The sequence below is a fragment of the Kineococcus lubricus genome (assembly GCF_050871965.1).
Lineage (GTDB): Bacteria > Actinomycetota > Actinomycetes > Actinomycetales > Kineococcaceae > Kineococcus.
Genome location: NZ_JBJLSK010000015.1, coordinates 1 through 55,907, shown reverse-complemented (window position 1 = coordinate 55,907; position 55,907 = coordinate 1). Strand labels below are relative to the sequence as shown.

Genomic DNA, 55,907 nt, shown 5'->3' with positions numbered 1-55,907 from the left:
TCGCCGAGATCGCCGCGTACTTCGGGGACGGGTACTTCGCGAACAACATCTTCTGGCCCAAGGAGCACTACGTCCGGCTCATCGAGCTGTACCGGCAGCGGTACGCCCACTACGGGCACGGGACGCCCGAGCAGGCGATCGTCGGGCTCGGCGGACAGGTGTTCATGCGCAAGAACTCCCAGGACGCGGTGCGGGAGTTCCGCCCCTACTTCGACGACGCCCCCGTCTACGGGCACGGGCCGTCGCTGGAGGAGTTCACCCGCCAGACCCCGCTGACCGTGGGCTCCCCCGAGCAGGTGATCGAGAAGACGCTGACGTTCCAGGAGTTCTTCGGCGACTACCAGCGGCAGATGTTCCTCATGGACCACGCCGGGCTGCCGCTGAAGACGGTGCTGGAGCAGCTCGACCTGCTCGGTGAGCACGTCGTGCCGGTGCTGCGGCGGGAGTTCGAGGCGCGCCGGGCGGCCGGGGTGCCCAGCGACCCGCCCTCGCACACCTCCCGGGTGGCGGCGCGGCTCGCGGCGCAGGACGCCCTTGTCTGAGGGGCGCACCCGCGCGGCGGTGGACGCCTGGGAGTCGGTGTTCCGGCTCCAGGCGACCCTGCTGCGCCGGTTCGCGGCGCAGGACGTCTGGGGCGGGCTGAGCGTGCGCGAGTACGACGTGCTCTACACGCTCGCCCGCTCCGGCGGGCGGTGCCGCCTCGGCGGGCTCAGCGAGGAGGTCTACCTGCCGCAGCCCTCGCTGAGCCGCCTCGTCGACCGGCTCGTCGCCCGCGGGCTGCTGGCCCGCGAGGCCGATCCGCACGACGGCCGCGGGGTCGTGGTGGTGCTGACCGGCGACGGGGCCGCGCTGCAGCGGGAGGTCGGGGGCCGGCACGCCGCGGGCATCGCCGCCGAGTTCTCGGCGCTGTCGGGCGAGGAGCTGGCCGAGCTGGCCCGGCTGTGCCGGACCGTGCTCGGGGAGTGAATCAGCCCAGGGCCCAGACCACCTGGTCGTCCTGGAAGTCGGCGAACTGCTCGACCGAGACGAGCCCGCCGGCGATCGCCTCGGCGGGCACGTCGAAGCACACCTGGTACGAGGCGGTGCCGCCGGCGCGCAGCCCGGGCTGGTCGAAGGCCGAGTTCGGGAGGGTCGCGGTGCACGAGGTGGTGGAGTAGTTGCGGGCGTCGGTGCCCTGGAACCCGGTGGTGAGGTCGATCCAGGGGTTGGCCTCGGGAGCCTGCCCGTCGTACGTGGCCGTCAGGTCGACGAGGACGTAGCGGCCCTGGGCGGCCTCGTTGAAGGGATTCGCCTCGGCGATGACCTGCGTCGCGTCCTGGTTCACGGCGGTCACCGTGACGGTGTAGTCGCCCACCCGGGCGGGGGTGCCGAGCGCGACGGCGGCCGCCGCGGCCTGCTCGGCGTCCTGCGGGTCGACGGTGCTGTAGCCGTTCGCCGCGTCGGTGGCGGCCTGGTCGACGGCTTCGTCGACCGCGGTGAGCGCGGCTCCCGCGGCGACGTTCACCACGATCGCGACGACGATCGCGACGAGGGACAGGACGACCCCGGCGACGGACATCCCCTTGCCGTCGGCGCGGCGCACCAGCGCCACGACGCCGAGGACGAGCCCCACGACGGCCAGCACGATGCTGCCGATGTTGAGGACCGGGACGAGGCACCCGGCCGCGGCGACGATGCCGATGACCAGGGCGGCCACCGCGAGCCCCTTGCCCCTGCGGGGGACGGCCTGCGGTGGGGGCGGTGCGACGAACTGCGACACGTGGCGACTCCTGTGCGGACGGTGCGACCCTCCTGGGTCATCGCCGGTCAAGCAGCCGGCCCGCTTTCCGGTGTCGGTTTCCGGAGAGTCAGGGGGTGAGGGCCCCGGGGCCGCCGGTCCCGTCCTGCCGTGCCCCACCGGTGCCGTGGCGGTGCAGCTCGGCGTAGCGGCCGCCACGGGCGAGCAGTTCCTCGTGCGTCCCCCGCTCCACGAGCCGGCCCGCTTCGAGGACGAGGATCTGGTCGGCGTCGCGGACGGTGGACAGCCGGTGGGCGATGACGATGGCGGTGCGGCCCGCGAGCGCCTCGTCGAGGGCGGTCTGGACGGCGGCTTCGGAGGCGTTGTCGAGGTGGGCGGTGGCTTCGTCGAGGACGACGACGCGGGGGTGGGCGAGCAGGAGGCGGGCGATGGTGAGTCGTTGGCGTTCGCCGCCGGAGAAGCGGTAGCCGCGCTCCCCCACGACGGTGTCGAGGCCGTCGGGCAGGGCGGTGACGAGGTCGGCGAGGCGGGCGCGGCGCAGGGCGTCGTGGAGTTCGTCGTCGGTGGCGTCGGGGCGGGCGATGCGCAGGTTGGAGCGCAGGGACTCGTGGAAGAGGTGGCCGTCCTGGGTGACGACGCCGACGGTGCGGCGCAGGGATTCGGCGGTGAGGTCGCGCACGTCGTGGCCGCCGACGCGGACGGCGCCGGTGTCGACGTCGTAGAGGCGGGCGAGGAGCTGGGCGAGGGTGGACTTGCCGGCGCCGGAGGAGCCGACGACGGCGACGACCTGGCCGGGTTCGACGCGGAAGGTGAGGTCGTGCAGGACGGGGACGCCGCCGCGGGTGTCGAGGGTGGCGACGTCTTCGAGGGAGGCGAGGGAGACGTCGGTGGCGGCGGGGTAGGCGAAGCCGACGTGGTCGAACTCGATGCCGGTGGGGCCGTCGGGCAGGTCGTGGGCGTGGGGGTGTTCGCGCACGAGGGGGACGAGGTCGAGGACCTCGAAGACGCGGTCGAAGCTGACGAGGGCGCTGGTGACGTCGGCGCGGGCGCTGGCGAGGGCGGTCAGGGGGGCGTAGAGGCGGGTGAGGAGGAGGGCGAGGGTGACGATGCTGCCGGGTTCGAGGGTGCCGGCGAGGGCGGCGAGGCCGCCGACGCCGTAGACGAGGGCGAGGGCGAGGGCGGAGACGAGGGTGAGGGCGGTGACGAAGACGGCGCGGCGCACGGCGGTGGTGATGCCGATGTCGCGGACGGCGCGGGCGGCGGCGGCGAAGGCGCGGGACTCGTCCTGGGGGCGGCCGAAGAGCTTGACGAGGGTGGCGCCGGGGGCGGAGAAGCGTTCGGTGGTCTGGTTGATCATGGTGGCGTCGAGGTGGGCGGCGCGGCGGGCGAGCAGGGCCAGGGAGCGGCCCATGCGGCGGGCGGGCAGGAGGAAGACGGGGAGCAGGACCAGGGCGAGGGCGGTGATGCGCCAGGAGATGCCGATCATGACGGCGGCGGTGAGGGCGACGGCGACGACGTTGCTGACGATGCCGGAGAGGGTGTCGCTGAAGGCGCGCTGGGCGCCGAGGACGTCGTTGTTGAGGCGGCTGACGAGGGCGCCGGTGCGGGTGCGGGTGAAGAAGGCGACGGGCATGCGCTGGACGTGGTCGAAGACGCGGGTGCGCAGGTCGAGGATGAGGTCCTCCCCCAGGGTGGCGGACCACCAGCGGACGAGGAGCCCGAGGCCGGCTTCGGCGAGGGCGACGGCGGCGATGAGCAGGGCGAGGGTGATGACGCGGTCGCGGTCGCCGTCGGTGACGGCGTCGACGGCGCGGCCGGCGAGGACGGGGGTGGCGACGGCCAGGACGGCCAGGACGGTGCTGCCGAGGACGAAGAGGGTGAGCAGTCGGCGGCGTTCGCGGGCCATGGCCAGGACGCGGCGGGGGGTGCCGGGGCGGAAGGGTGCGGCGTCGGGGGCGGAGGCGGCTTTCCAGAGGGCCGAGCGGGCGACGTTCTCCATGCTCATCCGGTGACGGTAGGTGCTGGGGCGCCGGTGTGCGGGGGTGGGGCCCGCAGACTGGGGCGGTGATCTCGTGGTGGGGGCGGGCCGGGGTGCGGGTGCGGTCGACGGTGGCGGCGACGGCGTTGATGGCGGTGCTGCTGCTGGCGGGGTCGGGGCTGGGCCTGGTGCTGCTGCGGTCGGCGTTGCTGGCGGTGGACGCGGAGACCGGTGGGGTGCAGGCGCGGCTGGTGCGGTTGTCGGTGACGGCGGCGGCGCTGGGGGGCCGGCCGGACGCGGCGTTGCGGGCGGCGGTGGGGGCCGACGTGGACCGGGGGTCGCACGTGCAGGTGCTGGCCGAGGACGGGTCGGTGGTGGTGGCGAGCGCGGCGCTGGCGGGTCGGGGGGCGTTGACGTCGTTGCGGCCGGGGACGTCGCGGTTGGTGCGGGAGACGGTGGACCTGCCGCAGCTGGGGCGTCCGGGGCCGTGGGTGGTGTCGGTGATGGGGGCGTCGGTGGGGGGCCGGCGGTTCTGGGTGGTGGCGGCGGAGTCGACGGCGGACGCGCAGCGGGTGCTGGGGGTGGCGGCGGCGGCGCTGGGGGTGGGGTCGGCGGTGGTGGTGGGGTCGGTGGCGTTGCTGACGTGGACGTTCGTGGGACGGTCGTTGCGGCCGGTGGAGGCGATCCGGTCGACGGTGCAGGGGATCTCGTCGCGGGGTCTGGACGGCCGGGTGCCGGTGCCGGCGGGGGACGACGAGGTGGCGCGGCTGGCGGTGACGATGAACGGGATGCTGGCGCGGCTGGAGGCGGCGCAGGGGGCGCAGCGGCGGTTCGTGGCCGATGCCAGTCACGAGTTGCGGTCGCCGGTGGCGACGTTGTCGGCGGCAGCGCAGGTGTGGTCGCGAGCGGGGGGTGTGGACCGGGTGTTCACGGAGCTGGTGGGGTCCGAGAGCGCGCGGCTGGAGGCGCTGGTGGGTGATCTGCTGCTGCTGGCGCGGGCTGACGAGGGGCGGCTGGCGGCGGGGCCGCGCGCTGAGGTGGACCTCGACGAGGTGGTGGAGGTGGAGGCGGCGCGGGTGCGGGCGGTGTCGGGGGTCTCCGGTGGTGTCTCGGTGGTGGTCTCGACGGTGCCGGTGCGGGTGCTGGGGGACGCGGGGGGGCTGGCGCGGGTGGTGCGGAACCTGGTGGACAACGCGGTGCGGTACGCGGGGTCGGTGGTGGAGCTGGGGGTGGGCCGGGAGGTCGTGGACGGGGTGGGGTGGGCGGTGGTGACGGTGGCCGACGACGGTCCGGGGATCGCGGCCGGTGACCGGGAGCGGGTGCTGGAGCGGTTCGTGCGGTTGGACGGCAGCCGGCAGCGGGGTGGCCGGGACGGTGCGGGCGGTACGGGGCTGGGGTTGGCGATCGTGGCGGAGGTGGTGGCGGCGCACGGGGGGCGGGTGGTGGTCGGCGAGCGCGCCGGTGGGGGTGCGTCGGTGCGGGTGCTGCTGCCGTCGGGGTCGGCGGTGGGGCCGGGTCAGCCGCCGTCGGCGGCGAGGCGGTAGCCGGCGCCGCGGACGGTCTGCAGGGCGTGGCGGCCGTACGGGATGTCGATCTTCTTGCGCAGGTAGCGGATGTAGACCTCGACGACGTTGGGGTCGGTGACGACGGTGGTGTCCCAGACGGCGTCGAGGAGGTCCTGCTTGGACAGGACGTCGTCGCGGTGGCGCAGGAGGTGCTCGAGGAGGGCGAACTCGCGGGTGGTGAGGGTGATCTCGGTGTCGCCGCGGTGGACGCGGCGGGTGCCGGGGTCGAGGGTGAGGTCGCCGGCGGTGAGGACGACGGGGCGTTCGGGGGCGCCGCGGCGGTGCAGGGCGCGCAGGCGGGCGAGCAGGACGGGGAAGGAGAAGGGTTTGGTGAGGTAGTCGTCGGCGCCGAGGTCGAAGGCGTCGACCTGGTCGTACTCGCCGTCCTTGGCGGTCAGGACGAGGACGGGGGTCCAGACGCCGGCGGTGCGCAGGTCGCGGCAGACCTCGTAGCCGTTGCGGCCGGGGAGCATGAGGTCGAGGACGAGGACGTCGTAGGCGCCGGTGAGGGCGCGCCGGTAGCCGGTGGGGCCGTCGTGGGCGACGTCGACGGTGGCGCCCTCGGCTTCGAGGCCGCGGCGGATCGTGTCGGCGAGGCGGGTCTCGTCGTCGACGAGGAGGAGCTTCACGGCTGGTCCTGGTCCTGGTCGTGGGGGTGGGGGTCAGGTGAGTCCGGCGTCGCGGGCCAGGAGGGCGGCCTGGACGCGGGAGGTGAGGGCGAGCTTGGTCAGGAGCCGGGACACGTGGGTCTTGGCGGTCAGCGGTGAGATGTGCAGGTGGGCGGCGAGGTCGGCGTTGGACTGGCCGCGGCCCAGGCAGCGCAGGACGTCGAGTTCGCGGTCGGTGAGGGTGGACAGGTCGACGGGGGTGGGGTGGGGCTGGGGGGTGGCGCTGTAGGCGTCCAGGAGGGTGCGGGTGACCTCGGGGGCCAGGACGCCCCCGCCGGCGGCGACGCGGCGGACGGCGTCGGTGAGGGTGGGGCCGTCGGCGGTCTTGAGCAGGAAGCCGGCGGCGCCGGCGCGCAGGGCGGCCAGGACGAGGTCGTCGAGGTCGAAGGTGGTCAGGACGAGGACGTCGGCGAGGTGCTCGCGGACGATGTGGGTGGTGGCGGTGACGCCGTCGGTGCCGGGCATGCGCAGGTCCATGACGACGACGTCGGGGCGCAGGGCGCGGGTGAGGGTGAGGGCGCTGGCGCCGTCGGCGGCTTCGCCGACGACGTCGAGGTCGGGTTCGGCGGTGAGGATCATCCGCAGGCCGGTGCGGACGGCGGTGTGGTCGTCGGCGAGCAGGACGCGCACGCTCACGCCGGGACCGCCGGGGTGGGCCGGGTGGGCCGGGTGGGCCCGGTGGGCCCGGTGGGGGTGGGCAGCGGCAGGGTCACGTCGAGGCGCCAGCGGTCGGGGTGGGCGGTGGCGGTGGCGGTGCCGTGCAGGGCGTGGACGCGTTCGCGGATGCCGTCGAGGCCGTGGCCGGGCCGGGCCGGGGCTGCGCTGCCGGGGGCGCCGGGGGTGGTGCCGGGGGTGGTGCCGGGGCGCAGGGGTGAGTCGACGCGCAGGTGCACGGTCCGGTCGTGGTGGGTGAGGTGGACGTGGACGGGGCCGGGGGCGGCGTGCTTGCGGGCGTTGGTGAGGGCTTCGGTCAGGACGCGGTGCAGCGTCCGGGCGGTCGGCGGGGGCAGGTGCGGCGGGGGGTCGAGGTGGGCGTGGACGTCCAGGCCGGCGGCGCGGGCGAGGTCGACGGCCTCGGCCGGGGCCGGGGAGTCGGCGCTGGGGTCGCCGGGAGTGGTGGCGACCTCGTCGGGGGCGGCGCGCATGAGGTCGATCATGGCGCGCATCTGGTGCAGGGACTCGACGCTGGCGGCGCGGATGCCGCTCAGGACGGTGGTGTCGGACCCGGCGCGCCGGGCGGCGACGAGGGCGGCCTCGGACTGCAGGGCGATGCCGGACAGGTGCCCGGCGACGACGTCGTGCAGGTCGCGGGCCGTGGCCGCGCGCTCGTCGCGGCGGGCGCGGTCGGCGGCCATCCGCGCCAGGTCGGCGCTGCGCTGGACGTCGCGGGCCCAGACCAGCGGGATGCCCAGGACGGCGGCCAGGGTGAGGGCCCGGCCCAGGGCGTTGCCGGGGTCCTGGAGCAGGGCGACGGCGGCCGCGACGGCGACGGCCACGACGGCGCCGGTCTCCAGGGTGGCGCGGCGGGCGGCGGTGGCGCCGGTGTGGGCCCAGTACAGGACGTTGGCCAGGGCTGCGGTGGTGACCGGGGACGGGCCGCTGGACGGGTGCAGGAGGCCGTCGGCGGTGAACGCGGCGAAGGCGACGGCGGCGCTGCTCAGGGGCAGGCGGGTCACGCTCAGGTGGGTGGCGGCGGCCACCACCGGCGGCAGCAAGTTCCAGGCGCTGCCGCCGGGGGCACCGGCCCACCACAGCAGGGTGCCGCCGGCGGCGAGGCCGGCGGCGAGCAGCTTCGGGTGGCGCACTCCCCCATCGGACCACAGGTGCCGACGGGGGGTCGTCCTCCGGACGGTGGGTGTGCGCGCGGTCAGCGCCGGGCGCCGGTCCCGCTGCCGGTGAGTTCCACGCGGTCGCCGGTGCGGCGCTGGTGGCGGACGCCGACGGCGACGACGACGGCGGTCAGGACCAGGGACAGGGTCAGCTCGACCCGCTGCCCGGGCAGGACGACCATGAGGGCCAGGACCACGACGATGAACGCGAGCGCGGCGTAGGTCAGCCACGGGAACAGCCACATCCGCACGGCGGGGCGTTCGCCCTGGGCGTCGAGGCGGCGGCGCATCCGCAGCTGGCTGAGGGCGATGATCGCGTAGACGACCAGGGCCAGGGCGCCGCTGGTGGCCAGGAGCATCCCGAAGATGCGGTCGGGCAGCAGGTAGTTGCCGACGACGGCGAGGAAGCCGACGGCGGTGGAGGCCAGGATCGCGGGGTAGGGCACGCCGCGGCCGGAGACGTGGGACAGCCAGCGGGGGCCGTCGCCGCGGCGGGACAGGGAGAACACCATGCGGGAGGCGGTGTAGAGGGCGGAGTTCAGGCAGCTGGCGACGGCGGTGAGGATGACGACGTCCATGATCGTGGCGGCGCCGGGGATGCCGATGGCCTGCAGGGTGCTCTGGAAGGACCCGAGCTCGTCCAGTTCCGGGGAGTTCCAGGGGACGAGGGCGACGACGACGAAGATGGACAGCAGGTAGAACACCGCGATGCGGCCGATGACGGAGTTCACCGCGCGCCGCACGCCCTTCTGGGGGTCGGGGGACTCGGCGGCGGCGATGGTGACGATCTCGGTGCCCATGAAGCTGAACATCGTGAGCAGCATCGCGGCCAGGACGGCGGTGAAGCCGTTGGGCAGGAACCCGCCGTCGAGGCTGAACCCGGGGGTGCCGGTGACGTCGGAGCCGGGCAGGACGCCGGTGATGGCCAGGACGCCGACGACGATGAACCCGACGATGGCGACGACCTTGATGCCGGCGAACCAGAACTCGAACTCGCCGTAGTTGCCGACGCTGGCGAGGTTGGTGGCGGTGAGCAGGAGGGTGACGGCCAGGGCCCAGACCCACTGGGGGGCGCCGAGCCAGTCGCTGAGGATGTCGGCGGCGGCGGTGGCCTCGACGGGGATGACCAGGACCCAGAACCACCAGTAGAGCCAGCCGACGCTGAACCCGGCCCAGCGGCCCAGGGCGCGGTCGGCGTAGGTGGAGAAGGAACCGGTGTCGGGCTGGGCGGTGGCCATCTCCCCGAGCATGCGCATGACGAGGACGACGAGGGTGCCGGCGAGGGCGTAGGACAGCAGGACGGCGGGGCCGGCTTCGGCGATGGCGTTCTTGGAGCCGACGAACAGGCCGGCGCCGATGACGCCGGCGATGGAGATCATGGTGATGTGGCGGGGTTTGAGCCCGGTGCCCAGCCCGGGTGCGGTCCCGGGGTCGGTCCCGGTGGCGCCGGTGGGGTGGTTCGCGGGTCCGTGCTCCTGCACGATGCCTCCTCGCGTCGTGTCGAGCGGTCCGGGATCGTGCCGGACGGGTGCTCGGGAGTGGTGGGTCTGCCCGGGGACGGGGGTCGCCCGCCCCGCGGGTGCCGGCACGCGGGTGCTGTCGGCGGCGACCGAGGGTAGCGTCCGGACGGTGACCCCGCGAACCGTGGCGACCGTGCGTCGCGTCGACCGTGCTGAACTGCTGGAGTTCGTCCGCCCGCGGCACCGGGTGGTGCTGACGACGTTCCGCGCCGACGGCCGGCCGCAGTCGTCGCCGGTGACGGCCGGGGTGGACGAGCAGGGCCGCCTGGTGGTCTCGACGTACCCGGACCGGGCGAAGGCGGTGAACGCGCGGCGCGACCGGCGCGGGTCGGCGGTGGTGCTGTCGGACGACTTCGGCGACGCGTGGGTGCAGGTCGACGGCGACCTGGAGGTCCTGGACGGGGAGGAGGCCGTGGAGCCGCTGGTGGAGTACTTCCGGTGCATCTCCGGGGAGCACCCGGACTGGGCGGAGTACCGGCAGGCGATGCGGGACCAGGGCAAGTCGCTGCTGCGGTTGACGATCACCGGGTGGGGGCCGGTGGCCACCGGCGGCTTCCCGCCGCGGCTGGCCGGCTGAGCGCCGGGCCCCCGGCGCCGCGTCAGCGGTCGCGCAGGTGGGCCTCGACGGCCCGCACGAGGGCGGGGTCGACCTCGACGTGGTGGTCGGCGCGGGCGTGCTCGGCGACCTGGGCGAGGATCTCGGCGCGGTCGGCGCCGGTGAACTCGCGGGTGCAGCCGGGCACGACGTCGCCGCAGCGGAAGGCCTTCACGCGCCCATCCTCCAGCGGGTCCGGGGCCGGGGTCCGGTGGGGTGGGCCCCGGCCGGGGCAGGTCCGGCGGCGGGTGCGGCCGGGACGGTGGGGGCACCGGTCCCCGGACCGGTGCCCGAGGCGGCCGCCAGGTCCAGGACGAGGTCCTCGAAGCCGACGACGCCGACGTAGCGGCCGGTGCCGTCGGTGCACACCAGCGGGTCGAAGCGGACGGTCCCGCCGCGGGCCACGGCGCGGGCGGCGACCTCGGCCACGGGCGTCTCGGGGGCCAGGGTCGTCTCGACCGGCTCCACCCGCGGCCCGTCCCCGGGGCGCTGGGGGGGCAGGACGATGACGCGGGGCACGTCCTCGGCGTCGACGACGACGACGGGGGCCGGTTCGGCGGTGACGGCGCGCACGGCGCCGGCGACGTCGCGGGCGGTCTTGGTGCGCCGGGCCAGGTTCCCGGCGCGGCGGGGGCGGGGACCGGTCGCGGGGGCCGGGGCGCCGGGGCCGTCCAGGAGGTGGCGCGCCGGGGCGGTCAGGGGGTCGAAGTCGTCGCCGGGGCGGGCCAGCAGGAAACCCTGGACCAGCGGGACGCCCATGCCGCGCAGGACGTCGAGCTCGTCGACGGTCTCGACACCCTCGGCGATGATCCACGCGTCCAGGCGGCCGGCGCACTCGCCGAGGAACTGCACCAGGGACCGCTTGACGAGGTCCTGGTGCAGGTCGCGGACCAGCTGCAGGTCGATCTTGAGGATCTCCGGGCGCACGACGGCCATCCGCAGCAGGCCCGAGTGGCCGGTGCCGACGTCGTCGAGGGCGACGAGGGCGCCGCGGGCGCGCAGCAGCGTCAGGGGGCCCATGAGGTCGCGGGGGTCGCAGTCGGCGTGCTCGGTCAGCTCCAGGACGACGCCGGTGAGGTCGTGGGCGAGCAGGGCGGCCATGACGCGGTCGTCGGCCAGGGAGGTGGGGCTGGAGTTGACGGTCAGGAACGTGCCGGGGGGCAGGTGCGGCAGCCGGGCCAGGGCGCGGGTCAGGACGACGTGGTCGAGGTCGGCGTCGCGGCCCAGGGCGCGGGCGGCGCGGAACCACTGCTCGGTGGGGACGGCGGAGGGGAAGCGGGACAGGACCTCGTACCCGGCGACGCGGCCGGCGGCGACGTCGACGACGGGGTGCAGGACCAGGCGGAGCAGGCCCGGGTCGGCGCACACGGCGTCCAGCCGTCGGTGCCACCGGCCCCGGTGCGTCACCTCACCCACGGCGTTCCACCCCACCCACTGCGTGTGCCCCGGTCAACGGTCACTCCCCGTGGCAGTTACCCACCACACCGTGGACGAATCGCCCTCGTGTCGGAAGAGTGCAGATCCGCCGTCGTGCCCGGGAGCATATCGGGGTAATCGCGTGGTCACCGCCTGCAAGCGGCACGGGACGGCACGGAGCGGCACGGAGCTCAAGATCGGTTCCGGCGACGTCGATCCCCTGCGGGTGACCCCGCGAACGCGCCGACGCCCCACCACCGCGGGCCGGCTGGGCCGCGTCCTGCTGCCCGCCCTGGCCCCGCTGGTCGCCGCGACGCTGCTGGCCCCGCCCGCGAGCGCCGAGCCGGTGGCCCCCTCGGCGACCCCCTCGGTGACCCCCTCGGTGACCCCGTCGGCGGGGGCGCGCACGGCGGCCCAGGCGCGGGACGAGGCGGCGGCCGCGGCGGTGTCGGTGCGGGCGGCGGTGGAGCAGGTCCAGGCGGCGCAGCGGGAACTGGGGCGGTCGCGGGCCGCGGTGGGGTCGGCGGTCAGCGCGAGCGTGCAGGCGCAGGTCGAGGCGGACCGGGCGGGTGCGGCGGCGCAGCGGTCGCAGGCGCTGGCCACGCAGCGGGTGCGGTCGATGTACATGGACGCCGGGACCGACGGGGCGCGGCGGGGGCTGGCGCTGCTGTCCTCGGCGGTGGCCGGGGGTGACCCGGCGCTGACGGCGCGGGTGTTCTCGGCGGTGCGCCGGGTGGACCGGGTGCGGGTGAGCTCGGGGCGGGAGGCCGCGCGGGTGAGCCGGGAGCGCTCGGAGCAGGCGGACGCGGGCGCGGCGCAGGCGGTGGCGTCGGTGCGGGACGTGGCCGCGCAGGTGGACCGGGCGCAGGGGGCGCTGGCGTCGGCGCGCGAGCAGGTCGCGGCGCTGGAGGGCGAGGCGGCGCGGTTGCAGGCCGAGCAGGACGCGGCGGCGGCGGCGCGGCTGGCCGCGGAGCTGGCCGCGGCGCAGGCGCAGGCGCAGGCGGTGAGCGCGTCGGTGGCCGGGCGGGCCGCGGGGGTGCACGCGCGGGCGGTGCCGGCCGACTACGCCGACCTGTACGTGCGGGCGGCGGCGACGTGCGCGGGGATGCGTCCGGCGCTGCTGGCGGCGGTGGGGCAGGTCGAGAGCGGGCACGGGGTGAACACCGGGCCGAGCTCGGCCGGGGCGGTGGGGCCCATGCAGTTCATGCCCTCGACGTTCGCCGCGTACGGGGTGGACGGCGGCGGGGACGGGCAGGTCTCGGCGGCCGACCCGGCGGACGCGGTGTTCAGCGCGGCGAGGTACCTGTGCGCCAACGGGGCCGGTCAGGGCCGGGAGGCGGAGGCGGCCGCGGTGTTCCGGTACAACCACGCCGACTGGTACGTGGCGATGGTGCAGCGGGTGGCCGACGAGCTGGCCGGGCAGGGGTTCGGGGGCTGAGCTCCCCCGCTCCCCCGCCGGCCCGGCGCGGCGGCGCTCAGGTCTCGTCGAGCTGCAGGACGGTCGTGCCGCCGGTGGTCTGGACCTGGACGCTGGCGATCTGGTCGCGGGTCCAGGACGTGGCGCCGGTGAGCTGGGCGTCCTTGCCGGGCACGGCGGTCCAGGTGCCGATCTGCTCGTGGGCGCCGGTGCGGTCGGTGACGACGAGGGCGTACCGGTACGCCTGCTCGGTCTGGGCGTGGGCGTAGGCGCACACGAGGTCGACCTTGGTGCCCCAGCCGACCTCGGTGAGGGCGACGGTGGCGGTGATGGGGGTGGGGACCAGGGGGTCCATCACCCGGGGCTGCCCGCCGCCGTCCCCGGTCCCGCCGCCGGTGCGGCTCTGGGTGGGGGCGGGTGCGGCCAGCGTGGCGGTGGTGCCCGGCCCGGGGTCGGTGCGCAGGCCGTCGGTGGCGACGGCGGCCACGAGCGCGGCGGCGGCCACGAGCCCGGCGCCCAGGACGGCGCGGCGGGTGGTGCGGCGGCGGCGGACCGTGCGCAGCAGGCCGGGCAGGACGGTGTCGGGGACGCCGGTGCCCTCGCGCAGCGCGGCGGCCGGGTCGTCCTCGGTGAGGGTGGCCACGACCTGCGGCGGGGTGCGCGAGAGCAGGCCGGGCAGGCCGGCGAGCTGCTCGACGCCGCGGCGGCAGTCCGGGCAGGTCCGCAGGTGGGCCTCGAACTCGCTGCGCTCGGCCGGGGACAGCGCGCCCAGGACGTACGGTCCGGCGCTGGTCGCGAAGCGGTCCGCGGGGTCGGGCCCGAACGGGGTCGTGGACGGTCCGGTCATCAGCGGCTCACCCCCATCTCCTGCAGGGCCAGTCTGAGGTTCATCAGGGCGTAGTGGGTGCGGGACTTCACGGTCCCCTCCGGGACGCCGAGCAGGCGGGCGGCCTCGGCGACCGACCGGCCGGCGAAGTAGCAGTGCGCCAGGACGGCGCGGTGCTCGGGTGAGAGCCGGGTCAGGGCCTGGGCCACCACCCACTGCTGCAGGACCTGCTCGGACTCGTCGACGACGGCGCGCTCGGGCACGTCGGCGTGGACGCTCTCACGGCGGTTGCGGGCCGAGCGCCAGTCGTCGATGACGAGGCGGCGGGCGACGGTGAACAGCCACGCGCGGGTCGAGCCGCGGGCGGGGTCGAGGGCCTCGGGGTGGCGCCAGGCGCGCAGCAGGGTCTCCTGGACGACGTCCTGGGCGCTGACGCGGTCGCCGGTGAGGGACACGACGTAGGCCCACAGGGCCCCGGCGTGCTCGTCGTGCAGGGCGCGCACGAGGTCCTCGTCGGCGTCGGTCATGGTCGTGGTCCTCGTCCCGCTCGTGCCGGTCGGTGCTGGTGGGTGCTGGTGGGTGCGCGCGAGCGCCTCCCGAGCACACCACGAGGCAGCCGGGCCGCCGGTTCGGTCCGGCGCGTACGTTCCCCCGGTGAGCGTCCCGATGAGCCAGGTGCCGTCCGCCCCGGTACCGGTCCCGCCCTCGCTGCGGCCGGTCCTGGCCCGCTGGGGCGGGCCGGGAGCCGACGTCCCGGCGCTGCCGGCGGTGTGGGTCAACGCCCTGGGCGGGACGACGTTCGCGCTGCGGGGGCCGGCGGGGGCGGTGTTCTGCAAGTGGGCCCCGGCGGGGGTGGCGCTGGACCTGCCCGCCGAGGCGCGGCGGTCGCGGTGGGCCGCGGCGTGGCTGCCGGTGCCGCGGGTGCTGGCGGGCGGCGCGGACGAGCACGGGTCGTGGCTGGTGTCGCGGGCCCTGCCCGGGCGCAGCGCGGTCGACCCGCGCTGGCGCGCGCGCCCGCAGGTGGCGGTGCCGGCGCTGGGGCGGGCGCTGCGGCGCTGGCACGAGGCGCTGCCGGTGCGGGAGTGCCCCTTCGACTGGTCGGTGCCGTACCGGCTGGCCCGAGCGGTGGGCGACACGGCCCGGCTGCGGACCCCGCCGCCGGTGGACCGGCTGGTGGTCTGCCACGGCGACGCGTGCTCGCCGAACACGCTGCTGGGTGCGGACGGGTCGGCGGTGGGGTGGGTGGACCTGGGCGCGCTGGGGGTGGGCGACCGGTGGGCGGACCTGGCGGTGGCGACGACGAGCCTGGACTGGAACTACGGGCCGGGCTGGCAGCCGGTCTTCCTGGACGCCTACGGGATCGGCGAGGACCGCGAGCGCAGCGCCTACTACCGCGCGTTGTGGGACGTGGGCCCGTGAGCACCGCGCGCGCTGCCGGGCAGGTGCCGGGGAGGGGGCGGGCACGGGCTACCGTCGCAGGGTGCGCAGCGAGTTGTCCCGCTTCCTCGAGGGTCTGTCCTGGCCCCGGCCCCAGCCGGTGGGACCGGCGGCGGTGCTGGACCCCGAGACCGCCCCGGCCGACCCCGTCGTCCTGTTCGAGCAGTGGCTGCGGGCCGCGGTCGCGGCCGGGGTGCCGGCCGCGCACGTGATGACGCTGGCCACGGTCGACGTCGCCGGCCGCCCCGACGCGCGGGTCACGGTCCTGGAGGACGTCGACGACCACGCGTTCTGGCTCTCGGCCAGCGAGACCAGCCCCAAGGGCAAGCAGCTGGGGCGGGTCCCGGTGGCGGCGCTGGTGTTCCACTGGCCGCAGCTGGGGCGGCAGGTCCGGGTGCGCGGCACCGTGCGGGCGGCCGACGAGGCCCGCACCGCCGCGGCGTTCGCGCGGTTGTCGCTCAGCGCCCGCACCGAGGCGCTGGTGGACCGGCAGAGCCGGCCCCTGCACGACGAGGAGTGGCTGTCCGACGCGCTGGGCGACCCCACCGACCTGGTGCAGCTGGAGGAACCGGGCCCGGTGTCGGCCCCGACGTGGCGGCTGTGGGGCGTCGACGCGGGCCGGATGGAGTTCTTCCAGGCCGGCCCCGGGGACCCCGAGGGGTCCGGGGACGAGGACCACCACCTGCGGTTGCGGTACTCGCGCGTCGACGACGGCTGGGAGACGGTGCTGCTGCGCCCCTGACCGTCGCGGGCCCCGCGCCGTCGAGGCCCGCCCGGTACGTCGCGGTGGTCCTCAGACGGCGCGGGCGGCGAAGCGGCCCTGCTCGGCGCTGACCTCCAGCCGCAGCCCGAAGGTCTGCGACAGCGCCGCCGACGTCAGGGTGTCCTCGACCGGCCCGGCGGCCACGACGCGCCCGCCGCGCAGCAGCAGGGCGTGGGTGGTGCCCACGGGGATCTCCTCGACGTGGTGGGTCACCATCACCGGGGTCGGGGCGGCGGGGTCGGCCGCGAGCGCCGTGAGCCGGCGCAGCAGGTCCTCGCGCCCGCCGAGGTCGAGGCCGCCGGCGGGTTCGTCCAGCAGCAGCAGCTCGGGGTCGGTCATGAGGGCGCGGGCGATCTGGGTGCGCTTGCGCTCCCCGTCGGACAGGGTCGCGAAGGCGCGCCCGGCGAGGTGGGCCACGCCCAGCAGGGCGAGCAGCTCCTCGGCGCGGGACTCGTCGTCGGGGTCGTACTCCTCGCGCCAGCGGCCGGTGACGCCGTAGGCGGCGGTGACCACGACGTCGCGGACCTTCTCCTGGCCGGGCACGGCGTTCCCGAGGGCGGTGCTGGCCAGGCCGATGCGGGGGCGCAGCTCGAAGACGTCGACGCGGCCCAGGGTCTCGCCCAGGACGCTGACGCGGCCGGAGGTGGGGAACAGGCGGGCGGCGGCCACCGACAGCAGGGTGGACTTGCCGGCGCCGTTGGGGCCCAGCACCACCCACCGCTCGCCGTCCTCGACGGCGAGGTCGACCGCGTCGAGCAGCACGCTGGTGCCGCGCCGGACGGTGACCGCGGACAGGTCCAGCACCGAGGCGGGTTCCCGGTCCACGACGTCGCTCCTGACGTCGCGCATGGTGTCGCTCATGGGCGCGACCCTAACGAGTCGTATCCTCGCGGCTGTGCTGGACCTGCCCCGCTCCGCGCGGTTGGCCGCCTGGGGAACGGGTGTGCTGACCGGTCGCGTGCCCGTCGCCGGGGCCGTCGCGGCCGTGGTGCGTGACGACGAACCGCACGGGGTGCGGTGGGAGGACGACGCCGGTCCCGGACCGGCCCGGGGGGCGCAGGACCTCGCGGGGCTGCTGGGGGCGCTGGCCGCCTCCGGCGGGGGCGGGGGCCGGTTGCTGCTGGTGCTGCCGGTGCCGGGGGACCCGCGGGGGCTGCCGGGGCCGGCGGCGGTGAACGTGGCCGCGCTGGAGGCCGGGGAGTGCGTGCTGTTCGAACCGGGCGCCGGGGCCGGCGCCGGGGCGGGCGTGGACCCCGGGCCGCGGTGGGCGCTGGTGCCGCACGTCACGGAGTTCGGGTCGGTGTGGGAGCCGGGGGCGTTCGTGCGCTGGGACGGGCACGCGGCCGCGCCGCGGCGGGCCCCGGAGGCCTCCAGCGTCGCCGAGTCCGAGCAGGAGCTGCGGGTGGCGCTGGCCACGGCGACGCGGGCGCTGTCGACGCTGGACGTGGCGCGCTGGCGGGAGGAGGCCGCCGACCGGATCGTCGCGGTCCGCGACGGCGCGCTGGTCCGCGACGCGCTGCCGCCGGGGTTCGCACCCCGGGCGCTGCGGGTGGTGCAGACCGCGGCGCGGGTGCTGGCCATCGTGGACCTGGCCACCGAGGACGACGGGGCGGCGATCACGAGCCTGGAGGCGACGTCGCGGGCGGCGGCGCTGCGGGAGGTGGGGGCCGTGGCGCGCCGGGCGCTGGTCGCGGCGGTCAACGCCCCCACCGGGGCGCTGTGACCGCTCAGCGCACGGCGGGACCGGCGGCGGGCAGCTGGGCCAGGGCCCGGTTCTCGGCCGGCAGCCGGAAACCCAGCAGCAGGACCGCGTTGAGGACGGTGAACCCCAGCGCCGTCCACCAGCAGGAGGCGACCAGCGGCAGGGCGAAGCCCTCCACGACGACCGCGACGTAGTTGGGGTGCTTGAACCACCGGTAGGGGCCGGCGGCGACCAGTTCCAGGCCCGGCACGACGATGACGCGGGTGTTCCAGCGCGGCCCCAGGGTGGTGATGCACCACCACCGCAGGCCCTGGGAGGCCACGACGAGGGCCAGCATCGGCCACCCCAGGGCGGGGACGAAGGTGCGCCCGGCGGCGAACCACTCCACCAGGACCGCCACCAGCAGGCCGGTGTGCAGGGCCACCATGGGCGGGAAGTGGCCGCGGCCGCTCTCGCGGCCCCCGCGGGCGAAGGACCAGCGGGCGTTGCGGGTGGACACGACCAGCTCGGCGACCCGTTCGAGACCGGTGGCCAGGACGAGGGCGACGACGAGGGCGCTCACACCCGCTCCAGCAGCACCGTCTGGGTGGTGACGCCGGGCCCGACGCCCAGGACCACGGCCCGCTGACCGGGGTCGGCGGCGGTGCGGGCCAGGACGTGCAGGACCGCGGAGCTGGACAGGTTCCCGCACTCGCGCAGGACCTCCCGGGAGGTGTCCAGGGCGCCGGGGGGCAGGTCGGCGGCGGCGGCGACGGCGTCCAGGACCTTGGGCCCGCCGGGGTGCACGACCCACCGGTCCACCCCACCACCGTCCGGCAGGAAGGCGCGCAGGTCGTGGCCGACGTGGCGGGCCAGCACCTGCGGCAGCTGCGCCGACAGCACGATCCGCAGGCCGCTGGACCCCACCCGCCAGCCGAGGTCGTCGGCGGAGTCGGGCAGGACGCGGGAGGTGTGGTCCAGGACCCGCCAGCCCGGGCCGGGGTGGCCGGGTCCGGTGACGACGACGGCGGTGGCGCCGTCGCCGAACAGGCCGCTGGCCACGACGTTGGCCACCGACCGGTCCCCGGCCTGCAGGGTCAGGGAGCACAGCTCGACGCTGACCAGCAGCCCCACCGCCCCGGGGCGGCCGGCGCAGAACCGTTCCAGCAGCGCCAGGCCGCTGGCCCCGGCGACGCAGCCGAGCCCGAACCCGGGCCAGCGCAGCACGTCCGGTCGCAGTCCGACGCGGTCGGGCAGCAGCGCGTCCACCGAGGGCGCCCCGACGCCGGTGACGGTGGTGAACAGCAGCACGTCGACGTCGTGCGGTTCCAGCCCGGCCGTGGCCAGGGCCCCCTTGACGGCCCGCTCGGCCAGGTCCAGGGCCAGGTCGGCGAACAGGGCGTTGGTGGTGTCGAAGGCGCCGGGGCCGCTGACGAGGTCGGGGTAGGTCTCCAGCGGCAGCGCCAGGTGGCGGGCCCGGACGCCGGTGGCGGCGTGCAGGCGGTGCAGCAGGGACCGGCCCGGGCCGGGGTCGGTCAGCAGCGGGGCCAGGACCTCGGCGATCTCGCTCTGGGCGTACCGGTGGGCCGGCAGGACCGGTTCGACCGCCACCACCGTCGCGGCGGACGGGGGCGGCGACGGGGTCGGCGTGCTCACGCGGTGATGCTCGCACCCCCGGACCGGTCCGGCACGGGCAGGCACGGGCGGGCGGGCCGGTGCGTAGGGTCACCGGGGTGAAGGTCGTGGTCCCCGGCGGGACGGGTCAGGTCGGTGCGGTGCTGCGGCGGGCGCTGGCCGCGCGCGGCGACGAGGTGGTCGTGCTGTCGCGGCGGCCGGCCGTCCTGGAGGCCGGGGTGCGGCACGTCGTGTGGGACGGGCGCACCGTCGGGGCGTGGGCCGCGGAGCTGGACGGCGCCGACGCGGTGGTGAACCTGGCGGGGCGGACGGTGTCGTGCCGGTACACCGACACCAACCTGCGGCAGATGATGGACTCGCGGGTGGACTCCACCCGCGCCGTCGGCGAGGCGATCGCGCGCGCCGACCGGCCGCCGGCGACGTGGCTGCAGATGAGCACCGCGACGATCTACGCCGACACGCGGGGCCCGGCGCACGACGAGGACGGTGAGGTCGGCGGGGACGAGCCGCACGTCCCGCTGTACTGGGAGTACTCGGTGCGGATCGCCCGGCGGTGGGAGCAGGCCCAGCTGGAGGCACCCACCCCGGCCACGCGCAGGGTGCAGCTGCGCACCGCGATGGTCATGACCCCCGACCCCGGCGGGGTGTTCGACGTGCTGTCGTGGATGGCGCGGCTGGGCCTGGGCGGGCCGGTGGCCGGCGGCGGGCAGTTCGTGTCGTGGATCCACGGCGACGACTTCGCACGGGCGGTGCTGTTCCTGCTGGAGCGGGCGGACCTGTCGGGGCCGTTCAACCTGGCCGCGCCCGAGCCGCTGCCGCAGCGGGAGTCGGTGCGGGCGCTGCGGCGGGCGTGGGGGCGGCCGGTGGGGCTGCCGGCGACGGCGCGGATGGCGGGGGTGGGGGCGTTCGTGCTGCGCACCGACCCCGAGCTGCTGCTGAAGAGCCGGCGGGTGGTGTCCACGCGGTTGCCGGCGGCGGGGTTCACCTTCGAGCACCCGCGGTGGGGGCCGGCGGCGGCGGACCTGGTGGCCCGCCGCCGCGCGGGGGCGGCTCAGAGCACCGAGCGGTAGACCTCCAGGGTCCGCGCGGCGATGGCGTCCCAGGAGAACCGCTCCACGGCCCGGGTGCGCCCGGCGGCGCCGAAGGCGCGGGCGCGGTCGGGGTCGGCGACGGCCTCGGTGAGGGCGGCGGCGAGGTCGGCGACGAACCGGTCGGGGTCGACGGGGGCGCCGGTGCCGTCGGTGACCTGCTCGATGGGCACCAGCCAGCCGGTGACGCCGTCGTCGACGACCTCGGGGATGCCGCCGGTGGCGGTGCCGACGACGGCCGCGCCGCAGGCCATGGCCTCGAGGTTGACGATGCCGAGGGGCTCGTACACCGACGGGCACACGAACACCGTGGCCTGGGACAGGTGCTCGAGCAGTTCGGCGCGGCTGAGGTGCCGGTCCAGCCAGACGACGCCGTCGCGGGTCGCCTGCAGGTCGGCGACCAGGCCGGCGACCTCGGCGGCGATCTCGGGGGTGTCCGGGGCGCCGGCGCACAGGACGAGCTGGACCTCCGGCGGCAGCTGCGCGGCCGCGCGCAGCAGGTGCGGCAGCCCCTTCTGGCGGGTGATGCGGCCCACGAACACGACCGAGGGGCGGTCGGGGTCGACGCCGTTGGCGCGCACCAGGTCCCGGCCCTGGACGGGCGTCCACTCGGTGGCGTCGATGCCGTTGTGGACGACGTGGACGCGGTCGGGGTCCAGCGCGGGGTAGGAGCGCAGGATGTCCGCGCGCATCCCGGCGCTGACCGCGACGACGGCCGCGGCGGCCTCGAACGCGGTCCGCTCGGCCCAGGAGGAGACCCGGTAGCCGCCGCCGAGCTGCTCGGACTTCCACGGCCGCAACGGTTCCAGGCTGTGGGCGGTGACGACGTGCGGGACGCCGTGCAGCAGGGAGGCCAGGTGGCCGGCGAGGTTGGCGTACCAGGTGTGGGAGTGCACCAGGTCGGCGCCGGCGGCGTCGGCGGCGAGGGTCAGGTCGACGCCGAGGGTGCGCAGCGCGGCGTTGGCGCCGGCGAGTTCGGCCAGGTCGGGGTAGCCGGTGGCGCCCGGTTCGTCGCGGGGGCCGCCGAAGGCGCGCACCTGCACCTCGGGCCCGGCCGGCAGGGCGCGCAGGGCGCGGACCAGTTCGGCGACGTGGACGCCGGCGCCGCCGTAGATCTCCGGCGGGTACTCCTTGGTCAGCAGGTCGACACGCATCGAACTCCCTTTCCCGCAATCCGATCGGCGGGTGGTCACCGCGCCTGATGGGCAACCCACCGTACTGGGGCCTAGTGTGCCCCTCGTGGCCACACCGAACGTCCTCGCGATCGTCCTCGCCGGTGGGGAGGGCAAACGGCTCATGCCACTCACCGCGGACCGGGCCAAACCGGCCGTGCCCTTCGGGGGGACGTACCGCCTCATCGACTTCGCCCTGTCGAACCTCGTCAACGCCGCGTACCGCAAGATCGTGGTCCTGACGCAGTACAAGTCGCACTCCCTGGACCGGCACCTCTCGCAGAACTGGCGGATGTCGAACCTGTTCGGCTCCTACATCGCCTCGGTCCCGGCGCAGCAGCGCGTGGGGCAGCGCTGGTACGCCGGGTCGGCCGACGCCATCTACCAGTCGCTGAACCTCATCAGCGACGAGCGGCCCGACATCGTCGTCGTGGTCGGCGCCGACCACGTGTACCGGATGGACTTCTCCCAGATGGTCGACGCGCACGTCGCGTCCGGTTCGCCGTGCACGGTCGCCGCGATCCGCCAGCCCATCTCGCTGGCCGACCAGTTCGGCGTCATCCAGACCGCGCCGGGCTCGCAGCGGATCGCGGAGTTCCTGGAGAAGCCCAAGGACCCCAAGGGCCTGGACGACTCCCCCCACGAGGTCCTGGCCTCGATGGGCAACTACGTGTTCGACGCCGACGCCCTGGTCGAGGCGGTGACCCGCGACGCCGAGCGGGAGGACTCCAAGCACGACATGGGCGGCGACATCGTGCCCAGCTTCGTCGAGCGGGGCCTGGCGTCGGTGTACGACTTCAAGGACAACGAGGTCCCCGGCGCCACCGACCGCGACCGCGCGTACTGGCGCGACGTGGGGACCCTCGACGCCTACTTCGAGGCCCAGATGGACCTCATCTCGGTGCTGCCGGTCTTCAACCTGTACAACTACGAGTGGCCCATCATCGCCGCCCAGGACTACTACCCGCCGGCGAAGTTCGTGCACGGCTGGCAGGGCACCTACGGGCACGCGGTGAACTCCATCATCAGCCAGGGCACCGTCGTCTCCGGTGCGCTGGTGGAGAAGTCGATCGTCTCCCCCAACGTGCGGCTGGACTCCTGGGCGCACGTGTCGGAGTCGGTGCTGATGGACGGGGTGCAGGTCGGGCGGCACGCCGTCGTGCAGCGCGCCATCGTCGACAAGTTCGTCACCATCCCCGACGACGCCCGCATCGGGGTCGACGCCGAGGAGGACCGCGCCCGGGGTTTCCACGTCACCCCCTCGGGCATCACCGTCGTCGGGAAGGGACAGACCCTCTGATGAGCGAGCAGACCACCACCGCGCAGGACCGCCCGGTGCGGATCGGGGTGCAGCTGCAGCCCCAGCACGCGCCCTACCCCGCGATCCGCGCCGCCGCGGCCCGCGCGGAGGAGCTCGGCGCCGACATCGCCTTCAACTGGGACCACTTCTACCCGCTGTACGGCGACCCCGACGGCCTGCACTTCGAGTGCTGGACGATGCTCGCCGCCTGGGCCGAGGCCACCAGCCGCATCGAGATCGGCGCCCTGGTCTCGTGCAACTCCTACCGCAACCCCGAGCTGCTGGCCGACATGGCCCGCACCGTCGACCACGTCTCGGCCCACGACACCGGGAAGGGCCGGCTGGTCCTGGGCATCGGGTCGGGCTGGTTCGAGAAGGACTACGACGAGTACGGCTACGAGTTCGGCACCGCCGGCGGCCGGCTGGACAAGCTGCGCGATGACCTGCCGCGCATCGAGTCCCGGCTCGCGAAGCTGAACCCCGCACCGACCCGCGACATCCCGGTGCTCATCGGCGGCGGCGGGGAGAAGAAGACGCTGCGCCTGGTCGCCCGGCACGCCGACATCTGGCACACGTTCGGCGACGTGGAGACCTTCACCCGCAAGTCCGCCGTCCTCGACGAGCGGTGCGCCGAGATCGGCCGCGACCCCGGTGAGATCGAGCGCTCGGTCGGCGTGGAGACCGTCGAGGAGGCCCAGGCCCTCTTCGCCGCCGGTGCCCGGTTGTTCACGATCGGCGCCGGCGGCCCCGACTACGACCTGGGCGCCCTGGCCGACCTCATCGCCTGGCGGGACGCGACGAACGCCTGACCGGCGGCCCCACCGGCCCCGGTAGGGTCGCGGGCGTGCCGAACCCCGCGACCGTGCTCGTGACCGTCACCGGACCGGACCGGCCGGGGGTGACGTCGGCGCTGTTCGCGGCGCTGGACGGCACCGGCGCGCACGTCCTGGACGTCGAGCAGGTCGTCGCCGGCGGGGTCCTGACGCTGTCGGTGCTGACCACGGCCGAGGACGCCGTGCGCGCGACCGTCGCCGGCCTGCGCCTGGAGGGTCTGCAGATCCGCTGCAGCGCACCGCAGCCGCCCACCGCGGACCGTCCCCGCCGGTTGCACGTGACGCTGCTGGGCGCCCCGCTGCTGCCGGCCGCCGTCGCGCGGGTCACGACCGTGCTGGCCGAGGCGGGCGCCAACGTGGACCGGATCCGGCGGATGTCGTCCGAACCGGTCACCAGCGTCGAGCTGGACGTGTCGGTGCGCGGCAGTGCCCAGGACGTCCTGCACCTGCGCCGCACCCTGGCCACCGAGGCCGGCCGGCACGGCCTGGACGCCGCGGTCTCCCCCGCCGGGCTGGCCCGGATGGGCCGGCGGCTGGTCGTCATGGACGTCGACTCCACCCTCATCCAGCACGAGGTCATCGAACTGCTGGCCGCCCACGCCGGCCGCGAGGCCGAGGTGGCCGCCGTCACCGAGCGCGCGATGCGCGGGGAGATCGACTTCGGCGCCTCGCTGCGCGAGCGCGTGGCCTGCCTGGAGGGCCTGGACGTCTCCGTGGTCGACGCCGTCCGCGAGGCCGTCGTCCTGACCCCCGGCGCGCGGACCCTGGTCCGCACCCTGCACCGGCTGGGGTTCACCCTGGCCCTGGTCTCGGGCGGTTTCCTGGAGGTCGTGGGGCCGCTGGCGGCCGAGCTGGGCATCGCGCACGTGCGGGCCAACCGGCTGCAGGTGGTCCACGGCCGGTTCACCGGCCGCGTCCTGGGACCGGTCGTGGACCGCGCCGCGAAGGCGACCGCGCTGCGCGAGTTCGCCGCCGCCGAGGGCCTGCCGCTGCACCGCACCGTCGCGATCGGCGACGGCGCCAACGACCTGGACATGATCGCCGCGGCCGGGCTGGGGATCGCGTTCAACGCCAAGCCCGTCGTGCGCGAGCAGGCCGACGCGGCGCTGAACGTCCCCTACCTCGACGCGGTGCTGCCGCTGCTGGGCATCACCCGCGAGGACGTCGAGGACGCCGACCTGGCCGACGCCGTCCTGGCCGGGGACGGCCCCGCCGCGGGGTGAACCGCGGCGGGGCCGGCGGGCCCGGTTCAGCCGCGGCCCAGCGCCCACGTGGACAACCACGCCAGGGCGGCGATGAAGGCGATCATCAGCGCCCCGAGCAGGGCCAGCTTGCGCCCGCCGGAGGGCGCCACTCAGTGCCCCATGCCCAGGCCGCCGTCGACCGGCAGCACCGCCCCGTTGACGTACCCGGCCCCGGCCAGGAACAGCGCGGCCTGCGCGATGTCGTCGACGTCGCCGAAGCGGCCCGCCGGGATGCGGCCGCGGTAGTCGGCCTGGGTGGCCTCGGGCAGCTCTCGGGTCATGTCGGTGTCGATGAACCCCGGGGCGATGACGTTGGCGGTGATGCCCCGCGAGCCCAGCTCGCGCGCGATGGAGCGGGCCAGCCCGATCATCCCCGACTTCGAGGCGGCGTAGTTCGTCTGCCCGGGCGAGCCGTACAGGCCCACGACCGAGGACATGAAGATGATGCGGCCGTGCTTGGCGCGCACCATCCCGCGCACCGCGCGCCGCGCCACCCGCCACGCCCCGGCGAGGTTGGCGTCCAGGACGGTGTCGAAGTCCTCGTCGCTCATCCGCATCAGCAGCTGGTCGCGGTTGGTGCCGGCGTTGGCCACCAGGACCTGCACCGCGCCCTGCTCGGCCTCCACGGCCGCGAACGCCGCGTCCAGCGACGCCGGGTCGGTCACGTCGGCCCGCACGCCGAACAACCCGGCCGGCGGCTCCCCCGAGCGGTACGTCACCGCGACCCGGTCGCCCGCGGCGGCGAAGGCGCGGGCCACGGCCAGGCCGATGCCGCGGTTGCCGCCGGTCACCAGGACGCTGCGGGGCTCGGGCGCGGGCGTCGGGGTCGGGCTCTGGCTGGGGGTGTCGATCGTCACGAGGGCCGAAGCTAACGCATCGGGGGCGGTCGTCGACGTGCGGGCGTACCGTTGTTGAGTGCATGACCAGCGAAGCCCGCAGCACGACGAGGGGGCCTACCGGATCACCGCGGCCCCCACCTCCCACACCGACGACCTCGGCGTGCGCTACCGCAAGTACGTGGTCTCCATGCTCGTCCGCACCGCGTGCTTCCTCTGCTTCGCCTTCATCGACCACTGGACGCGGTGGCTGTTCATCGCCGGGGCGGTGTTCCTGCCGTACGTGGCGGTCGTGCTGGCCAACGCCGGCCGCGAGTCGCGCGCGCCGGCGCCCCAGAGCTTCGACGTCACCGCGCCCCCCGAGCGGCCGGCGGCGCAGCTGCCGGCCCTGGAGGCGAAGATCACCGCGATCCACTCCCCCCGCGACGACGACTGACGTTCCCGCCCGGCCCCGGACAGCCGGCCGACAGCCGTCGGACAGCCGTCGGACACCGGCCGTTCACGGCTTGGTCAGCCGCGCCCGCGGTGTCAGACTGACGACGTGGAACCTCCCGCGGAACACCCGGGCACGTCCGCCGCCTCGCCGTCCCCGGCGGCCACCTCCCTGCACGAACCCCCCTCCGACCTGGTGTGCAGCGCCCGCGGGTGCACGCACGAGGCCGACTTCGGGCTGCGGTGGAACAACCCCAGCCTGCACACCCCCGACCGCCGCAAGACGTGGCTGGCGTGCACCGAGCACCGCGAGCACCTCTCCCAGTTCCTCGGCGCCCGGGGATTCCTGCGCGAGGTCGTCGAGGTGGCACAGTTGCGCGCGTGAGCGCCCCGTGAGTGTCCTGCGGCTCCTGCGTGAACCCCGGTGGCTGCGGGGGCTGGCGGTGGCGGTGCTGGTCGCCCTGGTCTGCTGCGTCCTGGGCCGCTGGCAGTGGCTGCGCCGCGAGGACCGGCTGGCCGCCAACGCCCCGCTGATGCAGAACTACGACGACCGCCCCGCGCCGGTGTCCGCCGTGCTGCCCGCCGGGGCCGGGCTGGATCCCTCCCGGGTCTGGACACCCGTGCAGGTCAGCGGCCGCTACGCCGCGGACGCGACCGTCCTGGTCCGCAACCGGCCGCTGGACGAGCAGTTCGGCTACGAGGTCCTGGTCCCCCTCGTGCTGGACGACGGCACCGTCCTGGTGGTCGACCGGGGCTGGCTGCCCGGCGGGCAGGGCTCGGCCGAACGTCCCGACACCGTCCCGGCCGCCCCCGACGGCGAGGTCACCGTGGTGGCCCGGTTGCGGTCCTGGGAGGCCGCCAAGCGCGGTGAGGTCCCCGCCGGGCAGGTCACCTCCATCGCCCGCGACAGCGTCACCCGCGCCGTCTCCGACGCCCTCGCCGCCGACGGGGGCCGCCCGCCGACGGTCCTGGACGCCTATGCCGTGCTGGCCTCGGAGACCCCCGCCCCCGCGCTGGCTCCCACGCGCCCGGCGCGCCCGGCCGTGGACGAGGGACCGCACCTGGCCTACACCGTGCAGTGGTTCGGGTTCGCGCTCACCGCGTTCGTCGTGTGGGTCGTCGCGGGCCGCCGCGAGCTGCAGGCCCGGGCCGAGGGGCAGTCGGCGGGTCAGCCGACGGGTCAGCCGGCGGGTCAGCCGGCGGGTCAGCCGGCGGGGCAGCCGGCGGGGCAGCCGGCGGGGCAGTCGGCGGGGTCTCCCGCCGCAGCCGGGGGTGCGCCCCGGCGCGAGACCGTCCCCCGGGCCCCGGCACCCCGGCCGGCCCGCCGGCGCCGCCGGGAGGGGGCCGACGAGGAGGCCGAGGACGCCGAGCTCGACGCGGGGGTCGACGCGGAGATCGATCCGGCCCATCGGGGCTGACTGCTCCGGCGGTTCGCCCGTTCGGGTGCACACGATCATGCTGTGTGTCGCATCGGCCACTCTGCGCAACAATGGGCGCATGGACTTGGGGCTCACTGACCGCGTGTACGTCGTCTCGGGTGCATCGACCGGTCTGGGGCTCGCCTGCGCGAGGGTCCTCGCCGACGAGGGCGCCCTGCTCGTGCTGCACGCCGCCGACGAGGAGGAGCTGGCCGCCGTGGCGCCCAGCATCGGCGACCCCGCCCGGCAGCTGCTGGTCCCCGGGGAGATCTCCGACCCCGGCACCGAGACGCGCCTGGTGGCCGCCGCCAACGCCCGCTTCGGCCGGCTCGACGGCGCGGTCATCTCCTGCGGCGCCCCGCCCACCTCCTCGGTCCTGGAGGCCGCCGACGGCGCCTGGCGCGAGGCGTTCGAGTCCAGCCTGCTCGGTCCGCTGCGACTGGCCCGGTCGGTCGGCAAGGCCGCCACCGGCGAGGGCGCCTCGATGGTGCTGCTGCTGTCGAGCACCGTGCGCCGCCCCGTGATGGACGCCGGGGTCGCCAACGGCCTGCGCCCGGGGCTGGCGATGGCCGCCAAGGCCCTGGCCGACGAGCTCGGCCCGCGCGGGGTCCGCATCAACAACCTGCTCGCCGGGCACGTCGACTCCAGCTCACCCCTGGAGTACGAGGACGGCGACGAGGTCGCCGGCGACCTGCTCGACAGCATCCCGCTGCGGCGGGTCGGGCTGCCCGACGAGTTCGCCCGGGCCGCCGTGTTCCTGCTGTCCCCGGCCGCCAGCTACATCACCGGAGCCTCGCTGACCGTGGACGGGGGGACCGACCGTTCCCTGTGAGCGGCCCCCTGGACGGCTCCCTGGACGGGCCTGCGGTCGCCCTCCGCGCGCGGACCGGGTGCACCGCTGCCCCCGGTCCGCGCGCGGGTGCTCAGGCCTGGCGGGCCTTGCCGCGCGTGGCGCCCCCCCGGCTGCGCAGGGTGACGTCGTTCTCGCTGAGGAGCCGGTGCACGAACCCGTAGGACCGCCCCGTCTCCTCGGCCAGCGCGCGGATGCTCTTGCCCTCCGCGTAGCCCTTCGACAGCTCGTCGGCGAGCTGCTCGCGCTCCGTGCCGCTCAACCGGGTTCCCCGTTTGATCGTCTCGGTCACCCCGACCTCCTCCAGTGTCGTCGCGGACCTGAAACCCCCTCCATGGTCACCACGTCGGGCCGTCCTGGCCACTCGAAGGTCGTCGCGCCCGCCGGCGGCCGGTTCCGGTCCCCCGCGCCGGAAGACGCGTGGACCGGCCCGGGCGCGGGCGGGTCAAGCCAGCGAGACCAGCTCCGCGTACGAGGCGTTCCACAGGTCCTCCACGCCGTCGGGCAGCAGCACGACCCGCTCGGGCCCCAGCGCCTCCACGGCCCCCTCGTCGTGGGTCACGAGGACGACGGCGCCCTCGTAGTGCTTCAGCGCGTCGAGGATCTCCGCGCGCGAGGCCGGGTCGAGGTTGTTCGTCGGCTCGTCCAGCAGCAGGACGTTGGCGCTGGAGACGACCAGGGTGGCCAGCGCCAGCCGCGTCTTCTCCCCGCCGGACAGGACCCCGGCGGGCTTGTCGACGTCGTCGCCGGAGAACAGGAACGAGCCCAGCACCGTCCGCACCCGGGTGTCGTCCAGGTCCGGTGAGGCCGAGCGCATGTTCTCCAGGACCGTGCGGTCGTGGTCGAGGGTCTCGTGCTCCTGGGCGTAGTACCCGATCTTCACCCCGTGACCGCCGATGATCTCACCGGTGTCCGGCTGCTCCACGCCCCCGAGCATCCGCAGCAGCGTCGTCTTCCCGGCCCCGTTGAGCCCGAGGATGACCACGCGGCTGCCGCGGTCGATGGCCAGGTCGACGGCCGTGAAGATCTCCAGGGAGCCGTAGGACTTGCTCAGCCCCGAGGCCATCAGCGGCGTCTTGCCGCACGGCGCCGGCTTGGGGAAGCGCAGCTTGGCGACCTTGTCCTGGACGCGGACGTCCTCCAGGTCCCCCAGCAGCTTCTCGGCCCGCTTGGCCATGTTCTGCGCCGCGACGGCCTTGGTCGCCTTCGCGCCCATCTTCGCGGCCTGCAGCAGCAGCGTCCCGGCCTTCTTCTCGGCGTTGGCGCGCTCGCGCACGCGGCGCTTCTCGTCGGTCTCGCGCTGCTTGAGGTAGTTCTTCCAGCCCACGTTGTACAGGTCGATCGTGGCGCGGTTGGCGTCGAGGTGGAAGACGCGGTTGACGACGACCTCGAGCAGCTCGACGTCGTGGCTGATGACGATGAGCCCGCCGGCGTAGTTGCGCAGGTGCTCGCGCAGCCAGGTGATCGAGTCGGCGTCGAGGTGGTTGGTCGGCTCGTCCAGCAGCAGCGTCTCGCTGTGCGAGAACAGGATGCGGGCCAGCTCGACGCGGCGGCGCTGCCCCCCGGAGAGGGTCTTCAGCTGCTGGTCGAGGATCCGGTCGGGCAGGTTCAGGTTGGCGCAGATGCGCGCGGCCTCGGACTCGGCCGTGTACCCGCCGAGCGCGACGAACCGCGCGTCGAGCTTGGTGTAGCGGTCCATGGCACGGTCGCGGACCTTCGGGTCGTCGCTGGCCATGTCGACCTCAGCCTTGCGCAGCTTGGCGACGACCTCGTCGAGGCCGCGGGCGGCCAGGATGCGGTCGCGCGCCAGCATCTCGGGGTCACCGGCGCGCGGGTCCTGCGGCAGGTAGCCGATCTCCCCCGAGCGGGTCACCGTCCCGGCGGCCGGCTGCCCCTCCCCGGCCAGGACCTTGGTCAGCGTCGTCTTGCCGGCGCCGTTGCGCCCGACCAGACCGATCCGGTCCCCTGCGGCGACCCGGAAGCTGACCCCCTCCATGAGGAGCCGGGCTCCGGCGCGCAGTTCGATGTCGGTGGCGACGATCACGGGAGGGCAGCTCTCACTTCACGAACGGGACCGGGTGGGTCCCCAGTCTACGGGCGCACGGCAGGGCCCCCCGGAACGACGGTTCCGGGGGGCCGCGGACGTGCGGGTCAGACGTTGAAGCCGAGCGCGCGCAGCTGCTCGCGCCCGTCGTCGGTGATCTTCTCCGGGCCCCACGGCGGCATCCACACCCAGTTGATGCGGTGGTCGGCGACCACGTCGGTCAGCGCCTGGGCGGTCTGGTCCTCGATGACGTCGGTCAGCGGGCAGGCCGCGCTGGTCAGCGTCATGTCGATCGTCGCGACGTTGTCGTCGGAGACGGTCAGGCCGTAGATCAGCCCGAGGTCGACGACGTTGATCCCCAGCTCGGGGTCCACGACGTCCTTGAGCGCCTCCTCGACGTCGGCCAGCGCCGCCGGGGTCGGACCGCTCGCTGCGGTGGTCTCGCTCACGGTCTGTCCTTCGCTCGGGATCGGTTTCTCAGGCGGGGGCGAGGAAGCGGTCGTAGCCGGACTCCTCGAGCGCGTCGGCCAGCTCCGGGCCGCCCTGCTCGGCGACCTTGCCGCCCACGAACACGTGCACGAAGTCGGGCTTGATGTACCGCAGGATGCGCGTGTAGTGCGTGATGAGCAGGACCCCGGGGTTGATCGAGGCCAGCGACCGGTTCACGCCCTCGGAGACGATCTTGAGGGCGTCGACGTCGAGGCCGGAGTCGGTCTCGTCGAGGATCGCGAACTTCGGCTTCAGGAGCTCCATCTGCAGGATCTCGTGCCGTTTCTTCTCCCCGCCGGAGAAGTGCTCGTTGACGTTGCGCTCGGAGAACGAGGAGTCCATCCGCAGGTCGTCCATCGCCTGCTTGACGTCCTTGACCCAGGTGCGCAGCTTGGGCGCCTCACCGTCGATCGCGGTCTTGGCGGTCCGCAGGAAGTTCGAGACCGTGACGCCGGGGACCTCGACGGGGTACTGCATGGCTAGGAACATCCCGGCGCGGGCGCGCTCGTCGACGCTCATCTCCAGGACGTCCTCGCCGTCGAGGGTGACCGAGCCACCGGTGACGGTGTACTTGGGGTGCCCGGCGATGGAGTACGCCAGCGTCGACTTGCCCGAGCCGTTGGGGCCCATGACGGCGTGGACCTCACCGGAGTTGATGGTCAGGTCGACCCCGCGCAGGATCTCCTTGACGGAACCGTCCGCCTCGTCGACCGTCACGTGCAGGTCGCGGATCTCCAGGGTGGACATTCAGTTCTCCTCGAGGGACTGGGGGGCGGGGGTGTGCTGGGCCAGCCGGCCCTCGATCGTGGTCATGAGCCGCTGCGAGACGTCGGGGATGCCGATCTTCTCGACGATGCTGGCGAAGAACCCGCGCACGACCAGGCGGCGGGCCTCGTCCTCGGTGATGCCGCGCGACTGCAGGTAGAACAGCTGCTCGTCGTCGAAGCGGCCCGTGGCGCTGGCGTGCCCGGCGCCGACGATCTCGCCGGTCTCGATCTCCAGGTTCGGCACCGAGTCGGCGCGGGCGCCGTCGGTCAGGACCAGGTTGCGGTTCAGCTCGTACGTCTCGGTGCCCTCGGCGCTGGCGCGGATGAGCACGTCGCCGATCCACACCGCGTGCGCGGACTCGCCCTGCAGGGCGCCCTTGTACTCCACGTAGCTCTTGCAGTTGACGGCCGTGTGGTCGACGAACTGGCGGTGCTCGGAGTGCTGGCCGGCGCCGGCGAAGTACACGCCCAGCGCGGTCGCGTCGCCGCCGGGGGCGGCGTAGGAGATGTTCGCCGACACGCGCACGGCCTTGCCGCCGAGGGTGACGACGATGTGGCGCACGCGCGCGTCGCGCCCCACCCGCACGTCCTGCTGGCCGACGTGCAGCGCGTCGGCGTCCCACTCCTGCAGGCTGACGACGGTCAGGTCCGAGCCGTCGCCGGCGCGGACCTCGACGTTGCCGCGGTGCGCGCCGCCGCCGAGGTGGGACACGACGACCAGGGCCTTGGCGTGGTGGCCGGTCTCGACGACCAGGTGCCCGGAGGTGGTCGTGCCCGCCTCACCGCGCACGGTCACCACGACCGGCTCGGTCAGCTCCGCCTCGGCCGGGACGCTGATCCGGTGCGCCACGTCGGTGCCGGCCCAGCCGGCCGCGGCGGCGCGGTCACCGGGGACGAACGCGGCCCCGGCGCCGACCTCGGCCGGGGTGCCGCTCACGTGCTCCACGACGTCGGGCGCGCTGACCTCGACGGCGGCCGAACGAGCGGGGCCGTCGGTGTCGAACAGCGGCGCGAGGTCGCGCAGCGGGGAGAACTTCCACTCCTCCTCCCGGCCGGTGGGGACCGGGAAGTCGGCGACGTCGAACGACGTCGCGCGCGCGGCGCGGGAGGCCGCGGGCACCACGGGACCGCCGTGCGTGTGGGCCCCGGAGGTGTCCGCGGTGCCCGAGCGGGTGCCCGGCGCGGAGGTGGTGGGCTCTTCGTTGACCAGGGTCATCAGCCGACGGCCCCTTCCATCTGCAGCTCGATCAGGCGGTTCAGTTCCAGGGCGTACTCCATGGGCAGCTCGCGGGCGACGGGCTCGATGAACCCGCGCACGATCATCGCCATGGCCTCGTCCTCGGCCAGGCCGCGGCTCATGAGGTAGAAGAGCTGGTCGTCGGAGACCTTCGAGACCGTGGCCTCGTGCCCCATCACGACGTCGTCCTCGCGGATGTCGTTGTAGGGGTAAGTGTCTGACCGGGAGATGGTGTCGACCAGCAGCGCGTCGCAGCGCACCGTCGAGGCCGAGTGGTGGGCACCCTCGAGGACCTGGATCAGGCCCCGGTAGGAGGTGCGGCCCCCGCCGCGGGCGATCGACTTGGACACGATCGAGCTCGCGGTGTGCGGGGCGGCGTGCACCATCTTGGCGCCGGCGTCCTGGTGCTGGCCCTCACCGGCCATGGCGATGGACAGCGTCTCGCCCTTGGCGTGCTCACCCATGAGGTAGACGGCCGGGTACTTCATCGTGACCTTGGACCCGATGTTGCCGTCGATCCACTCCATGGTCGCGCCCTCGGCGGCCGTGGCGCGCTTGGTGACCAGGTTGTAGACGTTGTTCGACCAGTTCTGGATGGTCGTGTACCGCACGCGGGCGTTCTTCTTGACGATGATCTCCACGACCGCGGAGTGCAGCGAGTCGCTCTGGTAGATCGGCGCGGTGCAGCCCTCGACGTAGTGCACGTAGGAGCCCTCGTCGGCGATGATCAGCGTCCGCTCGAACTGGCCCATGTTCTCGGTGTTGATCCGGAAGTAGGCCTGCAGCGGGATCTCGACGTGCACGCCCGGCGGGACGTAGACGAACGAGCCGCCCGACCACACGGCGGTGTTCAGCGAGGCGAACTTGTTGTCCCCGACGGGGATGACGCTGCCGAAGTACTCCTTGAAGAGCTCCTCGTGCTCGCGCAGGCCGGTGTCGGTGTCGACGAAGATGACGCCCTTCTCCTCCAGGTCCTCGCGGATCTGGTGGTAGACGACCTCGGACTCGTACTGGGCCGCGACGCCGGCGATGAGGCGCTGCTTCTCGGCCTCGGGGATGCCGAGCCGGTCGTAGGTGTTCTTGATGTCCTCGGGCAGCTCGTCCCAGCTGGTCGCCTGCTTCTCCGTGGACCGCACGAAGTACTTGATGTTGTCGAAGTCGATCCCCGACAGGTCCGAGCCCCAGTCCGGCATGGGCTTGCGGCCGAACAGGCGCAGGGCCTTCAGGCGCAGCGCGAGCATCCACTCGGGTTCGCTCTTCTTCGCCGAGATGTCGCGCACGACGTCCTCGGACAGGCCGCGACGGGCCGACGCGCCGGCGGTGTCGGAGTCCGCCCACCCGTACTGGTACTTGCCGAGACCCTCCAGTTCGGGCGGACCCGCGGTGGTGGTGCTCTCGGAGACGGTGTCGGTCACAGTCGTCGTCCTTCCGTGGCGTGCTGGGCGTGCTGACGGTCCTGCTGGTCTGACGGTGCGGGGGGCCGGGCCGGGGGCCGGACCTGGTCCAGGGGGACGAAGGTGGTGCAGACGTGGTCGCCGTGGGCGAGCGTCGCCAACCGTTGCACACGGGTGCCCAGGACGTTCTCGAAGGTCCGCCGTTCGGCCTCGCACAGCTGCGGGAACGCCTCGGCGACCTTCTGGACCGGGCAGTGCCCCTGGCACAACTGCAGCCCCTCGGCCGGTGTTCCCTGCGCGACGGGCCGGGAACTGGCCGAGTACCCCTGGTCGGCCAGGGCCTGCACCAGGGCCTCGACCCGTTCGGGCAGCGACCCGGTGAGCCCGGCCAGGGACTCCTCCAGGGCGGCGAACCGCTGGCGGGCGAAGTCGGTGACGGCCTCGGGACCCAGCGCGTCGGCCAGGTACCGCAGCGCCGTCAGGGCGAGCTCGTCGTAGCCCGACGGCAGGTCGTCGTGACCGGCGGAGCCGATCACGTACTCCTTGGCCGGGCGGCCGCGGCCCCGGCGGGCGTCCGGGCGCGGCTCGCGCGCCTGCAGGACCCCCTCGGCGGCCATCGCGTCGAGGTGGCGGCGGACCGCGGGGCCGCTGAGCCCGAGCACCTCGGCGATGCGGGCGGCGGTGACGGGCCCGAGCTCGGCGACGGTGGTGCGCACGCGGGTCCGCGTGCGCGCCTCGTCCGGGCTCACCCCCCGGGGCGTCCCGGGAGGTAAGGACGTCCTCACCAATTCCACAACACCCATGTTACCTAATTGCCGGCCGAGATCCCAGCCGCCCCCCACCGACCGGTCCGTCGGCTACTACCGTTCCTCGTAGACTCGCCCTCGTGGCGCTCGGCTCCCCCTCACCCGCGACGATGCTCGACGTGGACACCACCGCGGCGGTCGAGGTCGCCGGCCTGCGCAAGGCCTACCCCGGCGGCGCCCCGGTGCTGGACGGCCTGTCGTTCCGCGCCGAGCGCGGCCGCGTCACCGCCCTGCTCGGCCCCAACGGCGCCGGCAAGACCACCACCGTCGCCATCTGCGAGGGCCTGCGCCGCGCCGACTCCGGCGCCGTGCGCGTGCTCGGGCTCGACCCCGTCGCCGACGCGGCCGCACTGCGCCCGCGGGTCGGGGTCATGCTCCAGGACGGCGGGCTGCCCACCGGCGTGGGGGCGCTGGAGGCGTTGCGGCACATCGCCTCCCTGCACACCCACCCGCTCGACGTGGGCGTCCTCGCCCAGCGCCTGGGGCTGACCTCCTTCGCCCGCACCCGGGTCCGGCGCCTGTCCGGCGGGCAGCGGCAGCGGCTGGCGGTGGCGTGCGCGCTCGTCGGCCGCCCCGAGCTCGTCTTCCTCGACGAACCCAGCGCCGGGCTCGACCCGCAGGCCCGGCTGGCCGTGTGGGACGTCGTGCGGCAGGCCCGCGCCGCCGGGGTCGCCGTCGTGCTCACCACCCACCTCATGGAGGAGGCCGAGCGGCTGGCCGACGAGGTCGTCGTGGTCGACCACGGCCGGGTGGTGGCGGCCGGCTCCCCCGACGAGCTCACCCGCGGGCCGGCCTCGCTGAGCTTCCGCTCCCGCCCCGGCCTGCCCACCGCCTCCCTGGCCCGCGCGCTGCCCGCCGGCGCCGAGGTCACCGAGGTCGAAGCCGGCCGCTACTGCGTCGGCGGGATCGACGTCGACCCGCGGGTGGTGGCCACCGTGACGAACTGGTGCGCCTCGCACGACGTCCTCGCCGAAGGGGTGGGGCCGGTGCGCCGGACGCTGGAGGACGTCTTCCTCGACCTGACCGGGAGGTCCCTGCGATGAGCACCGCCGCACCCGACGGCGCCCCCGCGCTGGACCTGACGCCCGCCGGGACCGCCGCCCCCTGGGCCGCGCGGGTCCTGCGGCAGGCCGCCTTCGAGGCCAAGGTGGCCCTGCGCAACGGCGAGCAGCTGCTGCTGACGCTGGTGCTGCCCGCCCTGGTGCTCGTCGGCGTCACCCGCGTCGGCTCCCTCGACCTCGGCACCGGGGACCGCCCCGCCCTGGCCCTGGGCGGCGTCCTGGCCCTGGCCGTGGTGTCCACCGCGTTCACCGGGCAGGCCATCGGGACCGGCTTCGACCGGCGCAACGGCGTCCTGCGCCTGCTCGCCACGTCCCCGCTGGGGCGCTCGGGACTGCTGGCCGGCAAGGTCCTCGCCGTCGGAGCCCTCGTCGTCGTGCAGGTCCTCGTGCTCGCCGCGATCGCGCTCCCCCTGGGCTGGACCCCCACCGCGGGGGCGCTCACGGCCGTGCCCGCGCTGCTGCTCGGGATCGCCGCGTTCACCGCGCTCGGGTTGCTGCTGGCGGGCACCGTGCGCGCCGAGGGCACGCTGGCCGTGGCGAACTTCGTCTGGGTGCTGCTGCTGGCCGGCGGGGGCCTGGTGCTGCCCTCCCCGCTGGCGCCGGTGAGCGACCTGCTGCCCTCCGGTGCCCTCGGGACGGCCGTGCGCGAGGCGCTGGCCACCGGCACCGTGGCGGTCGGCCCGCTGCTCGTGCTGGCCGTCTGGACCGCCGCGTGCGGCCTCGCCTGCGCGCGGTGGTTCCGCTGGGAGTGAGCCCGGCGGCGTGAGCCCGGCAGCGCGGGCGGACCCGGGCGGGCCCCCCGCTCGAGGTGCCGCGGGCCCCTGGACGCCGCCGCGGCCCGACCCCGTCGCCGCCCCCTGGAACACGAAGAAGCCCTCCCGAGCGTTCGGGAGGGCTTCTTCGTGTTCCAGGGGGCGAGGCCTCAGAAGGGCCAGGCGATCCGGGCGAACGGGTCGACGGCCACCGCGATCGACAGCAGGGTCAGGTAGGTGATCGAGCCGTGGAACACCCCCATCGGGGAGATCCGCCGCAGCTGCTCCACCGTCCCGGCGTCCTGGCCACCGGTCTCGCGCTCAAAGCGGCTCGCCCGGCGGTGCAGCCCGACCGTCTGGCCCAGGAACACCAGCCCGAGCACCAGCGCGGCGCCCCCGTACACGACCCCGGCGCCACCCAGCGGCACCAGCAGCAGCGAGCACAGGACCATCGCGACGGTGTAGAGCACGATCTGGCGCGAGACCGTGGTCGGCTTCGCGACGACCGGCAGCATCGGCACGCCGGCGTTGGCGTAGTCCTCCCGGTAGCGCACCGACAGCGGCCAGTAGTGCGGCGGGGTCCACAGGAAGATCACCCCGAAGAGGACGAACGGGGCCCAGCTCAGCGAACCCGTCACCGCCGTCCAGCCGATGAGCACCTGCATGCAGCCGGCGACCCCGCCCCAGACGATGTTCTGGGAGGTGCGGCGCTTGAGCAGCAGCGTGTAGCCCACCACGTAGAGCAGGATCGCGCCCAGCGCCAGGACCGCCGACAGCACGTTGACGAAGGCGAGGAACAGGGCGGTGGAGGCCACCCCGAGCACCGCGGCGAACACGAGCGCCTGGTTCGGCGTCACCGCGCCCGTCACCAGCGGCCGGTTCTCCGTGCGCTTCATCAGCGCGTCGATGTCGCGGTCGAAGTAGCAGTTCAGCGTGTTCGCGCAGCCGGCGGCCAGCGCACCCCCGACGAAGGTCGTCAGGATGAGCCAGCCCGAGGGCAGCCCGTCGGCCGCGAAGAGCATGACCGGGATCGTCGTGATGAGCAGCAGCTCGACGATGCGGGGCTTGGTGAGCGCGACGTAGGCGGCGGCCCGGGGGAAGCGGGGAGGGCGCCCGCTGCGGCGCCGGCCCAGCAAGCTGGTCCGGGAGTGCGCAGGGGCGTCGGAGAGACGCGGGTCGGCGACGGTCACAGTGTCCTCGGGGCGAGGCGGCAACGGGCAGGTCAGAGCTTACGCCTCTGCTACGCAGTGTCGTATCCGGTGGTGTGCCGCCCGCCCCGCCGCGGCCCCGCCGCGACCCTCCCGACGACCCTCCCGACGACCCTCCCGACGACCCCGCCGACGATCCCGCCGGGCCCCCGGGACCGGGCCCGGCGGGCGCGCCACCCCTGCCCGGCTGCGCCGTGGCCCCCTGCGAGTAGGCTCACCTGTGGTGACGTGCCCCACACCGTCGGACCCGGCCCGCGGGCCGGCCCACGGCGGGCGCCGCACCGCAGACGAACGCCTCGGACGCCGGTCCGCCACGCAGGGGGCCCGGCGCGCGACGGAGACGAAGAGAGCGGACCACGGCCGGTCCCCCACCGCCATCCGGGCGTTGGTCGGTCAGCTGGTTCGCACGGGAGGAGACACGTGAGCCAGCCCCTCGAGTGGAGCGATCTCGACACGAAGACGGTGGACACCGTCCGCGTCCTGGCGATGGACGCCGTGCAGCGCGCCGGCAACGGCCACCCCGGTACCGCGATGAGCCTGGCACCGGTGGCGTACCTGTTGTTCCAGAAGATGCTGCGTCAGGACCCCTCCGACCCCGACTGGGTCGGTCGGGACCGCTTCGTGCTGTCCTGCGGGCACTCCAGCCTGACGCTCTACATCCAGCTGTACCTCGCCGGCTACGGCCTCGAGCTGGACGACCTCAAGGCGCTGCGCAAGTGGGGTTCGAAGACCCCCGGCCACCCCGAGCACGGCCACACCGCCGGTGTGGAGATGACGACCGGCCCGCTGGGCCAGGGCCTGTCCTCGGCCGTCGGCATGGCGATGGCCGCCCGGCGCGAGCGCGGCCTGTTCGACCCGGACGCCGCCCCCGGCACCAGCCCGTTCGACCACCACATCTACGTGCTGGCCTCCGACGGCGACATCGAGGAGGGCGTGACCTCCGAGGCCTCGGCCATCGCCGGGGTCCAGGAGCTGGGCAACCTGGTCGTCATCTACGACCAGAACCACATCTCCATCGAGGACGACACCGCGATCGCCCTGGCCGAGGACACCGCCAAGCGGTACGAGGCCTACGGCTGGCACGTCCAGACCGTCGACTGGACCAACGGCGGCGAGGGCCCGTACACCGAGGACGTCCACGCCCTGCACGCCGCGATCGAGGCCGCGAAGGCCGAGACCGGCAAGCCGTCCTTCATCCAGCTGCGCACGATCATCGCCTACCCGGCGCCGAACCTGCAGAACACCGGCAAGTCGCACGGGTCCGCGCTCGGCGAGGCCGAGGTCAAGGCCACCAAGGAGGTCCTCGGGTTCGACCCGGAGAAGGACTTCGAGGTCTCCGACGAAGTCATCGCGTTCGCCCGCCAGGCCCGCGACCGCGGCAAGGCCGAGCACGAGGCGTGGCAGGCGCAGTTCGACGCGTGGCGCTCCGGTGCCGGTGAGCGCGCGGAGCTGTTCGACCGCATCCGCACCCGGACCCTGCCCGCCGGCTGGGAGGACGCCCTGCCCGTGTTCGAGGCCGGCAAGTCCATCGCCTCGCGCAAGGCCTCCGGCGAGGTGCTCAACGCCCTGGCCTCGACGCTGCCCGAGCTGTGGGGCGGGTCGGCCGACCTGGCCGAGTCCAACCTCACCTCGATGAAGGGCGAACCGTCCTTCCTGCCGCCCAGCCGCACCACGAAGACCTGGGACGGCAACCCCTACGGCCGCACCCTGCACTTCGGGATCCGCGAGCACGCGATGGGCTCGATCCTCAACGGGATCGCGCTGCACGGCGGGACGCGCCCCTACGGCGGCACGTTCCTCGTCTTCAGCGACTACATGCGCCCGGCCGTCCGGCTCGCGGCCATCATGAAGCTGCCGGTGACGTTCGTGTGGACGCACGACTCCATCGGCCTGGGCGAGGACGGCCCGACGCACCAGCCGATCGAGCACCTCGCCGCGCTGCGCGCCATCCCGGACCTGGACGTCGTCCGCCCCGGCGACGCCAACGAGACCGCGTGGGCCTGGCGCACGATCCTGGGCCACACCGACCGTCCCGCCGGGCTGGCCCTCTCGCGCCAGAACCTGCCGACGTTCGACCGCTCGCAGGCCGGCTGGGGCGACGCCTCGGGTGTCGCCAAGGGCGCCTACACGCTCGTGGAGAGCTCCACCGCCACGCCGCAGGTGATCCTCATCGGCACCGGCTCGGAGGTCCAGATCGCCGTGGCCGCCCGCGAGAAGCTCGAGGCCGAGGGCATCCCGACCCGCGTGGTCTCCATGCCCTGCCGCGAGTGGTTCTTCCAGCAGGACCAGGCCTACCGCGACACCGTCCTGCTGCCGCAGGTCAAGGCGCGCGTGTCCGTGGAGGCGGCGCTGTCCTTCGGCTGGGAGGGCATCGTCGGCGACGCCGGCCGGTCCGTCTCGATCGAGCACTACGGTGCCTCGGCCGACTACCAGGACCTGTACCGCGAGTTCGGCCTGACCGACACCGCGGTCGTGACCGCCGCGAAGGAATCCCTCGCCGGTCTGCAGTGATCCGTGCCCGGGGGCCCGCACCGCGGGCCCCCGGGTTCGTGCGGGCGCCGTCCCGGCGCCCACCCCTCGTCGTGGACCCCTGGAACGGAGAAACCCCCGTGAGCACCACCCGAAGCGGAAACCTCGAGACCCTGCACCAGCACGGCGTGTCGGTGTGGCTGGACGACCTGTCCCGCGAACTGACCGACGGCGGTGAGCTGCAGCGCCTCGTCGACCTCGGCGTCCTGGGCGTCACGTCCAACCCGACGATCTTCGCGACCGCGCTGTCGAAGGGCGACCGCTACACCGAGCAGGTCAAGGAGCTCGTCGCCGCCGGCGCCGACACCGAGAAGGCCGTCTTCGAGATCACCACCGAGGACGTCCGCCGCGCCGCCGACGTCCTCAAGCCCGTCTACGACCGCACCGACGGCGTCGACGGCCGCGTCTCCCTCGAGGTCGACCCCCGCCTGGCCCGCGACACCGCCAAGACCGAGGAGTCGGCCCGGCAGCTGTGGACGGCCGTCGCCCGCGAGAACCTCTACATCAAGATCCCCGCGACGGTCGAGGGCCTGGCCGCGATCTCCACGGCCCTGTCCGAGGGCATCAGCGTGAACGTGACGCTGATCTTCTCCCTGGACCGCTACCGCGCCGTCATGCAGGCGTTCCTGACCGGTCTGGAGCAGGCCAAGGTCAACGGCCACGACCTGTCGAAGATCGAGTCGGTCGCCTCGTTCTTCGTCTCCCGCGTCGACACCGAGATCGACAAGCGCCTCGACGAGATCGGCACCGAGGAGGCGAAGGCGCTGCGCTCCAAGGCGGGCCTGGCCAACGCCCGGCTGGCGTACCAGGCGTACGAGGAGGTCTTCTCGACCCCGCGCTGGCAGGTGCTCAAGGAGGCCGGTGCCCGTCCGCAGCGGCCGCTGTGGGCCTCGACCGGCGTCAAGGACCCGAACCTGCCCGACACGCTGTACGTGACCGGGCTGGTGGCCCCGAACACCGTCAACACCATGCCGGGCAAGACGCTGGACGCCACCGTCGACCACGCCGAGGTCACCGGGGACACCATCCGCGGCTCCTACGGGGAGTCCCAGCAGGTGCTGGACGAGCTCGAGCGCCTGGGGATCTCCTACACCGACGTCGTCGAGCTGCTCGAGACCGAGGGCCTGGACAAGTTCGAGAAGAGCTGGACCGAGCTGCTGCAGACCGTCACCGACGAGCTGGAGCGCGTGAAGACGCAGGCAGCCGCGCAGTGAGCCCCGCGCGGGTGTCGCCCGCAGAGAACCCGCTCCGCGACCCTCGGGACAAGCGGCTCCCGCGCATCGCCGGTCCGTGCGGCATGGTCATGTTCGGCGTCACCGGGGACCTGGCGCGCAAGAAGCTCATGCCCGCGATCTACGACCTGTCCAACCGCGGGCTGCTGCCGCCGGGGTTCGCCCTGACGGGGTTCGCCCGACGCGACTGGGTCGACCAGGACTTCGGCAAGATCGTGTACGACTCGGTGCGCCAGCACGCCCGGACCCCGTTCCGGGAGTCGGTGTGGGCCCAGCTCGCCGAGGGTTTCCGGTTCGTGCCCGGTGAGTTCGACGACGACGAGGCGTTCGACCAGCTCGCCGCGACCGTCGCCGACCTCGACCGGGTGCGGGGCACCGGTGGGAACCACGCGTTCTACATGTCGATCCCGCCGCGCTTCTTCCCCGTCGTGGCCAGGCAGCTGGCGCGCAGCGGGTTGAGCGCCCAGCACGGGGACCAGTGGCGGCGGGTCGTCATCGAGAAGCCGTTCGGGCACGACCTGAAGTCGGCGCGCGAGCTGAACGCCGTCGTCGAGGACGTCTTCCCGCCGGACTCGGTGTTCCGCATCGACCACTACCTGGGCAAGGAGACGGTCCAGAACATCCTGGCGCTGCGCTTCGCCAACCAGATGTTCGAGCCGCTGTGGAACGCCAACCACGTCGACCACGTGCAGATCACCATGGCCGAGGACATCGGCATCGGTGGGCGCGCGGGGTACTACGACGGGATCGGCGCGGCCCGGGACGTCATCCAGAACCACCTGCTGCAGCTGCTGGCCCTGACGGCCATGGAGGAGCCGGTCTCCTTCGAGGCCGCGGACCTGCGGGCGGAGAAGGCGAAGGTCCTGTCGGCGGTGCGCCCGCTGAAGGACCTGGGCCGGTCCACCGCCCGCGGGCAGTACGCCTCCGGCTGGCAGGGTTCGGAGTTCGTCCGGGGCTACCTGGAGGAGGAGGGGATCAACCCCGCCTCCACCACCGAGACGTACGCGGCGATCGAGCTGGAGATCGACACCCGCCGCTGGGCGGGCGTCCCGTTCTACCTGCGGGCCGGCAAGCGCCTGGGCCGGCGGGTCACCGAGATCGCGGTCGTCTTCAAGCGGGCCCCGCACCTGCCGTTCGAGCTCACCGCCACCGAGGAGCTGGGCCAGAACGCGCTGGTCGTGCGGGTCCAGCCCGACGAGGGCATCACCATGCGGTTCGGCTCCAAGGTGCCGGGCACGGCGATGGAGGTGCGCGACGTGACGATGGACTTCGGGTACGGGCACGCCTTCACCGAGTCCAGCCCCGAGGCCTACGAGCGGCTCATCCTCGACGTCCTGCTCGGCGACCCGCCGCTGTTCCCCCGCCACGAGGAGGTCGAGCTGTCGTGGAAGATCCTGGACCCGATCACCTCGTACTGGGCCAAGAACGGCAAGCCCGAGCCGTACGCGTCCGGCACGTGGGGGCCGCCGTCGGCGGACGCCATGCTCGAACGCACCGGCCGGCAGTGGCGGCGACCGTGACCGCGGTCCTGGAGATCCCGGAGGTCTCGCGATGATCATCGATCTGCCCAGCACGTCGACGAGCGCCATCAACAAGGCGCTCGTGGACCTGCGCGACTCCGGTGGTGCGGTGGCCCTGGGACGGGTGCTGACCCTGGTCGTCATCACCGACGACGCGCACGCCGAGAACGCCATCTCGGCGGCCAACGAGGCCAGCCGCGAGCACCCCTGCCGGGTGCTCGTGCTGGCCCGCGGCAACAAGCGCGGCGCGGCGCGCCTGGACGCGCAGATCCGCATCGGCGGCGACGCCGGGGCCAGCGAGGTCGTCGTGCTGCGCGCCTACGGCCCGCTCGTCGAGCACGGCGAGACGACCATCGTCTCGCTGCTGCTGCCCGACGCCCCGATCGTGGCGTACTGGCCCGGGACGGCGCCGGACGACCTGCGCACCGACCCGATCGGCCGGATCGCCCAGCGGCGCATCACCGACTCCGCCGAGGCCCGCGACCCGGCGAAGGCGCTGGAGGCCCGCCGCAGCACCTACCGCGCCGGGGACACCGACCTGGCGTGGACGCGGCTGACCAACTGGCGCGCGCTGCTGGCCGCGGCCCTGGACCAGCCGCCGTACGAGCCGGTCACCGGCATCACGGTGGCCGGGGCGCCGGACAGCCCCAGCACCGAACTGCTCGCGGCCTGGCTGGCGGCCAAGCTGAAGGCGCCGGTCGTGCGGGCCCGCACCCGCAAGGGCACCGGCGTGCAGAGCGTGCGGCTGGAGCGCAAGTCCGGGGCCGTCGAGCTCGTCCGCCCGGACCAGACCGTCGCGACGCTGACCCAGCCGGGCCAGCCCGACCGCCGGTTGTCGCTGGCCCGTCGTCCGGTCAAGGACTGCCTGACCGAGGAGCTGCGCCGGCTGGACCCGGACGAGGTCTACGGCGAGGCCCTCGCCGACGGCCTGCCGCAGGTCCGCAAGAAGGTCATGTCGGTCCGTGACGCCGAGAACGCCGGGAAGCTGTCGGCGACCCGGACGACCGCGGCCCGGCAGGCGGCCGCCGAGCGGGCCTCGGCGAAGGTGTCGGCGTCCATGAAGGGCGCACCGCCCGAGCCCGAACGCGGCGACGGCATGGCCCCTTCCGCGGCGGAGACCACGACGGCGCAGACGCCCGCGAAGAAGGCGGCGGCCAAGCGCACGCCGGCGAAGAAGGCCGCCGGGACGACGACCTCGCGCCGCCGCACGACCGCGAAGGGGGCCACCGCGTGACGCGCACCGACACGCTCGTCGTGCGTCACGGCTCCCCCGAGGTGCTGGCCGCGGCGACCGCCGGCCGGCTCCTGGCCGCGATCGCCGACGCCCAGGCGGCGCGCGGGGTCGCGCACGTGGCGCTGACGGGCGGGACGATCGGCGGCAAGACCCTCGCCGCCGTCGCCCAGTCCCCCGCCCGCGACTCGGTGGACTGGAGGCGGGTCCACTTCTGGTGGTCCGACGAGCGCTTCCTGCCCACCGGTGACCCCGCCCGCAACGCCACCCAGGCCCAGGACGCCCTGCTGGGGGTTCTCGACCTGGACCCCGGGACGGTGCACTACCCGCCGGCCACCGACGGTCCCGACGGCGACGACCTCGACGCCGCCGCCGCCCGGTACGCCGCCGAGCTCCTGCAGTTCGGTGAGGGGGCCGAGACCCCGGCGTTCGACGTGCTGCTGCTGGGCATGGGCCCGGACGGGCACGTCGCCTCGCTGTTCCCGCAGCACCCGGGCCTGGGCCGGGACGACTCCAGCGTCATCGGGGTCCGCGAGTCCCCCAAGCCGCCGCCGCTGCGGGTGTCGTTCACCTTCGGGGCGATCGGCCGGGCCCGCGAGGTGTGGCTGGTCGCCTCCGGGGCGGAGAAGGCACCGGCAGTGGCCCGCGGCGTCGCCGCTGGCGACGTGTCGCTGACGCCGGCCGCCGGGGTCTTCGGCACCGCCCGCACGTTGTGGCTCGTCGACGAGGCGGCCGCCGCGGACCTGTAGGCCCGCACGCCCCACGGGGCGGAGACGACGAAGGCCCCCTGCGGTGCACCGCGGGGGGCCTTCGCGTTCAGCGGGTCAGCGGATGAGACCGCGGGCCCGCAGGGAGTCGAGCGCCTCGCTGAGGATCGCCTGGCCGTCGGCCTCGGAACGGCGTTCCTTCACGTACGCGAGGTGCGTCTTGTAGGGCTCGTTCTTCGGCGGGGCCGGCGGGTTCGCCTTGTCGGTCCCGGCCGGGAACCCGCAACGCGGGCAGTCCCAGGTCTCGGGCGGCTCGACGCCGGACTCCTCGGCGAAGCTGGGCTTGGTCTCGTGCCCGTTCGCGCACCAGTAGGAGATGCGGATGCGGGGCGCGGTGTCGCCGCGCTCCGCTTCGCCCATCGGGCCCGCGCCGACCCTGCTGCCCCGGATGGCGTTGCCACCTGCCACGTCGGTCGTCTCCTCAGAACTCGTTGGTGAAGCGCTCGACCAGGCCGAGCAGGACGACCGTCGCGAACCAGACGCAGCCGACCGTGATCGTGAAGCGGTTCAGGTTGCGTTCGGCCATGCTGGAGCCGGACAGGCTCGTCGTGACGCCGCCGCCGAACATGTCCGACAACCCCCCGCCCTTGCCCTTGTGGAGCAGGATCAGGAGGGTCAGGAACAGGCTGGAGATCGCGAGGATCACCTGCAGCACGATGCGGAGGACGCTCACCCGGTCAGCTTAGGTCATCGCACGGGGTGCTCAGGCGGGGTGGTCCCGGAAACGCACGATCGCGGCGAAGTCCGCGGCGTCGGTGCTGGCCCCGCCGACGAGCGCACCGTCCACGTCGGGCTGCTTCATGATCGCGGCGATGCTGGCGGGCTTGACGCTGCCGCCGTACAGGATCCGGGTCGCGTCGGCGGTCGCGGCGTCGAACTGCTCGGCCACCGCGGCGCGCACCGCGGCGCACACCTCCTGGGCGTCCTCGGGGGTGGCGACCTCACCGGTGCCGATGGCCCACACCGGCTCGTAGGCCAGGACCAGGCCCGCGACCTGCTCCTTGGCCAGGCCGGACAGCGCCTGCGCGACCTGCCCGACGGTGAACTCGACGTGCTGGGCCGCCTTGCGCACGTCCAGCGGTTCCCCGACGCAGACGATCGGGACCAGCCCGGCCGCCAGGGCCTTCTTCGTCTTGGCGTTGACGAGCTCGTCGCTCTCGCCGTGGTACTGGCGGCGCTCGGAGTGGCCGACGGCCACGTAGGTCACGCCGAGCTTGGTCAGCTGCGCGGCGGAGACCTCACCGGTGTACGCGCCGGCGTCGTGCGCGGACACGTCCTGGGCCCCGAGCTTGATCGACAGCCTGTCGCCCTCGATGAGCGTCTGCACGGTGCGCAGGCTGGTGTGCGAGGGCAGCACCGCGACCTCGACGGCCGAGTAGTCGTGCTTGGCGTCGCTGAGGGTCCAGTCCAGCTTCTGCACGAGCAGGGTGCCCTGCTGGTGGTCCAGGACCATCTTCCAGTTCCCGGCGATCAGCGGGGTGCGGGTCATGGGTGGGGCTCCTTCTCGTTCGGTGTTCTCAGCAGGGGGTCAGTCGAGGACGTCGAGGCCGGGGAGCTGCTTGCCCTCGAGGTACTCCAGGCTGGCCCCGCCACCGGTGGAGATGTGCCCGAACTGGGAGTCGGCGAAGCCGAGGGTGCGCACGGCGGCCGCGGAGTCGCCCCCGCCGACGACGCTGAACGCCCCGCCGTCGGCCAGGGCCTGCGCCACCGCCCGGGTGCCCCCGGCGTACGGCTCCATCTCGAACACGCCCATGGGCCCGTTCCAGAACACCGTGCGGGCGTCGGCGAGCTGCGCGGCGAACGCCTGCGCGGAGGCCGGGCCGATGTCCAGGCCGATCCGGTCGGCGGGGATGGCGTCGGCGGGCACGACCCGCGGGTCGGCGTCGGCGGCGAAGGCGGTGGCGGCCACGACGTCGGTGGGCAGCACCAGTTCCACGCCCTTGTCCCGGGCGGTCGCGACGTACCCGCGCACCCGGTCGAGCTGGTCGGCCTCGAGCAGGCTCTTGCCGACCTCGTGCCCGGTGGCCTTGAGGAACGTGAACACCATGCCGCCGCCCACCAGGAGGCGGTCCCCCGCGGTCAGCAGCGAACCGAGCAGGTTGTCGATGACGCCGAGCTTGTCGGAGACCTTCGATCCACCCAGGACCACGGCGTAGGGCCGTTCGGGGTCGCTGGTCAGGCGCTGCAGCACCTCCACCTCGGCGGCGACGAGGCCCCCGGCGGCGTGCGGGAGGCGGCGCGCGACGTCGAAGACGCTGGCGTGCTTGCGGTGCACCGCCCCGAACCCGTCGGAGACGAAGCCGTCGGCCAGGGCGGCGAGCTCGTCGGCGAACGCGCCGCGCTCGCCGTCGTCCTTGCTGGTCTCCCCGGCGTTGAACCGGATGTTCTCCAGCAGCAGCAGCTGCCCGTCCTCCAGCGCCGCGACGGCGGACTCGGCCTCGGCGCCGACCGTCACGGGGCTGAACCCGACGTGGACGCCCGGCAGCAGCTCGGCCAGCCGAGCGTGCACGGGAGCCAGGGAGTACTTGGCCTCCGGGGCACCCTTCGGGCGGCCCAGGTGGGCGGTGACGACGACCCGGGCGCCGGCGTCGAGCAGGCGCCGCAGCGTCGGCACGGAGGCGCGGATGCGGCCGTCGTCGGTGATCACCGGGCTGTCGCCGGAGTGGTCGAGCGGGACGTTCAGGTCGCTGCGGACGAGGACGCGCTTGCCGGCGAACCCGCCGAGCTGCACCTCGAGGTCGTCGATGGTCTTCACGGACGTTCCCTTCTGCTGTCGTGTCGGCCCGGCCCGCGGGTGGACGGACGACGGCCCGGGCACCCCGATGGGGAGCGCCCGGGCCGGATCTTGTCAGAGGCTCAGAGCGAGGAACCCACGAGCGTGACGAGGTCCACGAGACGGTTGGAGTAGCCCCACTCGTTGTCGTACCAGCCGACGACCTTGACCTGGTTGCCGATCGCCTTGGTCAGGCCCGAGTCGTAGATGCAGGAGGAGGGGTCGGTGACGATGTCGGAGGAGACCAGCGGCTCGTCCGAGAACGTCAGGTAGCCCTTCAGCGGGCCGTCGGCGGCGGCCTTGTACGCGGCGTTGATCTCCTCCACGCTCGCCTCGCGGCCGAGGGTGACCGTGAGGTCGGTGGCCGAGCCGGTGGGGACCGGCACGCGCACGGCGTAACCGTCGAGCTTGCCCTTCAGCTGCGGCAGGACCAGGCCGATCGCCTTGGCCGCCCCGGTGGAGGTCGGGACCATGTTCAGGGCCGCGGCGCGGGCGCGACGCAGGTCCTTGTGCGGGCCGTCCTGCAGGTTCTGGTCGGCGGTGTAGGCGTGGATCGTGGTCATCAGACCGCGCTCGATGCCGAAGGTGTCGTCCAGGACCTTGGCCAGCGGGGCCAGGCAGTTGGTCGTGCACGAGGCGTTGGAGATGATCGAGTGCTTCGCGGCGTCGTAGTCGCCGTCGTTGACGCCCATGACGACGGTCACGTCGTCGTTGGTCGCCGGCGCGGAGATGACGACCTTCTTGGCCCCGGCGTCCAGGTGGGCCTTGGCCTTCTGGCCGTCGGTGAAGAAGCCGGTGGACTCCACGACGACGTCGACCCCGAGGTCGCCCCAGCCGAGGTTGGCCGGGTCGCGGTCGGCGAGGACCTTGACCTTGCGGTCGCCGACGACGATGGCGTCGCCCTCGACCCGCACGTCCTCGGCGAGCTTGCCGAGGATGGAGTCGTGCTTGAGCAGGTGCGCCAGAGCCTTCGCGTCGGTGAGGTCGTTGACGGCCACGACCTCGACGTCCGCGTTCTGCGCGAGGACCGCGCGGAAGAAGTTGCGGCCGATGCGGCCGAATCCGTTGATGCCGACCCGAGTGGTCATGCGCTCTCCATCCCTGACGCACCCATCGACCGGGCGGGCCGGGTGCGTCTCGTGCGTCCGGTACGTGATCAGTACTGGTGCGGTTCCCCCTGCCTCGGCAGGGACGTACCCGCCGCGGGCCCCGCGGCGTCGCTCCGACCCTATGGCCTGCGTCACGTCGACGCGGAATCGGGGTGCCGTGCGCGCCGGGCGCGCGACCTCAGGCGTCGAGCATGTCGGGGGTGAGCCCGGACTCGGTCCCGGGCAGCCCCAGCTCGATGGCCTTCTTGTCCGCCATCCCCAGCAGCCGCCGGATGCGCCCGGCGATGGCGTCCTTCGTCATGGGCGGGTCGGCGAGCTGACCGAGCTCCTCGAGGCTGGCCTGCTTGTGCTCCAGCCGCAGCCGCCCGGCCTGCAGGAGGTGGTCGGGGATGTCGTCGCCCAGCAGCTCCAGGGCCCGTTCGACGCGGGCGCCGGCCGCGACGGCCGCGCGCGCGGAGCGGCGCAGGTTGGCGTCGTCGAAGTTCGCGAGCCGGTTGGCGGTGGCGCGCACCTCGCGGCGCATCCGCCGCTCCTCCCAGGTCATCATCGCGTCGTGGGCCCCCAGCCGGGTCAGCAGCGCGCTGATGGCGTCGCCGTCGCGCAGCACCACGCGGTCCACCCCGCGCACCTCGCGGGCCTTGGCCGACAGGTCCAGGCGGCGGGCGGCGCCGACGAGCGCGAGCGCCGCCTCCGGGCCGGGGCAGGTCACCTCCAGGGCGGCCGAGCGGCCCGGTTCGGTGAGGGACCCGCGGGCCAGGAAGGCGCCGCGCCAGGCCGCCTCGGCGATCTGGGTGGAGCTGGACACGATGTGCGAGGGCAGGCCGCGCACGGGGCGGCCGCGGCCGTCGAGCAGCCCGGTCTGGCGGGCCAGGGACTCCCCGTCGCGGGCGACGCGCAGGACGTAGCGGGTGGCGCGGCGCAGCCCCCCGGCCTGCACGACGAGCAGGTCGCTGGGGTGGCCGAACACGTCGGCGATGTCGCGGCGCAGGCGCCGGGCGATGGACGCCGAGTCCAGCTCCGCCTCGATGACGATCCGCCCGGAGACGATGTGCAGCCCCCCGGCGAACCGGAGCATGACCGACACCTCGGCCTTGCGGGCCGCCGTCGTCGTCACCGGCAACCGGCTCAGTTCGTCCTTGACCGCCGCCGTCATCGCCATGACCGGTCCTCCCGCTGCACCGTCTCCACCTCTCGTACCCACTCGACGCCCACCGTCCCCCCGCGACTCAGCCGCCACCGGCGAACACGTCACGGTAGGCCGCGGCGAGCCGCAGCGCGTCGTGGCGGGGCGTGCCGTCGCCCACCGAGACGGTGCGCAGGACCAGGTGCGCGCCGAGGTCGCCGGCGACCCGGGTCAGCGCGTCCACGTCGCCCACGGCCACCGGGTCGGCCACGACGGCGTCGACCCGCAGGTCGGGGGCGTGGGCGGCCAGGACCTCCAGGTGCGCCTCGGCGCTGAACCCGTCGGTCTCCCCGGGCTGGACGGCGAGGTTGAGCGTGACGCAGGTGCGGGCGGTCGTGGTGGTCAGCGCCTTCAGCAGCCCCGGGACCATGAGGTGGGGCAGGACGCTGGTGAACCAGGACCCCGGGCCCAGGACGACCCAGTCGGCGGTCTCGACGGCCTCGACGACCTCGGGGCGCACGGGCGGGTCGGCCGGGACGAGGCGCACGGCGGCGACGCGGCCGGTGGTGGAGGCCACCGCGACCTGGCCGCGGACGGGGGTGAGCTCGTCGGGGGCGCCCTCGACGAGGCCGAGGACGTCGGCCTCGATGTCGAGCGGCACGGCGGCCATGGGCAGGACGCGGCCGCGGGCGCCGAGCAGGCGCCCGACCCAGTCGAGGCCGGCGACCTCGTCGCCGAGCAGTTCCCACAGGGTCGCGATGAGCAGGTTGCCGGTGGCGTGCTGGTGCAGCGACCCGGCGCTGGTGAAGCGGTGCTGGAGGACGTCGCGCCAGGTGCGGCCCCACTCGGAGTCGTCGCACAGGGCCGACAGGGCCATCCGCAGGTCCCCGGGGGGCAGACCGCCGAGCTCGCGGCGCAGCCGGCCGGAGGAGCCGCCGTCGTCGGCGACGGTGACGACGGCGGTGAGGCGGTCGGTGAGGTGGCGCAGCGCCGACAGCGACGCCGACAGGCCGTGCCCGCCGCCGAGGGCGACGACGGCGGGTGCGCCGGAGGAACCCACGCCGTGCGCGGACCCGGGCGCGGGCAGCGGACCGGTCCCCGGGGCCGGGCCCACGGTCGGGATCAGGCCGGTCGGGAAGCTGGTCGAGGAGGGGTGGGTGGACTCGGGCAGGGGGCTCACTCCCGACCCAGGTCGCGGTGCAGGACGCGGACGGGCACGCCGTCGCGGCGCAGGCGGGCGCCGAGCTCCTCGGCCATGGCGACCGAGCGGTGCTTGCCCCCGGTGCAGCCGATGGCGATCGTGGCGTAGCGCTTGTTCTCGCGGCGGTAGCCGTCGAAGACGGGGTGCAGCGCGGACTCGTATCGGTCCAGGAACGGCCCGGCGCCCTCGGCGGCGAGCACGAACCGCGACACGGGCCCGTCCTGGCCGGTCAGGGGGCGCAGCTCGGGTTCCCAGTGCGGGTTGGGGATGAAGCGGACGTCGGCGACGTGCTCGGCGTCGGCGGGGGTGCCGTACTTGAACCCGAAGCTCATGACGGTCACGCGCAGGTCGTCGGCGCGGTCGGCCTCGAACAGGGACGCCACCAGGGAGCCGAGCTGGTGGACGTTGAAGGAGCTGGAGTCGACGACGACGTCGGCGCGGGCGCGCAGCTCGCCGGTCAGGGCGCGTTCGCGGGCGATGCCGTCGACGATGCGGTCGTCGCCCTGCAGCGGGTGCGGGCGGCGGACCCCTTCGAAGCGGCGGACCAGGACCTCGTCGGTGGCGTCGAGGAACAGCACGCGCGGGGACACGTGCCGGGTGTCGAGGGCGGCGAGCGCCCCGGTGAGCTCGGCGAAGAAGCTGCGGCCGCGGACGTCGACGACGACGGCCAGGCGCGGGATGGCCTGGCCGGCGCGGGCGGCGAGCTCGGCGAGGGGTTCGAGCATCTGCGGCGGGAGGTTGTCCACGACGTACCAGCCGAGGTCCTCCAGGGCCTTGCCGGTGGTGGAGCGCCCGGCGCCGGACATGCCGGTGATGATGAGCAGCTCGGGGCGGCGTGGCTTGTCGGTGGCGGGACCGGTGGCGGGACCTTCGCGGGGTTCGTCGCCGGCTGCCGTCTCGTGCACGGGCTCATCCTGTCATCCCGGGCGTGTCGCGCGCGACGAGGTCGGTACGCGCCGCGGTCGGGCACTCACCTGCCGTGGTCGGGGTGGGTCGGTGGGGTCAGTCGATGAGTTCCCCGGTGGCGGTGTTCACGGCGGGTTCGGGGGTGCGGGCGGCGAGGGCCTCGACGACGGCGGCGGCGGTGCGCGGTCCCATGCCGGGGACGGCGGCGACCTCCTCGACGGTGGCGGCGCGCAGCTTCTTGACGGACCCGAAGTGGCGCAGCAAGGCGCTCTTGCGGGCCTGGCCGAGGCCGGGGACGCCGTCGAGGGCTGAGGTCGTCATCGCCTTGGACCGCTTGGCGCGGTGGTAGGTGATGGCGAAGCGGTGGGCCTCGTCGCGCACGCGCTGGAGCAGGAACAGGCCCTGGCTGGTGCGGGGCAGGACGACGGGGTGGGTCTCGCCGGGCAGCCAGACCTCCTCGAGGCGCTTGGCCAGCCCGCACAGGGCGACGTCGACGACGCCGACGTCGGCCAGCGCGCGGGCGGCGGCCTCGACCTGCGGCTGGCCGCCGTCGACGACGACGAGGTTGGGGGCGTAGGCGAAGCGGCGGGGACGGCCGGTCTCGGGGTCCAGACCGGCGAGGACCTCCCCGCTGACGGCACCGGACGTCTCGACCTCGACGCCGTCGGCGGTCTCGGTGATCGGCCCGGCCGCCTCCTCGGTGCGCAGGCGCCGGAAGCGGCGGGTCAGGACCTCGCGCATGGCGCGGGTGTCGTCGAGGCCGCCCTCGTCGCCGCGGACGGCGAAGCGGCGGTAGTCGGACTTCTTGGGCAGGCCGTCCTCGAAGACGACCATCGAGGCGACGACGTTGGTCTCCTGGGTGTGGGAGACGTCGTAGCACTCGATGCGCAGCGGGGCCTCGTCGAGGCCGAGGGCCTCCTGCAGCTCGGTGAGGGCCAGGCTGCGGGTGGTGAGGTCGCCGCCGCGGCGGGTCTTGTGCAGGGCCAGGGCCTGGGTGGCGTTGCGGTGCACAGTCTCCAGCAGGGCGCGCTTGTCGCCGCGCTGGGGCACGCGCAGGTCGACGCGGGAGCCGCGCAGCTCCGAGAGCCAGTCCTCGACGTCGCTCTCGACGGTGGCGGGCAGCTCGGGGACGAGGACCTCGCGGGGCACGCCCTCCCCGCTCTCGCCGCCGTAGACCTGCAGGAGGAGCTGCTCGACGAGCTCGGGGGTGCCGACGTCCTCGACCTTCTCGGAGATCCAGCCGCGCTGACCGCGGACGCGGCCGCCGCGGACGTGGAAGACCTGGACGGCGGCTTCGAGCTCGTCGTCGGCGATGGCGAAGACGTCGGCGTCGGTGGCGTCGGGCAGGACGACGGCGGACTTCTCCAGGGCCTTGGTCAGGGCGCCGAGGTCGTCGCGCAGGCGGGCGGCGCGCTCGTAGTCGAGCTCGGCGGCGGCGGCCTTCATCTGCTGCTCGGCGCGGCGGACGAAGCGGGCGGTGTTGCCGGCCATGAAGTCGCAGAAGTCCTGCGCGAGCGCCTTGTGGTCCTCGGGGGAGATCTTCCCGACGCAGGGGGCCGAGCACTTGTCGATGTACCCCAGCAGGCAGGGCCGCCCGACCTGGCCGGCGCGCTTGTAGACCCCGGCCGAGCAGGTGCGGACGGGGAAGACGCGCAGCAGCAGGTCGACGGTCTCGCGGATGGCCCAGGCGTGGGTGTAGGGGCCGAAGTAGCGGGTGCCCTTGCGCTTGGCGCCGCGCAGGACCTGCACGCGGGGGACCTGCTCGCCCATGGTGACGGCCAGGTAGGGGTAGGACTTGTCGTCGCGGTACTTGACGTTGAAGCGCGGGTCGAACTCCTTGATCCAGGAGTACTCCAGCTGCAGGGCCTCGACCTCGGTGGCCACCACGGTCCACTCGACGCTGGCGGCGGTGGTGACCATGGCCATGGTCCGCGGGTGCAGGGCGGACAGGTCCTGGAAGTAGTTGGCCAGCCGCGCGCGCAGGCTCTTGGCCTTGCCGACGTAGATGACGCGGCCGGCGGGGTCGCGGAAGCGGTACACCCCGGGTTCGACGGGGATCTCCCCCGGCTTGGGGCGGTAGGTGGCGGGGTCGGGCACGGTACGAGGTTAGGTCGCCGGTCCGACAGGGGACCGCCCCGACCCCGGCGGCGACGACGGGTCGCCTCGCCGTGACGCTGCGCGACGGGGCGTGGGAGGCGGGTGAGGGCGGGACCTCGATCGGACCGATCCGGCGGCCGGTGGGGGTGCGCGGCCGCGGGCCGGTCCTACCGTCCGTGCGTGCCCACCCCGCCCAGTTCCCTCGCCCCCGCCCCGCACGGGACCCCGCAGGTGCTGCGGCGCCCGCTGGGCTTCCCCGTCGGCCCGGGGGCACCCGGTCCCGTCGCGGTCGTGGTCGGCGGCCGGGGGGAGGCGGTCGCCCTGGCCGAGGTGGTGCGCCGGCTGGGGGCGGCCGGTCTGCTGGTGCGCGCCGGCGACGCGGACGACGCCCTGCCGCCGGCCGTGCGCGACCAGCTGGGGTTCGGTCGCGGCGGCGGCGAGGCGCTGGCCCTGGAGGCCGGCGGCTCGCGCGGGCAGCGGCTGGGGGCGGCGGTGGCCGCGCTCGACGAGGCGTTCACCCGGCACCGGCCCAGCGCCGTCGTCGTGCACGGCGGCTCCCCGGCCGCGCTGGCCGGGGCGCTGGCCGCGGACGCGGTCGGCGTCCCGGTCGTGCACGTGGGGGCGGGGCTGCGCAGCTTCGACCGCGCGGTGCCCGGTGAGCGGCACCGGGTGCTGATCGACCAGCTGGCCGAGCTGTGCTGCGCGCCGACCGCGCTGGCGGTGCGCAACCTGCGCGCCGAGGGCGTCGCCGACGAGCGGATCCTGCTGACCGGCGGCACCTCGGTGGAGTCGGTGCACCACCTGCGGCTGGCCCCGGACGCCCAGGCGGACGTCCTGGCCGGGCTGGGCCTCACGCCCGGGTTCGTGCTGCTGACGCTGCACCGCGGCGAGGACGTCGACCCACCCGCGGTGCTGCGGCAGGTCCTCACCGAGATGGGCGCGGTCGCCGCCGACGGTGCGCCAGTCGTGCTCGTGGCTCCCCCGCGCGACGTGCGGCGGTGGCGGGCCGACGGCCTGGGTGACCTGCTGGACCGCTTCGCGGTCCTCGCCCCGCAGCCGCCGGCGCAGTTCCTGGCCCTGCTGGAGCAGGCGCGGCTGGTCGTGACCGACTCCGGCGGCGTCCAGGAGGAGGCCGCGGTCCTGGGCCGGCGGGTGATCCTGCTGCGCCGCCGCACCGAGCGCCCCGAGCTGCTGGGGGCGTCCGGCGCGCTGGTGCCCGCGGGTCTGCGGCTGGCGGCCGCGGTGCGCTCAGCGCTGGCCCGGGGAACGGCCCGAGGGACGGCCCGGGAACCCGTGCCGCTCACACCCTACGGGGACGGGTCGGCGAGCCGGGTGGTCGTGGAGTCGATCGTCAAGCTCGTCGCCCCGTCCTGAGCCGGGGGGGGGGGGGGGGGGGGGGGGGGGGGGGGGGGGGGGGGGG

At 74.6% G+C, this 55,907-nt stretch carries 56 protein-coding genes (1 of these 56 running past the window's edge); 24 read left to right on the top strand and 32 right to left on the bottom strand.

From position 1 onward, the window contains the following. On the top strand, window positions 1-542 hold the 3' end of the coding sequence (locus tag ACRYRX_RS13035) for an LLM class flavin-dependent oxidoreductase (RefSeq protein WP_432512383.1). It extends 556 nt beyond the left edge of the window; only the last 542 of its 1,098 coding nucleotides appear in the window; its start codon lies beyond the left edge, outside the window; its stop codon occupies window positions 540-542. Further along, window positions 535-966, top strand: a complete 432-nt coding sequence (locus ACRYRX_RS13030; RefSeq protein ID WP_432512382.1) for a MarR family winged helix-turn-helix transcriptional regulator — start codon at window positions 535-537, stop codon at window positions 964-966. The genes ACRYRX_RS13035 and ACRYRX_RS13030 overlap by 8 nt, the downstream gene beginning before the upstream one ends. A gap of 1 nt (window position 967) precedes the next feature. Here ACRYRX_RS13030 and ACRYRX_RS13025 read toward each other — a convergent pair whose 3' ends face one another. Both ACRYRX_RS13025 and ACRYRX_RS13020 read right to left on the bottom strand, forming a co-directional pair. Continuing rightward, entirely contained in the window at window positions 968-1,759 is a 792-nt protein-coding gene (locus ACRYRX_RS13025; RefSeq protein WP_432512381.1) for a DUF4352 domain-containing protein, read from the bottom strand. Window positions 1,760-1,847: 88 nt separating this feature from the next. Then, the gene (locus ACRYRX_RS13020) at window positions 1,848-3,743 is read right to left on the bottom strand and encodes an ABC transporter ATP-binding protein (protein ID WP_432512379.1); all 1,896 of its coding nucleotides are present in this window, start codon (window positions 3,741-3,743) and stop codon (window positions 1,848-1,850) included. A gap of 59 nt (window positions 3,744-3,802) precedes the next feature. Here ACRYRX_RS13020 and ACRYRX_RS13015 point away from each other — a divergent pair, with 59 nt between their 5' ends. Continuing rightward, a complete protein-coding gene (locus ACRYRX_RS13015; RefSeq protein WP_432512378.1) occupies window positions 3,803-5,260 on the top strand; it encodes a sensor histidine kinase in 1,458 nt (485 codons plus the stop codon). On the opposite strand, the gene ACRYRX_RS13010 is transcribed toward ACRYRX_RS13015, so the two are convergent. The 4 genes from ACRYRX_RS13010 to ACRYRX_RS12995 all read right to left on the bottom strand — a co-directional run bounded on the left by ACRYRX_RS13010 (window position 5,233) and on the right by ACRYRX_RS12995 (window position 9,157). After that, the gene (locus ACRYRX_RS13010) at window positions 5,233-5,910 is read right to left on the bottom strand and encodes a response regulator transcription factor (RefSeq protein ID WP_432512376.1); all 678 of its coding nucleotides are present in this window, start codon (window positions 5,908-5,910) and stop codon (window positions 5,233-5,235) included. The two genes, ACRYRX_RS13015 and ACRYRX_RS13010, sit on opposite strands and share 28 nt — an antisense overlap. A gap of 33 nt (window positions 5,911-5,943) precedes the next feature. After that, a complete protein-coding gene (locus tag ACRYRX_RS13005; protein ID WP_432512374.1) occupies window positions 5,944-6,585 on the bottom strand; it encodes a response regulator in 642 nt (213 codons plus the stop codon). Next, complete coding sequence (locus ACRYRX_RS13000) at window positions 6,582-7,754, bottom strand: sensor histidine kinase (RefSeq protein ID WP_432512372.1); 1,173 nt, start codon at window positions 7,752-7,754, stop codon at window positions 6,582-6,584. The genes ACRYRX_RS13005 and ACRYRX_RS13000 overlap by 4 nt, the downstream gene beginning before the upstream one ends. A 62-nt stretch (window positions 7,755-7,816) precedes the next feature. Next, window positions 7,817-9,157: an amino acid permease gene (locus ACRYRX_RS12995; RefSeq protein WP_432512518.1), complete on the bottom strand. Its 1,341-nt coding sequence runs from the start codon at window positions 9,155-9,157 to the stop codon at window positions 7,817-7,819. A 250-nt stretch (window positions 9,158-9,407) separates the two neighbouring features. Between ACRYRX_RS12995 and ACRYRX_RS12990 the strand changes: the two genes are divergently transcribed. Beyond that, window positions 9,408-9,875, top strand: a complete 468-nt coding sequence (locus ACRYRX_RS12990; protein ID WP_432512370.1) for a PPOX class F420-dependent oxidoreductase — start codon at window positions 9,408-9,410, stop codon at window positions 9,873-9,875. Window positions 9,876-9,897: 22 nt separating this feature from the next. Here ACRYRX_RS12990 and ACRYRX_RS12985 read toward each other — a convergent pair whose 3' ends face one another. Next, window positions 9,898-10,068, bottom strand: coding sequence for a DUF1059 domain-containing protein (locus ACRYRX_RS12985; RefSeq protein ID WP_432512369.1), 171 nt, complete (start codon window positions 10,066-10,068; stop codon window positions 9,898-9,900). Further along, window positions 10,065-11,309, bottom strand: a complete 1,245-nt coding sequence (locus ACRYRX_RS12980; protein WP_432512367.1) for an EAL domain-containing protein — start codon at window positions 11,307-11,309, stop codon at window positions 10,065-10,067. Before ACRYRX_RS12980 ends, ACRYRX_RS12985 begins: the two co-directional genes overlap by 4 nt. A gap of 226 nt (window positions 11,310-11,535) precedes the next feature. On the opposite strand from ACRYRX_RS12980, the gene ACRYRX_RS12975 reads away from it, so the two are divergent. After that, window positions 11,536-12,747, top strand: coding sequence for a lytic transglycosylase domain-containing protein (locus tag ACRYRX_RS12975; protein WP_432512366.1), 1,212 nt, complete (start codon window positions 11,536-11,538; stop codon window positions 12,745-12,747). A 37-nt stretch (window positions 12,748-12,784) separates the two neighbouring features. Here ACRYRX_RS12975 and ACRYRX_RS12970 read toward each other — a convergent pair whose 3' ends face one another. Together ACRYRX_RS12970 and ACRYRX_RS12965 are read right to left on the bottom strand one after the other, a co-directional pair. Further along, window positions 12,785-13,573, bottom strand: a complete 789-nt coding sequence (locus ACRYRX_RS12970; RefSeq protein ID WP_432512364.1) for an anti-sigma factor family protein — start codon at window positions 13,571-13,573, stop codon at window positions 12,785-12,787. Next, on the bottom strand, window positions 13,573-14,079 hold the full coding sequence (locus tag ACRYRX_RS12965; RefSeq protein WP_432512363.1) for a sigma-70 family RNA polymerase sigma factor: 507 nt from the start codon (window positions 14,077-14,079) through the stop codon (window positions 13,573-13,575). Before ACRYRX_RS12965 ends, ACRYRX_RS12970 begins: the two co-directional genes overlap by 1 nt. 139 nt (window positions 14,080-14,218) lie before the next feature. Here ACRYRX_RS12965 and ACRYRX_RS12960 point away from each other — a divergent pair, with 139 nt between their 5' ends. Next, window positions 14,219-14,971 (top strand): phosphotransferase, encoded by a 753-nt coding sequence (locus ACRYRX_RS12960; protein ID WP_432512517.1) that lies wholly within the window; start codon window positions 14,219-14,221, stop codon window positions 14,969-14,971. A gap of 61 nt (window positions 14,972-15,032) precedes the next feature. Further along, window positions 15,033-15,731, top strand: coding sequence for a pyridoxine/pyridoxamine 5'-phosphate oxidase (locus tag ACRYRX_RS12955; RefSeq protein WP_432512362.1), 699 nt, complete (start codon window positions 15,033-15,035; stop codon window positions 15,729-15,731). 51 nt (window positions 15,732-15,782) lie between these two features. Here ACRYRX_RS12955 and ACRYRX_RS12950 read toward each other — a convergent pair whose 3' ends face one another. Further along, entirely contained in the window at window positions 15,783-16,613 is an 831-nt protein-coding gene (locus ACRYRX_RS12950) for an ABC transporter ATP-binding protein (protein ID WP_432512360.1), read from the bottom strand. A gap of 34 nt (window positions 16,614-16,647) precedes the next feature. Between ACRYRX_RS12950 and ACRYRX_RS12945 the strand changes: the two genes are divergently transcribed. Further along, on the top strand, window positions 16,648-17,475 hold the full coding sequence (locus ACRYRX_RS12945; protein WP_432512359.1) for a hypothetical protein: 828 nt from the start codon (window positions 16,648-16,650) through the stop codon (window positions 17,473-17,475). A gap of 4 nt (window positions 17,476-17,479) precedes the next feature. On the opposite strand, the gene ACRYRX_RS12940 is transcribed toward ACRYRX_RS12945, so the two are convergent. Together ACRYRX_RS12940 and ACRYRX_RS12935 are read right to left on the bottom strand one after the other, a co-directional pair. Continuing rightward, complete coding sequence (locus ACRYRX_RS12940; protein WP_432512358.1) at window positions 17,480-18,016, bottom strand: isoprenylcysteine carboxyl methyltransferase family protein; 537 nt, start codon at window positions 18,014-18,016, stop codon at window positions 17,480-17,482. Further along, on the bottom strand, window positions 18,013-19,089 hold the full coding sequence (locus ACRYRX_RS12935; protein ID WP_432512356.1) for a type III polyketide synthase: 1,077 nt from the start codon (window positions 19,087-19,089) through the stop codon (window positions 18,013-18,015). The genes ACRYRX_RS12940 and ACRYRX_RS12935 overlap by 4 nt, the downstream gene beginning before the upstream one ends. Before the next feature lie 77 nt (window positions 19,090-19,166). Here ACRYRX_RS12935 and ACRYRX_RS12930 point away from each other — a divergent pair, with 77 nt between their 5' ends. After that, window positions 19,167-20,138: an epimerase gene (locus ACRYRX_RS12930; RefSeq protein ID WP_432512354.1), complete on the top strand. Its 972-nt coding sequence runs from the start codon at window positions 19,167-19,169 to the stop codon at window positions 20,136-20,138. Here ACRYRX_RS12930 and glgA read toward each other — a convergent pair. After that, the gene (gene glgA / locus ACRYRX_RS12925) at window positions 20,120-21,310 is read right to left on the bottom strand and encodes a glycogen synthase (RefSeq protein ID WP_432512352.1); all 1,191 of its coding nucleotides are present in this window, start codon (window positions 21,308-21,310) and stop codon (window positions 20,120-20,122) included. The genes ACRYRX_RS12930 and glgA overlap by 19 nt on opposite strands. Before the next feature lie 85 nt (window positions 21,311-21,395). Here glgA and glgC point away from each other — a divergent pair, with 85 nt between their 5' ends. From glgC to serB, 3 genes are read left to right on the top strand one after another with little or no spacing between them, the layout of a single operon-like run. Further along, a complete protein-coding gene (gene glgC / locus ACRYRX_RS12920; RefSeq protein ID WP_432512350.1) occupies window positions 21,396-22,628 on the top strand; it encodes a glucose-1-phosphate adenylyltransferase in 1,233 nt (410 codons plus the stop codon). Next, a complete protein-coding gene (locus ACRYRX_RS12915; RefSeq protein WP_432512349.1) occupies window positions 22,628-23,437 on the top strand; it encodes an LLM class F420-dependent oxidoreductase in 810 nt (269 codons plus the stop codon). The genes glgC and ACRYRX_RS12915 overlap by 1 nt, the downstream gene beginning before the upstream one ends. Before the next feature lie 35 nt (window positions 23,438-23,472). Beyond that, window positions 23,473-24,684, top strand: coding sequence for a phosphoserine phosphatase SerB (serB, locus tag ACRYRX_RS12910; RefSeq protein WP_432512348.1), 1,212 nt, complete (start codon window positions 23,473-23,475; stop codon window positions 24,682-24,684). 131 nt (window positions 24,685-24,815) lie between these two features. Here the strand turns inward: serB and fabG are convergent, their stop codons facing one another. Beyond that, window positions 24,816-25,562, bottom strand: a complete 747-nt coding sequence (gene fabG / locus ACRYRX_RS12905) for a 3-oxoacyl-ACP reductase FabG (RefSeq protein WP_432512346.1) — start codon at window positions 25,560-25,562, stop codon at window positions 24,816-24,818. 58 nt (window positions 25,563-25,620) lie between these two features. On the opposite strand from fabG, the gene ACRYRX_RS12900 reads away from it, so the two are divergent. The 4 genes from ACRYRX_RS12900 (at window position 25,621) to ACRYRX_RS12885 (ending at window position 28,223) form a co-directional block, all read left to right on the top strand. Beyond that, window positions 25,621-25,977, top strand: a complete 357-nt coding sequence (locus tag ACRYRX_RS12900) for a DUF3099 domain-containing protein (protein WP_432512344.1) — start codon at window positions 25,621-25,623, stop codon at window positions 25,975-25,977. A 168-nt stretch (window positions 25,978-26,145) separates the two neighbouring features. After that, window positions 26,146-26,358 carry a hypothetical protein gene (locus tag ACRYRX_RS12895; RefSeq protein WP_432512515.1) on the top strand — a complete coding sequence of 71 codons (213 nt, stop codon included), beginning with the start codon at window positions 26,146-26,148 and terminating at the stop codon, window positions 26,356-26,358. Between the two features lie 7 nt (window positions 26,359-26,365). After that, window positions 26,366-27,391: an SURF1 family cytochrome oxidase biogenesis protein gene (locus tag ACRYRX_RS12890; RefSeq protein WP_432512343.1), complete on the top strand. Its 1,026-nt coding sequence runs from the start codon at window positions 26,366-26,368 to the stop codon at window positions 27,389-27,391. 79 nt (window positions 27,392-27,470) lie between these two features. Continuing rightward, window positions 27,471-28,223, top strand: a complete 753-nt coding sequence (locus ACRYRX_RS12885) for an SDR family oxidoreductase (RefSeq protein WP_432512342.1) — start codon at window positions 27,471-27,473, stop codon at window positions 28,221-28,223. A gap of 91 nt (window positions 28,224-28,314) precedes the next feature. Here the strand turns inward: ACRYRX_RS12885 and ACRYRX_RS12880 are convergent, their stop codons facing one another. The 7 genes from ACRYRX_RS12880 to ACRYRX_RS12850 all read right to left on the bottom strand — a co-directional run bounded on the left by ACRYRX_RS12880 (window position 28,315) and on the right by ACRYRX_RS12850 (window position 34,888). Further along, window positions 28,315-28,533 carry a helix-turn-helix domain-containing protein gene (locus ACRYRX_RS12880; RefSeq protein WP_432512341.1) on the bottom strand — a complete coding sequence of 73 codons (219 nt, stop codon included), beginning with the start codon at window positions 28,531-28,533 and terminating at the stop codon, window positions 28,315-28,317. 153 nt (window positions 28,534-28,686) lie between these two features. Then, window positions 28,687-30,285 carry an ABC-F family ATP-binding cassette domain-containing protein gene (locus ACRYRX_RS12875; RefSeq protein ID WP_432512340.1) on the bottom strand — a complete coding sequence of 533 codons (1,599 nt, stop codon included), beginning with the start codon at window positions 30,283-30,285 and terminating at the stop codon, window positions 28,687-28,689. A gap of 107 nt (window positions 30,286-30,392) precedes the next feature. After that, a complete protein-coding gene (locus ACRYRX_RS12870) occupies window positions 30,393-30,755 on the bottom strand; it encodes a metal-sulfur cluster assembly factor (protein WP_432512514.1) in 363 nt (120 codons plus the stop codon). A 7-nt stretch (window positions 30,756-30,762) separates the two neighbouring features. Next, entirely contained in the window at window positions 30,763-31,521 is a 759-nt protein-coding gene (gene sufC / locus ACRYRX_RS12865; protein ID WP_432512339.1) for a Fe-S cluster assembly ATPase SufC, read from the bottom strand. Then, complete coding sequence (sufD, locus tag ACRYRX_RS12860) at window positions 31,522-32,757, bottom strand: Fe-S cluster assembly protein SufD (RefSeq protein WP_432512337.1); 1,236 nt, start codon at window positions 32,755-32,757, stop codon at window positions 31,522-31,524. Then, the gene (gene sufB / locus ACRYRX_RS12855) at window positions 32,757-34,145 is read right to left on the bottom strand and encodes a Fe-S cluster assembly protein SufB (RefSeq protein WP_432512512.1); all 1,389 of its coding nucleotides are present in this window, start codon (window positions 34,143-34,145) and stop codon (window positions 32,757-32,759) included. The genes sufD and sufB overlap by 1 nt, the downstream gene beginning before the upstream one ends. A 44-nt stretch (window positions 34,146-34,189) precedes the next feature. Continuing rightward, window positions 34,190-34,888 (bottom strand): helix-turn-helix transcriptional regulator, encoded by a 699-nt coding sequence (locus ACRYRX_RS12850; protein WP_432512335.1) that lies wholly within the window; start codon window positions 34,886-34,888, stop codon window positions 34,190-34,192. Window positions 34,889-35,088: 200 nt separating this feature from the next. On the opposite strand from ACRYRX_RS12850, the gene ACRYRX_RS12845 reads away from it, so the two are divergent. Both ACRYRX_RS12845 and ACRYRX_RS12840 read left to right on the top strand, forming a co-directional pair. Further along, entirely contained in the window at window positions 35,089-36,021 is a 933-nt protein-coding gene (locus ACRYRX_RS12845; protein WP_432512510.1) for an ABC transporter ATP-binding protein, read from the top strand. Then, window positions 36,018-36,791: an ABC transporter permease gene (locus ACRYRX_RS12840; protein ID WP_432512334.1), complete on the top strand. Its 774-nt coding sequence runs from the start codon at window positions 36,018-36,020 to the stop codon at window positions 36,789-36,791. Before ACRYRX_RS12845 ends, ACRYRX_RS12840 begins: the two co-directional genes overlap by 4 nt. A 170-nt stretch (window positions 36,792-36,961) precedes the next feature. On the opposite strand, the gene ACRYRX_RS12835 is transcribed toward ACRYRX_RS12840, so the two are convergent. Further along, window positions 36,962-37,981: a heme o synthase gene (locus tag ACRYRX_RS12835; protein ID WP_432512332.1), complete on the bottom strand. Its 1,020-nt coding sequence runs from the start codon at window positions 37,979-37,981 to the stop codon at window positions 36,962-36,964. A 438-nt stretch (window positions 37,982-38,419) separates the two neighbouring features. Between ACRYRX_RS12835 and tkt the strand changes: the two genes are divergently transcribed. The 5 genes from tkt to pgl all read left to right on the top strand — a co-directional run bounded on the left by tkt (window position 38,420) and on the right by pgl (window position 45,260). After that, entirely contained in the window at window positions 38,420-40,510 is a 2,091-nt protein-coding gene (gene tkt, locus ACRYRX_RS12830) for a transketolase (protein ID WP_432512330.1), read from the top strand. 98 nt (window positions 40,511-40,608) lie between these two features. Next, the gene (gene tal, locus ACRYRX_RS12825; RefSeq protein ID WP_432512328.1) at window positions 40,609-41,742 is read left to right on the top strand and encodes a transaldolase; all 1,134 of its coding nucleotides are present in this window, start codon (window positions 40,609-40,611) and stop codon (window positions 41,740-41,742) included. Beyond that, window positions 41,739-43,280, top strand: a complete 1,542-nt coding sequence (zwf, locus tag ACRYRX_RS12820; RefSeq protein ID WP_432512326.1) for a glucose-6-phosphate dehydrogenase — start codon at window positions 41,739-41,741, stop codon at window positions 43,278-43,280. The genes tal and zwf overlap by 4 nt, the downstream gene beginning before the upstream one ends. A gap of 31 nt (window positions 43,281-43,311) precedes the next feature. Next, window positions 43,312-44,514, top strand: a complete 1,203-nt coding sequence (opcA, locus tag ACRYRX_RS12815) for a glucose-6-phosphate dehydrogenase assembly protein OpcA (protein ID WP_432512325.1) — start codon at window positions 43,312-43,314, stop codon at window positions 44,512-44,514. Beyond that, window positions 44,511-45,260 carry a 6-phosphogluconolactonase gene (gene pgl / locus ACRYRX_RS12810; RefSeq protein WP_432512323.1) on the top strand — a complete coding sequence of 250 codons (750 nt, stop codon included), beginning with the start codon at window positions 44,511-44,513 and terminating at the stop codon, window positions 45,258-45,260. The genes opcA and pgl overlap by 4 nt, the downstream gene beginning before the upstream one ends. Window positions 45,261-45,335: 75 nt before the next feature. On the opposite strand, the gene ACRYRX_RS12805 is transcribed toward pgl, so the two are convergent. The 9 genes from ACRYRX_RS12805 to uvrC all read right to left on the bottom strand — a co-directional run bounded on the left by ACRYRX_RS12805 (window position 45,336) and on the right by uvrC (window position 54,487). After that, on the bottom strand, window positions 45,336-45,686 hold the full coding sequence (locus ACRYRX_RS12805; protein ID WP_432512322.1) for an RNA polymerase-binding protein RbpA: 351 nt from the start codon (window positions 45,684-45,686) through the stop codon (window positions 45,336-45,338). Window positions 45,687-45,699: 13 nt separating this feature from the next. Beyond that, complete coding sequence (gene secG / locus ACRYRX_RS12800; RefSeq protein WP_370719244.1) at window positions 45,700-45,951, bottom strand: preprotein translocase subunit SecG; 252 nt, start codon at window positions 45,949-45,951, stop codon at window positions 45,700-45,702. A 30-nt stretch (window positions 45,952-45,981) separates the two neighbouring features. Next, the gene (gene tpiA, locus ACRYRX_RS12795) at window positions 45,982-46,767 is read right to left on the bottom strand and encodes a triose-phosphate isomerase (protein ID WP_432512321.1); all 786 of its coding nucleotides are present in this window, start codon (window positions 46,765-46,767) and stop codon (window positions 45,982-45,984) included. Between the two features lie 39 nt (window positions 46,768-46,806). After that, complete coding sequence (locus ACRYRX_RS12790; RefSeq protein WP_432512320.1) at window positions 46,807-48,033, bottom strand: phosphoglycerate kinase; 1,227 nt, start codon at window positions 48,031-48,033, stop codon at window positions 46,807-46,809. Window positions 48,034-48,134: 101 nt separating this feature from the next. Next, entirely contained in the window at window positions 48,135-49,139 is a 1,005-nt protein-coding gene (gap, locus tag ACRYRX_RS12785; protein ID WP_432512319.1) for a type I glyceraldehyde-3-phosphate dehydrogenase, read from the bottom strand. A gap of 199 nt (window positions 49,140-49,338) precedes the next feature. After that, window positions 49,339-50,319, bottom strand: a complete 981-nt coding sequence (gene whiA / locus ACRYRX_RS12780; RefSeq protein ID WP_432512318.1) for a DNA-binding protein WhiA — start codon at window positions 50,317-50,319, stop codon at window positions 49,339-49,341. A gap of 67 nt (window positions 50,320-50,386) precedes the next feature. After that, on the bottom strand, window positions 50,387-51,370 hold the full coding sequence (locus ACRYRX_RS12775; protein ID WP_432512509.1) for a gluconeogenesis factor YvcK family protein: 984 nt from the start codon (window positions 51,368-51,370) through the stop codon (window positions 50,387-50,389). A gap of 89 nt (window positions 51,371-51,459) precedes the next feature. Further along, complete coding sequence (gene rapZ / locus ACRYRX_RS12770; protein ID WP_432512508.1) at window positions 51,460-52,290, bottom strand: RNase adapter RapZ; 831 nt, start codon at window positions 52,288-52,290, stop codon at window positions 51,460-51,462. A 196-nt stretch (window positions 52,291-52,486) separates the two neighbouring features. Next, on the bottom strand, window positions 52,487-54,487 hold the full coding sequence (gene uvrC, locus ACRYRX_RS12765) for an excinuclease ABC subunit UvrC (RefSeq protein WP_432512316.1): 2,001 nt from the start codon (window positions 54,485-54,487) through the stop codon (window positions 52,487-52,489). A gap of 180 nt (window positions 54,488-54,667) precedes the next feature. Between uvrC and ACRYRX_RS12760 the strand changes: the two genes are divergently transcribed. Beyond that, window positions 54,668-55,861, top strand: coding sequence for a UDP-N-acetyl glucosamine 2-epimerase (locus ACRYRX_RS12760; protein WP_432512314.1), 1,194 nt, complete (start codon window positions 54,668-54,670; stop codon window positions 55,859-55,861). Window positions 55,862-55,907: the final 46 nt, after the last annotated feature.

What these genes read in the sequence shown, in the direction of transcription:
- ACRYRX_RS12840 (WP_432512334.1), top strand. Translation starts at nt 36,018, where the DNA reads ATGAGCACCGCCGCACCCGACGGCGCCCCCGCGCTGGACCTGACGCCC.
- ACRYRX_RS12970 (WP_432512364.1), bottom strand. Translation starts at nt 13,573, where the DNA reads ATGACCGGACCGTCCACGACCCCGTTCGGGCCCGACCCCGCGGACCGC.
- ACRYRX_RS12950 (WP_432512360.1), bottom strand. Translation starts at nt 16,613, where the DNA reads ATGAGCGACACCATGCGCGACGTCAGGAGCGACGTCGTGGACCGGGAA.
- glgA (WP_432512352.1), bottom strand. Translation starts at nt 21,310, where the DNA reads ATGCGTGTCGACCTGCTGACCAAGGAGTACCCGCCGGAGATCTACGGC.
- gap (WP_432512319.1), bottom strand. Translation starts at nt 49,139, where the DNA reads ATGACCACTCGGGTCGGCATCAACGGATTCGGCCGCATCGGCCGCAAC.
- rapZ (WP_432512508.1), bottom strand. Translation starts at nt 52,290, where the DNA reads ATGTCCGGCGCCGGGCGCTCCACCACCGGCAAGGCCCTGGAGGACCTC.
- sufD (WP_432512337.1), bottom strand. Translation starts at nt 32,757, where the DNA reads ATGACCCTGGTCAACGAAGAGCCCACCACCTCCGCGCCGGGCACCCGC.
- sufC (WP_432512339.1), bottom strand. Translation starts at nt 31,521, where the DNA reads ATGTCCACCCTGGAGATCCGCGACCTGCACGTGACGGTCGACGAGGCG.
- ACRYRX_RS12960 (WP_432512517.1), top strand. Translation starts at nt 14,219, where the DNA reads ATGAGCCAGGTGCCGTCCGCCCCGGTACCGGTCCCGCCCTCGCTGCGG.
- tpiA (WP_432512321.1), bottom strand. Translation starts at nt 46,767, where the DNA reads ATGACCCGCACCCCGCTGATCGCCGGGAACTGGAAGATGGTCCTGGAC.
- ACRYRX_RS12915 (WP_432512349.1), top strand. Translation starts at nt 22,628, where the DNA reads ATGAGCGAGCAGACCACCACCGCGCAGGACCGCCCGGTGCGGATCGGG.
- ACRYRX_RS12885 (WP_432512342.1), top strand. Translation starts at nt 27,471, where the DNA reads ATGGACTTGGGGCTCACTGACCGCGTGTACGTCGTCTCGGGTGCATCG.
- ACRYRX_RS12965 (WP_432512363.1), bottom strand. Translation starts at nt 14,079, where the DNA reads ATGACCGACGCCGACGAGGACCTCGTGCGCGCCCTGCACGACGAGCAC.
- ACRYRX_RS12845 (WP_432512510.1), top strand. Translation starts at nt 35,089, where the DNA reads ATGCTCGACGTGGACACCACCGCGGCGGTCGAGGTCGCCGGCCTGCGC.
- whiA (WP_432512318.1), bottom strand. Translation starts at nt 50,319, where the DNA reads ATGGCGATGACGGCGGCGGTCAAGGACGAACTGAGCCGGTTGCCGGTG.
- opcA (WP_432512325.1), top strand. Translation starts at nt 43,312, where the DNA reads ATGATCATCGATCTGCCCAGCACGTCGACGAGCGCCATCAACAAGGCG.
- ACRYRX_RS12995 (WP_432512518.1), bottom strand. Translation starts at nt 9,157, where the DNA reads ATGATCTCCATCGCCGGCGTCATCGGCGCCGGCCTGTTCGTCGGCTCC.
- ACRYRX_RS13020 (WP_432512379.1), bottom strand. Translation starts at nt 3,743, where the DNA reads ATGAGCATGGAGAACGTCGCCCGCTCGGCCCTCTGGAAAGCCGCCTCC.